At 48.2% G+C, this 57671-nt stretch carries 33 protein-coding genes, 5 tRNA genes, 3 rRNA genes, 1 pseudogene and 1 riboswitch (2 of these 43 running past the window's edge); of the genes and pseudogenes, 26 read left to right on the top strand and 16 right to left on the bottom strand.

The genetic code is table 11. From position 1 onward, the window contains the following. Together BACSA_RS14380 and BACSA_RS14385 are read right to left on the bottom strand one after the other, a co-directional pair. On the bottom strand, positions 1–1075 hold the 5' portion of the coding sequence (locus BACSA_RS14380; RefSeq protein WP_013618764.1) for a RagB/SusD family nutrient uptake outer membrane protein. It extends 467 nt beyond the left edge of the window; only the first 1075 of its 1542 coding nucleotides appear in the window; it begins with the start codon at positions 1073–1075; its stop codon lies off the left edge, out of view. Positions 1076–1099: 24 nt separating this feature from the next. After that, entirely contained in the window at positions 1100–4102 is a 3003-nt protein-coding gene (locus BACSA_RS14385) for a SusC/RagA family TonB-linked outer membrane protein (RefSeq protein WP_013618765.1), read from the bottom strand. A 203-nt stretch (positions 4103–4305) separates the two neighbouring features. Between BACSA_RS14385 and BACSA_RS14390 the strand changes: the two genes are divergently transcribed. Beyond that, the gene (locus BACSA_RS14390; protein ID WP_013618766.1) at positions 4306–5526 is read left to right on the top strand and encodes an ATP-binding protein; all 1221 of its coding nucleotides are present in this window, start codon (positions 4306–4308) and stop codon (positions 5524–5526) included. Positions 5527–5615: 89 nt separating this feature from the next. Here BACSA_RS14390 and BACSA_RS14395 read toward each other — a convergent pair whose 3' ends face one another. The 5 genes from BACSA_RS14395 to BACSA_RS14420 all read right to left on the bottom strand — a co-directional run bounded on the left by BACSA_RS14395 (position 5616) and on the right by BACSA_RS14420 (position 14130). After that, positions 5616–6407 (bottom strand): hypothetical protein, encoded by a 792-nt coding sequence (locus tag BACSA_RS14395; protein WP_013618767.1) that lies wholly within the window; start codon positions 6405–6407, stop codon positions 5616–5618. Between the two features lie 27 nt (positions 6408–6434). Beyond that, positions 6435–7979: a RagB/SusD family nutrient uptake outer membrane protein gene (locus BACSA_RS14400; protein WP_013618768.1), complete on the bottom strand. Its 1545-nt coding sequence runs from the start codon at positions 7977–7979 to the stop codon at positions 6435–6437. Between the two features lie 21 nt (positions 7980–8000). Next, positions 8001–10985 carry a SusC/RagA family TonB-linked outer membrane protein gene (locus BACSA_RS14405; protein ID WP_262501216.1) on the bottom strand — a complete coding sequence of 995 codons (2985 nt, stop codon included), beginning with the start codon at positions 10983–10985 and terminating at the stop codon, positions 8001–8003. 177 nt (positions 10986–11162) lie between these two features. Continuing rightward, positions 11163–12290, bottom strand: coding sequence for an ATP-binding protein (locus BACSA_RS14410; protein ID WP_013618770.1), 1128 nt, complete (start codon positions 12288–12290; stop codon positions 11163–11165). Between the two features lie 682 nt (positions 12291–12972). Then, positions 12973–14130, bottom strand: coding sequence for a site-specific integrase (locus tag BACSA_RS14420; RefSeq protein WP_013618772.1), 1158 nt, complete (start codon positions 14128–14130; stop codon positions 12973–12975). A 273-nt stretch (positions 14131–14403) separates the two neighbouring features. Here BACSA_RS14420 and BACSA_RS14425 point away from each other — a divergent pair, with 273 nt between their 5' ends. From BACSA_RS14425 to BACSA_RS14450, 6 genes are all read left to right on the top strand, one after another. Continuing rightward, entirely contained in the window at positions 14404–17604 is a 3201-nt protein-coding gene (locus BACSA_RS14425) for a SusC/RagA family TonB-linked outer membrane protein (protein WP_013618773.1), read from the top strand. Between the two features lie 31 nt (positions 17605–17635). Continuing rightward, entirely contained in the window at positions 17636–19252 is a 1617-nt protein-coding gene (locus tag BACSA_RS14430) for a RagB/SusD family nutrient uptake outer membrane protein (RefSeq protein ID WP_041584443.1), read from the top strand. 309 nt (positions 19253–19561) lie between these two features. Continuing rightward, the gene (hflX, locus tag BACSA_RS14435) at positions 19562–20827 is read left to right on the top strand and encodes a GTPase HflX (RefSeq protein WP_013618775.1); all 1266 of its coding nucleotides are present in this window, start codon (positions 19562–19564) and stop codon (positions 20825–20827) included. Beyond that, on the top strand, positions 20824–22812 hold the full coding sequence (locus BACSA_RS14440; protein WP_013618776.1) for a DUF4954 family protein: 1989 nt from the start codon (positions 20824–20826) through the stop codon (positions 22810–22812). The genes hflX and BACSA_RS14440 overlap by 4 nt, the downstream gene beginning before the upstream one ends. A gap of 156 nt (positions 22813–22968) precedes the next feature. After that, positions 22969–24741: a TlpA family protein disulfide reductase gene (locus BACSA_RS14445; protein ID WP_013618777.1), complete on the top strand. Its 1773-nt coding sequence runs from the start codon at positions 22969–22971 to the stop codon at positions 24739–24741. A 164-nt stretch (positions 24742–24905) separates the two neighbouring features. Beyond that, on the top strand, positions 24906–26549 hold the full coding sequence (locus BACSA_RS14450; protein WP_013618778.1) for a fumarate hydratase: 1644 nt from the start codon (positions 24906–24908) through the stop codon (positions 26547–26549). A 267-nt stretch (positions 26550–26816) separates the two neighbouring features. Here the strand turns inward: BACSA_RS14450 and BACSA_RS14455 are convergent, their stop codons facing one another. Genes BACSA_RS14455 through carB form a run of 3 tightly spaced genes read right to left on the bottom strand, consistent with a single transcriptional unit; the run spans position 26817 to position 31095 of the window. Continuing rightward, entirely contained in the window at positions 26817–27578 is a 762-nt protein-coding gene (locus BACSA_RS14455; protein WP_013618779.1) for a YaaA family protein, read from the bottom strand. A gap of 1 nt (position 27579) precedes the next feature. Then, entirely contained in the window at positions 27580–27822 is a 243-nt protein-coding gene (locus tag BACSA_RS19475) for a hypothetical protein (protein ID WP_169311460.1), read from the bottom strand. Positions 27823–27870: 48 nt separating this feature from the next. Continuing rightward, on the bottom strand, positions 27871–31095 hold the full coding sequence (gene carB / locus BACSA_RS14460) for a carbamoyl-phosphate synthase (glutamine-hydrolyzing) large subunit (protein WP_013618780.1): 3225 nt from the start codon (positions 31093–31095) through the stop codon (positions 27871–27873). A 114-nt stretch (positions 31096–31209) separates the two neighbouring features. On the opposite strand from carB, the gene trpS reads away from it, so the two are divergent. From trpS to BACSA_RS14480, 4 genes are all read left to right on the top strand, one after another. Next, the gene (gene trpS / locus BACSA_RS14465; protein ID WP_013618781.1) at positions 31210–32301 is read left to right on the top strand and encodes a tryptophan--tRNA ligase; all 1092 of its coding nucleotides are present in this window, start codon (positions 31210–31212) and stop codon (positions 32299–32301) included. A gap of 177 nt (positions 32302–32478) precedes the next feature. After that, positions 32479–32553: transfer RNA gene (locus BACSA_RS14470), tRNA-Val, on the top strand. Between the two features lie 34 nt (positions 32554–32587). Beyond that, positions 32588–32662: transfer RNA gene (locus BACSA_RS14475), tRNA-Val, on the top strand. A gap of 35 nt (positions 32663–32697) precedes the next feature. Next, positions 32698–32772, top strand: a tRNA-Val gene (locus tag BACSA_RS14480). 260 nt (positions 32773–33032) lie between these two features. Here BACSA_RS14480 and BACSA_RS14485 read toward each other — a convergent pair. Beyond that, complete coding sequence (locus BACSA_RS14485) at positions 33033–33812, bottom strand: hypothetical protein (protein WP_041584061.1); 780 nt, start codon at positions 33810–33812, stop codon at positions 33033–33035. A gap of 195 nt (positions 33813–34007) precedes the next feature. Here BACSA_RS14485 and BACSA_RS14490 point away from each other — a divergent pair, with 195 nt between their 5' ends. Beyond that, positions 34008–34898: a helix-turn-helix domain-containing protein gene (locus BACSA_RS14490; protein ID WP_013618783.1), complete on the top strand. Its 891-nt coding sequence runs from the start codon at positions 34008–34010 to the stop codon at positions 34896–34898. Between the two features lie 41 nt (positions 34899–34939). Further along, positions 34940–36988 carry a porin family protein gene (locus tag BACSA_RS14495; RefSeq protein ID WP_013618784.1) on the top strand — a complete coding sequence of 683 codons (2049 nt, stop codon included), beginning with the start codon at positions 34940–34942 and terminating at the stop codon, positions 36986–36988. Positions 36989–37075: 87 nt separating this feature from the next. On the opposite strand, the gene BACSA_RS14500 is transcribed toward BACSA_RS14495, so the two are convergent. The 5 genes and pseudogenes from BACSA_RS14500 to BACSA_RS14515 all read right to left on the bottom strand — a co-directional run bounded on the left by BACSA_RS14500 (position 37076) and on the right by BACSA_RS14515 (position 42197). Further along, positions 37076–38293, bottom strand: a complete 1218-nt coding sequence (locus BACSA_RS14500) for a phosphoribosylaminoimidazolecarboxamide formyltransferase (protein WP_262501260.1) — start codon at positions 38291–38293, stop codon at positions 37076–37078. Between the two features lie 185 nt (positions 38294–38478). After that, a complete protein-coding gene (locus tag BACSA_RS14505; RefSeq protein WP_245546602.1) occupies positions 38479–40071 on the bottom strand; it encodes an outer membrane beta-barrel family protein in 1593 nt (530 codons plus the stop codon). Positions 40072–40524: 453 nt separating this feature from the next. Continuing rightward, positions 40525–40752, bottom strand: a pseudogene (locus BACSA_RS20660) (carboxypeptidase-like regulatory domain-containing protein); the annotation flags it as partial. Positions 40753–40963: 211 nt separating this feature from the next. Further along, positions 40964–41125 carry a hypothetical protein gene (locus tag BACSA_RS19480; protein WP_013618787.1) on the bottom strand — a complete coding sequence of 54 codons (162 nt, stop codon included), beginning with the start codon at positions 41123–41125 and terminating at the stop codon, positions 40964–40966. A gap of 43 nt (positions 41126–41168) precedes the next feature. After that, entirely contained in the window at positions 41169–42197 is a 1029-nt protein-coding gene (locus tag BACSA_RS14515) for a hypothetical protein (protein WP_013618788.1), read from the bottom strand. Between the two features lie 467 nt (positions 42198–42664). Here BACSA_RS14515 and BACSA_RS14520 point away from each other — a divergent pair, with 467 nt between their 5' ends. From BACSA_RS14520 to pncB, 13 genes are all read left to right on the top strand, one after another. Beyond that, positions 42665–43429, top strand: a complete 765-nt coding sequence (locus tag BACSA_RS14520; protein ID WP_013618789.1) for a DUF6261 family protein — start codon at positions 42665–42667, stop codon at positions 43427–43429. Between the two features lie 105 nt (positions 43430–43534). Next, the gene (locus tag BACSA_RS14525; RefSeq protein ID WP_013618790.1) at positions 43535–44908 is read left to right on the top strand and encodes a sensor histidine kinase; all 1374 of its coding nucleotides are present in this window, start codon (positions 43535–43537) and stop codon (positions 44906–44908) included. 109 nt (positions 44909–45017) lie between these two features. Then, positions 45018–45713: a response regulator transcription factor gene (locus BACSA_RS14530; protein ID WP_013618791.1), complete on the top strand. Its 696-nt coding sequence runs from the start codon at positions 45018–45020 to the stop codon at positions 45711–45713. A gap of 49 nt (positions 45714–45762) precedes the next feature. Further along, positions 45763–45961: riboswitch (cobalamin riboswitch) on the top strand. A 100-nt stretch (positions 45962–46061) separates the two neighbouring features. Further along, positions 46062–48074 (top strand): TonB-dependent receptor plug domain-containing protein, encoded by a 2013-nt coding sequence (locus BACSA_RS14535; protein WP_013618792.1) that lies wholly within the window; start codon positions 46062–46064, stop codon positions 48072–48074. 6 nt (positions 48075–48080) lie between these two features. Beyond that, complete coding sequence (locus BACSA_RS14540) at positions 48081–50048, top strand: YncE family protein (protein ID WP_041584446.1); 1968 nt, start codon at positions 48081–48083, stop codon at positions 50046–50048. Positions 50049–50089: 41 nt separating this feature from the next. Then, entirely contained in the window at positions 50090–50851 is a 762-nt protein-coding gene (locus BACSA_RS14545; protein WP_144005234.1) for a DUF4465 domain-containing protein, read from the top strand. 112 nt (positions 50852–50963) lie between these two features. Beyond that, positions 50964–51515, top strand: a complete 552-nt coding sequence (locus tag BACSA_RS14550) for a beta-class carbonic anhydrase (protein ID WP_013618795.1) — start codon at positions 50964–50966, stop codon at positions 51513–51515. A 505-nt stretch (positions 51516–52020) separates the two neighbouring features. Continuing rightward, positions 52021–53553, top strand: a 16S ribosomal RNA gene (locus tag BACSA_RS14555). 91 nt (positions 53554–53644) lie between these two features. Continuing rightward, a tRNA-Ile gene (locus tag BACSA_RS14560) sits at positions 53645–53718 on the top strand. Positions 53719–53725: 7 nt separating this feature from the next. Further along, positions 53726–53799 (top strand) — tRNA-Ala (locus tag BACSA_RS14565). A gap of 127 nt (positions 53800–53926) precedes the next feature. Further along, positions 53927–56805, top strand: a 23S ribosomal RNA gene (locus BACSA_RS14570). A gap of 73 nt (positions 56806–56878) precedes the next feature. Beyond that, positions 56879–56987, top strand: a 5S ribosomal RNA gene (gene rrf / locus BACSA_RS14575). Together the 16S, 23S and 5S rRNA genes with 2 tRNA genes alongside form the textbook arrangement of a ribosomal RNA operon. 105 nt (positions 56988–57092) lie before the next feature. Beyond that, positions 57093–57671 carry the start of a nicotinate phosphoribosyltransferase gene (gene pncB / locus BACSA_RS14580; RefSeq protein ID WP_013618796.1) on the top strand. The gene runs 588 nt beyond the window's last position, so 579 of the gene's 1167 nt are visible here — the first part of the coding sequence; it begins with the start codon at positions 57093–57095; the stop codon falls past the right edge of the window.

Genomic DNA, 57671 nt, shown 5'->3' on the forward strand with positions numbered 1-57671 from the left:
ATTTGAACTTTTCCTGAGTGTAACCGCTATCATCAGTATTCGCAGAATGCTGCGTGTTCCACCAGCTTCTACGTGAATCAGATGCACTCATTAAAGCATACAGGTCTTTGCTGATTTGCTTTGGAGCAGTCGCTGCATAAGCCCCCAAGTCATAGTCCATATGGCTGAAAAAACTGGCATACATGGTTGACTGATCAGAACGGATAGCAGCGCCCCACATTACATTCCCCGCATCTACATTGTTCAGTCCGGCAAAAGCGTCAACCGGCTGAATTGTGCAGCCGCTTGTCTCAATAGCGGAAACCGCAGCCTCAAATGCCGTATTCCAGTCTTCCATCGTCAAAGCAATACGTGCCAACCAACCGTATGCTACACTTTGGTCGATGTGGGAAATGTGTGTACGGCGAGAACCTTGTCCTAACAATTCAATAGAACGGTTAATGTCACTCAAAATCTGATCATATACTTCCTGGACGGTAGCACGAGGCTTCCCTTTCGTTTCCGGATTAGAAGGTTCTGTATAAATCGGGCAGCAAGGTTCGTTTTCATGACCTTTGTAAGTACGGGCAAAGTTCTGAGCCAACATAAAATAGGAGAATGCGCGGATAGCGTATGCCTGACCCAATACATTATTTACCAGTTCCGTAGTTCCTTGCATGCTGCCGTCGCCTGCCAAAATTTCATTGGCACCGTTCACCCATGTATAGAAACAATTCCACATGTCATACGGACGCCATGCCGTGCTGGCATACATATCTTTTACCTGATACAGGCAGTCGTACCAGAACCAGCCGCTACCCATTGCAGCTTGTATCATGTCTTCACCCATCAGGTCTGCCATCAATACATACGAATTGATACCGAAGCTTTGGTGAGTATTGCCTTCCGGTGACCATGAATTATACATAGAACGATACATACCATTTAAAGCTACAATAGCAGTACCTGCATTACCAGAGATTCCACTACTCGACATAGAGTCTGTAGGCGCAGTTTCCAATGCATCGTCCGAGCAACCCGCAAGCATAGCACATCCTACGACTCCTGCAACTATATAATTGAATATTTTGTTCATGTTTTTTCTTAAAATTTAAATTGATTAGAAATTAACTTCGAAACCTAACGACCAAGTCTTGTTCGGAGTATAAGCGTAATTAGTTTGTCCACTAAAATTATATTGCGGATCCATACCTTGCAAATGAGTAAACAATGCCAGATTATCAACAGAAGCAAATACGCGTACAGAGCCTAAACGGGCTTTCTGCATCCAAACCTTAGGCAATGTATAACCTAATGTAATGTTCTTAATGGCAAAATAAGAAGCGTCTACTAAAAAACGGTCATTGGTTGCGTATGAACCGGCGATTTCAATACGCGGCACATCGGTAATGTCACCCGGTTTTTGCCAACGGCGCAATGCGTGAACGTTCCAAGTATTGTTGTAATACATGTTGTTCATCGAACCGGCATACAGGCTGTCGTAAATCTTACCGCCAATCGAATAAGTGGTCAAGATAGACAGGTCAATGCCCTTCCATGTCAGATCGGTACTGATGCTACCATACAAATCTGGGATACGGCTGCCCAAGTAATGCTTGCTGTTATTCGCTTTGTTGTAATCGCTGGAGATGTAGTCTTCACCAATTTTATTTCCGTTTTCATCTGTATCATATACCCAATAAAGCTGTGCACCTGTCGCAGGGTCTACACCAGCACTTTTTGCCATATAGAATGTGTTGATAGGCATGCCTTCTTTAATACTGTAGATACCGCTGATGATTTCAGGAGAATCTCCGGTCAGTTCCAGTACTTTATTCTTTACCGTAGAGCCCATCCATGACAAGTTCCAAGTCAAATCTTCTGTCTTGACAAGTGTGCCTCTGATTTCAAATTCGAAACCGCTGTTACGCATGCTTCCCACATTAGCGTTATATCCATTATAACCGGTAGAAGTAGCCATCGGGTAGCTCAACAACATATCGGTTGTTTTCTTATTATAATATTCAGCGTTAATGCTCAAACGGTGATCCAACAACAAAGCTTCGATGCCGACATTCAAGTTGCCATTCTTTTCCCATGTCAACGATCTGTTTTCCAATGATGAAGGCATTGCACCCGGATTGTTTTCATTAGTCCAGCTCAAATCGTAGAGCCCTTGCCACAGATAATAATTAGGGTTACCGTTTGCATCCAAAATATTATCATTACCTTGTTGACCATAGCTTAACTTCACAGACAAGTTGTTAATCCATGTCAAATCTTTCATGAATTCTTCTTTCGATACACGCCAGTTACCTCCTACAGACCAGAAAGTACCCCAACGATTATCTTTATAGAAACGTGAAGAACCATCCGTACGCAAAGAAGCAGAGAAATAATATTTTTCGTCAAAATTATAATTAAAACGACCGAACCAAGATTCGATACGGTAGTTATCGGTATAAGAGTCAGCGTCATACAATACAGCACCCGGACGCAATTCCAAAATACCGTCTACCAAACCGGTTCTTCCAGCTGAAAGGTATTCATATTGGTAAGCATAAAACTCATGACCGGCCATCACATCGAAATTATGCAAACCGAACGTACGGTTCCATGTCAGGATCTGATTGAACGTATAGCTTTGCATACGGACACTGTATTTCTGCAACAAACCGCCTGCGTTAGCCTGATTACCATGATACATATTCATGTAGTCCATCTGATTCTGGTTACGATAGTCCATACCGAAGTTAACAGAGAACTTCAAGCCTTTGAATACACCAAATTCATCTTTATCACCACCCAATGTGAAGCCGGTACGCAAGCTGGCAACATCATTCTTTACCAATGATTTATCATCAATCAAACCTCCTAATGGATTATAGTCATCATAACTACCCGGACGACCGCTTTCACCATAGTCCAATTGGGGATTTCCATTTGAATCCAACAGGTTATTACCATTCTCATCCTTTATATATACAGGAAGCAACGGAGAAATAAATTGTGCAGAATACCATACGTTCGACTGTGATGTATCTTCATACTGGCTATAGTTCATAATAGAATGCGTCAAAGATACGTTCATGTTTGCCTTAAACCAGTCGGTTACATCCGAAGTAATGTTGGCGCGTCCGTTATAACGCTGGAAACCGGTATTAGTTAAAATACCATCTTCGTTTACATAACCTAATGAAAACATGTATTTAGTTTTAGCAGAACCTCCGCTCAATGACAATTGATGTTCATGACGAAAAGCACCATTTTGCTGTACGGCATCCAACCAAGGTTCGTTCCAAGCTGAAACAGCATCTGCGCGTACTTGTCCTGTAGCCGGATCAATTAATTGGTCCCACGTATAATTTTTAAACGGATTATAAAGTTCACCGGCACTACCTCCCAAATTGCGAGCCAATGAAGCACGAGCCATAGCCTCAGCTTGCTCCCATGAATAACCATTGCCAAACGCATAACTGTTACGTGCGGCTTCGTAACTCAACTGAACAAAATCTTTTTGGCTTACCGTTTCATATTCAGGAATCGCGCGTGAAGACCATCCTGCGGTAGAACGCCAAGTTACATTTGTCTTGCCCTCCTTACCTTGTTTAGTAGTAATCATGACTACACCGTTCGCACCACGTGCACCGTAAAGGGCACCGGCCGAAGCATCTTTCAGAATTGTCATCGATTCGATATCCGACGGATTGATAGAAGAAAGTGTACCGTCATAAGGAACACCATCTACTACATACAACGGGTCTTGTGAAGCATTAATAGAACCATAACCGCGGATTACAATAGAGGCAGATTCACCAGGTTGTCCTGAACCCGAGGTTGTTAATACGCCTGTCGTTTGTCCTTCCAAGGCTTTTGTCACATTAGTAATAGGGCGAGATTCGATCTTATCACCTCCGACAACCGAAGCCGAACCCGTAAACGAAGACTTCTTAGCCGTACCGTAAGCTACCACCATCACCTCGTCCAACACCTCAGCATCCGACTTCAGCACAACTTTCACAACCGGCTGGATCTTAACCTCTTGCGTCTGCAGTCCGATGAAAGAAATCACCAAAGTTCCGGCCGAACTAATATGTTTATGAAATTGTCTGATTATAAACATCTTATAATTCTCTCTTTTTCGTGTTTAAACAAAACATAACTAGGTTACAACATCTTGTAGACGTGTTTTAGTAGGAAAATTTCTACCAAAATGTAATCTTATAAAGTTTCAATTATGATTGAAGAATGCGATACTTTTCAATAAAGTTTCAATTATAATTGAAACTTTATTACTATCTTTGTGTGATTCTAAAAGAGAAATATATGAAGGAGAAATATGTAAATAGACCGATTTATACAGAAAAAGTGAGACCTTTTATCAGGAAGCAATTGATTAAGATACTTACCGGACAACGGAGAGTGGGCAAGAGTTACATCATGCTCCAACTGATGGATACGGTAAAGATGCAGTATCCCAAGGCTAACATTATCTACATCGACAAGGAACTGCTGTCTTATTCGGAGGTGAAGGACAGTAATTCACTTTATGATTACGTATCTGCCCGCTTGACTTCTAGACCGGACTTTCTGTTCATTGATGAGGTGCAGGAGATTGACGGCTTCCAGCTTTGCCTGAGAAGCTTGTTGAACGAAAACAAGTGTGACATCTATTGCACCGGGAGCAATGCAAAAATGCTTTCCGGCGAACTGGCTACACATTTAGGAGGCAGATACATCGAAATACCTGTGCATTCGCTCAGCTATCGGGAGTTTTTAGAATTCAACAGCCTTTCCGTAAGTGACGAATCACTGAACCAGTATCTTACATTAGGCGGAATGCCTTACCTTCATAACTTGTCTTTAGACCGGAATGTCATTTACGAATACCTCCGCAACGTGTATTCTACAATCATGCTGAAAGATGTTGTAAGCAGGGAAGCTATCCGCAATGTTGCCTTTTTGGAGAACTTAGTTGCTTATTTAGCTGATAATGTAGGCTCATTGTTTTCCGCTCAAAACATAAACAAATACTTGAAGTCGCAACACATCAACATGCCTACCCAGACGATACTGAACTACCTGAGAGCGTTATGCAACTCTTATTTCATTTGCAAAGTCCAGCGTGCTGACGTCAACGGGATGAAGGTGTTCGAAATAGGCGAAAAGTATTATTTTGAGGATTTAGGTCTCCGTAACGCCATCCGCATGTTCGACTACCGGAAAGACATCAACAAGCTAATGGAAAATGTAGTCTATATAGAGCTGCTTCGTCATGGATACAATGTCTATATAGGCAAGAACGATACAAAAGAAGTGGATTTCATTGCGGAAAAAGACAACGAGAAGCTCTATATCCAAGTGGCTTATATGTTATACGACGAACAGACCGTGCAGCGGGAATTCGGCGGATTGATGGAAATTGCCAACCATTATCCTAAATATGTCATCACAATGGATACGTTGCAAAACGGAGGAAGCTACCAAGGAATCAAGCAGGTACATTTAAGGGATTTTCTATTGGCTGAAGACAAAGGGAAGCTTTGAATTTATGCTGCATAGACAGCTACTTTTTATATGGCAAAGGCTGCCTCAAAATGATCCTGAAGCAGCCTTTGCTATTTTGATGTTGCCGACTATTCCGATACAGGAAGAATTAATGTTTCATTATAAGAACCATAACTTCCGACACCGGGAATAGAGTGTTCCAGCTTAACGGTAATCACGCCGTTTTCTAACTTACCTGAACCGGCTACATGTACTTTTCCGTAAGTAGCATCCGTCCATGCAGGTTGCGAATCAACCGTCACTTCGTTAGAGTTAACTTTGAATACGACATCCAAACCTTCTTCATACAAACTGATAGCTTTGTACCATTCCACTTGATTGGCTTTCTGTACCTCCACTTCCCATTCAGCATAGTCTTGTCCTTCTTCCGCCATAGCGGTTGATTGGAATGTGCCTGTGCCAAGAACAGAATAGGTATAATCGCGGAAAATAGTAACCGTTTTGCTGCCAATAAAGTCTATATTGGCATGTGTCTCAGGCAAATTGATGATTATTTGATAATTCTGTCCCGGAGTGATATCACCTACACTAACGTGGATGTTTGTTTTGAACTCACCGTCTTTAAACGTTACGGTAGACGGAACAGAAATCGTTGACGGAAGCGGTTCTAACTCTCCACCGTTCACTAAAGATGCCGTGACATCAATCGTCAATTCACCTGCCGTTTTTGCCCGAAGCACTTCCACATCAAAGCCTTCGTAGCCAGTTGAAGGGAAGGATACAGATTGAGTGGCAAGTTCGAATGTGATGCCAGCATTATCTCCGCCTCCGTAAATGGCTCCTTCATTGTCCGTATCGCATGCACTCAACAGAGTTGCTACGGAAACGCATAAACTTAGAATGTATTTATTCAACTTCATAATGTATCGTTGTTTACTTATTGTTTGTTATTTATGATCACCTATCGGGTTTTGGTCTTTAGTCTGATCCAAGCTGGGGTTACCGTCGAATTCTGATTGTGGAATGGTCATCACCCATGCATACGATTCGGGATCTTGTGTATCTGTACCTTGAATCAAAGCTGAGGCAGGCCATCCCATGTCTGTAGTGCGGGTAAATCCTTGTTTCAGACGGCGAATGTCGTAAATACGTCCGAATTCTCCCCATAGTTCTATACGGCGTTGAGTGATGATTTCTTCCAGCAATGATCCTGTTTCGTCTGAAGTCAACTTACCCAAAGCTGTTCCTGTCTTGGTGCAGTTGTAATCTGCATCACGTTGTTGCATTACAGCGTTTAGGTTCAAGCGTGCTTTACTCTCGTCGCCTAAACGACAATAAGCTTCGGCAGCGGTAAGATACATTTCTTCTACGCGCATCCAAATATAATCACCGGTCCATAAAGATACATCGGCAAATTTGAATTTCTCTTGCTGGTAACCTCCTTCTTCGTTATTAGGATCGTTCGGATTCCACCAATTACGGCGGATATCGTTTACACCCATTTTTGCATAAAGCTGTTTGTTGATTTGTTTGCGTGCAGATTCGCCGTATGCGTGAGCGTCAACGTCCAAATGAGTGAAGAATCCGGCGTACATGCCTGACTGGTCGGCACTGATAGCTGCACCCCACATTACATTAGGAAGTTCTACGCTATTCATGCCTTTAGTTAAATTGTCACCAGTGCCCACTTGGCATCCACTATTCAGAATAGCATTTTCTGCGGCTTCTTTAGCTGTGTTCCAATCTTCCATGACTAATGCTACGCGTGCCTGAAATCCGTATGCTACCCCCAAGTTGATATGAGTCATGCTGGCTCTTGCCTCTGTCGTAGCGGAAAGGCAGGTAATGGCATGTTCCAAATCATCGGTAATTTGCTGATAGACTTCTTCTACTGTCGCACGAGGTTTTCCATCAGTGTGGATGTCGGTCGGTTCAGTATAAAGCGGTACGCAAGGTTCGGTCTCATGTCCTTTATAAGTACGGGCGTAAAGTTGTGCTAACATAAAGTAGGTATATGCACGTACGGCGTAAGCTTGTCCCAGTACATAATTTTTTTCCGAGTCTGTTCCCGTCATGGCATCTCCCGCATTAATAATGTAATTCACGTTCGATATCCAAGTATAGTAACCATTCCATGTATCATACGAACGCCAAGCGGTAGAGGTGTACATGTCTTTCACCTGATAAACACAATCGTACCAAAACCAACCGCTTCCTTGTGCAGCCATAATGAAATCTTCTCCCATTACGTCCGCCATTATGTTATAAGCCGAAATACCAAAACATTGGTGAGTGTTTGCCGCATTTGAGACTCCGGCAGTGTACATGGCGCGATACACGCCATTTAACGGTATTAACGCATTAGTGGCACTTCCTAACAACTGGTCGCCTGAAACAGAAGCGGACGGAGCTGTTTCCAGTTGGTCGCTGCAGGCTGTGAGTGAACAAGCAGCCATACCGACCAACAGATATTTGAATAAATTCTTTTTCATACGTTTAATGTTGCACTTTAATTAAAAATTAACTTCCAGACCGAAAGAGTAAGTTCTGTTCGGCGCATAAGTATAATTGGTTTCACCTGTGAAGTTGTATTGAGGATCCATACCGTCCAAGTGAGAGAATAAGCCTAAATTGTCGAACGAAGCAAACACACGGACTGAACCGATATGGGCACTTCTTAACCAATTCTGAGGCAGGTTATATCCTAATGTAATGTTTTTGATAGCAAAGTAAGAAGCATCTACTAAATAACGGTCGGTCACAACGTTGGCACCTCCAATAGAGATATGCGGTACATCTGTTATGTCACCTGGTTTCTGCCAACGGCGAAGCGCATGTTTATTCCATGTGTCACCTGTATACATCACATCCATTGAACCCATATACAACGAATCGTAGACTTTGCCACCCAATGAATAAGTGGTCAAAACAGACAAGTCGAAACCTTTCCAAGAGAAATCAGTAGAGATGCTCCCATACAAATCCGGAATACGGCTTCCTAAATAATATTTGCTGGTTGCAGCCAATGACGAGTCGCTGCTGATGCGTTCATTCACTTTGTTTCCATTCTTGTCTGTATCATATACCCAATATAGTTGTGCACCTGTTGCAGGATCTACACCTGCTGATTTTGCCATATAATATGTATTGATAGGCAAGCCGACTTTGGTACTGAATACACCTGAGATGATTTCAGGTGATTCGCTGGTTAATTCCAGCACTTTATTTTTTACAGTAGACCCCATGACGCTCAAATTCCAACGGAAATCATTCGTCTGAATCAGTGTGCCACTCACTTCAAATTCGAATCCGCTGTTGCGCATGCTTCCTACGTTAGCATTGTAGTAACTGAATCCGGATGAAGTCGCCATCGGGTAATTCAGCAGCATATCCGTAGTTTTCTTGTTGTAATATTCGGCATTGATGCGTAAGCGGTGATCCAATAAAGTAGCTTCAATGCCTACATTCAGGTTGCCACTCTTTTCCCATGTAATATCTTGGTTCTGCAAAGATGAAATCAAAGCACCGATATTATTTCCGTTGGCATAGTCGAACGGATACAAGCTTTGCCATACATAATAATTAGGTACATATTTACCGAATTCTCCATCGTACTCCAAAATATTGTCGTTACCCTGCTGTCCATAGCTCAATTTCACAGATAAGTTGTTTACCCATTTGATGTCTTGCATGAACTCTTCTTCAGACATGCGCCAGTTACCGCCAATAGACCAGAATGTACCCCAACGGTGGTCTTTATGGAAACGCGACGAACCGTCTGAACGTAAAGAAGCGGAGAAATAATATTTTTCGTTGTAGTTATAATTGAAACGTCCCAACCACGATTCTACACGGTATTGTTTTGAGTAAGAGTCAGCGGATTGTAAGGTCGTACCCGGTCGCAACTCTAAGATACCGTCTACCAAATTCGATTTAGCGGCTTTCAAGAACGAATATTCATACGAGTAGAACTCATGACCGGCAAGCAAATCAATATTATGTTTCCCGAATGTACGATTCCACGTAAGCAATTGGTTGAATGTGTATGAAACGGTACGCATATTATATTTGGTTAGCAAACCGCCCGCATTCGCCTGATTGCCATGATGCATATTCATATACGACATACGTGCCTCGTTTTTGTAATCCACACCAAAGTTTACAGTCAGTTTCAATCCTTTCGCCCATTTAGCATTGTCTTTATCCGATCCGATTGTTACAAAAGTACGCACACCGGCAACATCATTTTTGATATCAGCTTTATCGTCTAACAAGCCTCCCAATGGGTTATAATCAGAATACTTAGGGCGACCGGTTTCTCCATAGTCTAATTGTGGGTTACCGTTAGCATCCAACACGTTATTTCCGTCCGCATCTTTCAGATACATAGGATAAATCGGTGCTATAAATTGAGCAGAATACCATACATTTGAGTTGGCAGCTCCCTCATAATCACTGAAATTTTGTGTTGAGTTCGACAAAGATGTGTTCAGTCCGGCTTTCACCCAATCATTGATTTCCGAACTGACATTTACACGTGCATTGTAACGTTCGAATCCAGTGCCCACCAAGATACCGTCTTCATTCAAGTACCCTAAAGAAAACATATATTTCGTCTTTTCTGTACCTCCGTTCACTGAGAGTTGGTGTTCATGACGGAAGGCATTGTTTCTCTGTACAGCATCCATCCATTGTTCATCCCAAGCGGAAACTGCATCTGCTTGCACCATACCGGTTTCCGGATTGATAATAGTCTCCCATGTATAGTTCTTAAACGGATTATATTGTTCGCCTCCCAAAGCCGATGATAAATCTGCTGAAGCCTGAGCTGAAGCATCATTCCAATTGTAACCATTATCGAACATGTAACTGTTGCGCAGACCTTCATAAGTCAATTGCACAAATTCTTTTTGGTTTACCATGTCGTAAGGTTTCAGAGCACGTGAAGACCAGCCTACCGTAGAGCGCCAAGTAATCTTCGGACGTCCTTCTTTACCTTGTTTAGTAGTAATCATAACGACACCGTTGGCGCCGCGTGCACCATACAGAGCACCTGCCGAAGCGTCTTTCAGCACTGTCATCGTTTCGATATCAGCAGGATTGATAGAAGACAAATCGCCGTCGAAAGGAATACCGTCCACTACATACAAAGGGTCTTGAGAAGCATTGATAGAGCCATATCCACGGATAATGACTTTAGAAGCCTCGCCCGGCTGTCCTGAACCAGATGTTGTCAACAAGCCAGTCGTTTGCCCTTCCAAGCCTTTAGATACATTCGTGATAGGTCGGAGCTCCAATTTTTTCCCGTCAATGTTAGAAGCCGATCCCGTAAAAGAAGACTTCTTTGCAGTACCGTAAGCAACCACCATCACTTCGTCCAACTGTTCTGCGTCAGACTTCAGCACCACTTTCATAACCGGCTGAATCTTAACCTCCTGTGTCTGCAGTCCGATGAAAGAAATCACCAAAGTTCCGGCCGAACTGATGTGTTCGTGCAATTGGCAGATTATGAACGTCTTATAAATATCTCTTCAAAGCGTTTAAGCAAAAGATAACCGGATTACGACATCCTATAGATATGTTTGGGAGGGAAAGTTTCTACCTGAAAGACGTCTTAGAAAAGTCGGTTTTTCGTTTTTTACCTGCCAGACCGTTATAGCTTTCGTCATTGAAAGTTATATCATCAGAAATTCTTCTATGTTTTTAGGCGTAATGATTTTAAAGGAGGCTTCGGGATAAGCTGTAGAAAAAGATTCCGGACACTTGTTTTTTGCTTTACGCTCGTTCCATTTGAATTCGAACGCTTGAATTATGCCGTTTTCTTCCTCGATGTAGTCAATCTCTTTTTGTTGCTGGGTGCGCCAGAACCAAGATTGTGCGAAACTATTTTGGTAAGCATTTTGTTTTAGCCGTTCAGCGATCGCGAAATTTTCCCATAATTCTCCTGCATCCGTGCGGTTTTCTATCTGTGCAAGGTTCCCGATTACAGCATTCCGTATGCCGAGATCCCAAAAATAGACCTTGCGGCTTGCCTTTAACTCATTGCGAAGATTACGTGAAAAACTGCCTAAGCGGAATACGATAAACGATTTTTCAAGAATGTCAACATAACGTTCTACCGTTTTCGAATCCAGACTTATCATATTACCGATTTCGTTGTATGATATCTGGCTGCCTATTTGCAGGGCAAGTGCCTTGAGTAAACGTATCAGCTTGTCTGGCTTGCTGATATTGTCAAGTGAAAGAATGTCCTTATACAGATAACTGTCCGAAAGTTCTTTCAATACGTTTTTTTCATCTCCCGGGTTACACACCACTTCCGGATAGTATCCGTAAACCAGACGATGGGGAATCAAACGCAATTCATCTAAGAAGTGGGTATGCCCGACCATCTCCCTGAATGTTAAGGGGAACATCTTGAATTCACGTTTACGTCCGGTCAACGGTTCGTTTACTTTCGAAGCCAATTCGAAAGAACTGCTCCCAGTAGCAATAACCTGTATATTAGGTATCTGGTCTGTAACCAGCTTGATGCGAAGTCCGATATCCGGAATGCGTTGGGCTTCATCGATTACAAGATATTTGTTGTTGCCAAGCAAAGTGCGCATACGTGTAGAGGTCATTTCATGGAATAAGTTCTGCACGTCCATATCATCCCCATTCAGCCATAAGGTGTTTTTGTTTTCACCAAGTAGCTGGTTGAGTAATGTTGATTTGCCTACCTGTCGTGCTCCCATAATGATGACTGCTTTATTCCCGCCAAGCAATGGCCGTATATTTTCTTCAAGCATCCGGTGTATCATAGTTTCAGTATTTTCCGCAAAGATAGAGATTAGGATAGTAAATCCAAAATTATTATAAGAAATTCGGATTCAATTCCGAAATTATTATAAGAAATTCGGAACGTGCTGCATACTTTTACTTTCCATTCTAATATTCCAGCCCGAATTGCCACGAAGAAACGGTATTCATACAGCCGGTTTTCTATTCCGTCTTTCACAACGTATGCTTTTCCCGCATTACATATTTGCTTCTGTTTCTTATTCTTTCCGCCTATTTCTTAGAAGCTGTTTTGAATTTCTCCAAAAAGTTTTTCTTGGCTTGATGTATCCGTTTTCGTGTGTGCTTTGGGCGATTTTTTGGTCTTTTCCGCTCCTGTTCTTCGTCAGATAGCCCGCTATCTTCCTCATAGTAAAGACGCAAAATTTTGCGTCTTTACAAAAACTCATCCCAAATCAGCGCACGATAAATTCAAAACAGTTTCTAAGTCTTGCGGTATTTGCAATCCGCTTCTGCTCCGCGATAAAAACGATGTTTTGCCCCATACAATCGGCTCTTTCAATATGCATATAAAGCCAATTAAACCAAAGCAGTATAGTTTCACAATAGTTTATATATACTGAAACTTCTGTTTTAATAGCCTGAAACTTTAGTTTCATCGCCTCAAAACTAAAGTTTCAGTATATATAAACTTCCGAAACAGCATTAGAACTTACATTTCTTTAAGTCATTCACTAAGGTTTGCGAGAAGACTTCTCCATAGATTTGCGTAGTTTTGATGCTCCGGTGCCCCAATAACTTTTGCACCGTAGTCAGTTTTGCGCCGCTATATATTAATAAGGTGGCGTTCGTATGGCGCGAAGAATGGAAAGAGAAATGCTTTTCTATCTGTGCCAGCTTGCCGATACGGATAAGGTCTTTGTTGACATCCGGATTGGGTTTCAGACGGAAGAAGCTATTTTTGTCTTCGTACTTCTCCAAAATCCGGACCGCTTTTCCTTGAAAAAGCAAGTCTAATGGAAGCTGGCTTTCCACACCGGTTTTTTGGGACTTGAATAGCAGCCAAGCATGTTTTTTATCCGGACAGACGAGGTTCTTTTCCGATAACTTCGTAAAATCAGAATACCTCAATCCGGTATAGCAACAAAATAGAAACGCGTCCAGCGAATGACACAGCGGTTTCCCTTCCAGCGCCAGTGCCAATTTTTCCAGCTTTTCCAATTCTTCGGGAAGGAGAAACACATGCCGGCTCTCGGTAGTCCGTATCTTGTATTTAGTAAAAGGAGAAGATTCCGGAGCGGCAAGCCCTTCGCGGACGGCTTCATTGTAGAACGTACGGAGGTGGAACAGATGCTTGGCAATGGTATTCGTCTTTAACGCTCTTTGCTTTAAAAACGATTCGAATTGAAGCAAGAATGCGTAATCGATGTCCGAAATGTTCAGGTGTGGACGAAACTCTTGCACGAGCGCCAACGTGGTGTTCAGGTTGTTCCGGGTGCTTCTTTTCCGCTCCGAATGTTCTACCCATTTTCTACCGAAAGCGAAAAAACGCTCTTCCGTGACTTCCGGAAGTTCCGTTTTCAGCAGTGATAAGGCAACCGCCTTTCCCTGCTTCCAGCCTTCCAGCTCCCGATATTGGAGGTTTAGAAGAAATTCGTCAAGCATCCGGTTTAACGCTTCTTCGTGCGGATGAAGCACGATTCGCCCGTGTTTCGAATCCCATTGTTCGGGCTTCACATAAATGTGGGTCGAGAAATATGCCTTTTGTCCTGTTAAATAAGCTTCAACCTGAATCAAGGCTTTCCCGTTGGCATTGAGGTGTTTTTTGCGATTGTACACCAGCCTGTAGCTAATTTTTTTCATGAATCCATTTTTTTAACGTAAGAAGTTCGATTTATCCGCAAATGCGCTCACAAGTGTCTCTTGCATCGTTTTTTGCCTATTTTAAATATCCATAGAGCCGCATATTCGTTGGCTTTTTATGCAAAAATGAAATCTTAAAGTGTTAAAAAGCGAAGGCTTTCTTATCTTTTGTTTCCAAAAGTGTACAAGTTATAAGATAAATGCTTACCTTTGCGGGCAAACTGAATTAGATAAAAGTGTTTATTTAAGGTTAAATTTAAGAGAGAATTTTTTATGAAAAGAAAATTGATGCTGTTAATGACCTGCCTGATGATAGGTTTTGGTCTGGTAAACGCGCAAGTGAAGAAGGTAACCGGTACGGTTACTTCTGACGAAGACGGTTTACCCGTAGTGGGAGCATCTGTATTGGTAAAAGGTACCACTGTAGGTACGGTTACTGATATAGATGGTAACTTTACAATTAGTAATGTGCCAAGTTCGGCCGGAACTTTGGTGATTTCTTTCATCGGATTGCAGACGCAAGAAGTTAAGATTCAGCCGGTTATGAAAGTTGTGCTGCATGCGGACACAGAGGTGTTGGACGAAGTTGTGGTGACGGCTTACGGTACAGCAACCAAGGGTACTTTTACCGGATCGGCTTCAGTAATGAAGGCAGATAAAATCGAAAAACGTCAGGTATCTAACATTACAAATGCATTAGCTGGTGCGGTTGCCGGTGTACAGATTCAAAGCTCTAACGGTCAGCCGGGTGAGGATGCGAAGGTGCGTATCCGTGGTGTCGGCTCTATCAATGCAGGTACAGACCCGTTGTACGTTGTAGACGGTATGCCGTTCGACGGTGACCTTTCTTCGTTGAATACACAAGATATCGAGAGCATGACCGTATTGAAAGACGCGGCTTCTACCGCTTTGTATGGTGCGCGTGGTGCCAACGGTATCATCATGATTACTACGAAAAAGGGTGCTTCGGGCAAAGCTCGTGTGAACTTTGATGCCAAATGGGGTGCTAACTCACGTGCCGTGACCAATTACGATGTAATTGATAGCCCGAACCAATATATGGAACTGGCTTACCAGTCGTTGAAGAATGCAGGTTTGTATAACTTGGGTTATGACGATGCTGCGGCTCACGCATACGCTAATTCTACTATTTTCCGGAATGCATCGGGTGGTGTAGGTTATCAGGTATATACGCTTCCTGAGGGTGAAGGCATGTTTACTACAGACGGACGTGTCAATCCGAACGCGAAATTAGGTTACAATGACGGTACTTATTATTATACGCCGGATGACTGGGAAAAGGAAATGTTCAAGAACAAATTGCGTCAGGAGTACAACCTGAGCGTATCAGGCGGTAATGACCGTGCTACGTTCTACTTCTCTTTGGGCTATTTGGATGACCAAGGTGTAATTGACGGTTCTGGATTCAAGCGTTACAGCGGTCGTTTGAACGGTGATTACAAGGTAAACGATTGGTTGAAAGTGGGGGCTAATGTGGCTTATAACTTTACCAATAGCCGTAATCCGGGCGAACAGACTACTACCAATTCTACGGGTAACGCTTTCTATATCGCTAACTTTGCGGCACCTATTTATCCGTTGTATGTGCGTGATGCCAATGGCAATATCATGACTAACAACGGACGTAAGGTATATGACTATGGTGACGGACAGAGTACGAACCAGAGCCGTTCGTTCATGTCTATCGCTAACCCTGCCGGTGACTTGATTTACAATAAGACCGAATACCTGATGGATATTATCAATGCCAATTGGTATGCGCAAATCACTCCGATTAAGGGACTGACCTTGACGGCGCGTTACGGTCTGCATATCGACAATACCCGTTATAACGATTTAGGTAATGCGTATATGGGACAGACTGCATCGTATGGCGGTACGGCATATCAGGCACACATGCGTACGTTCGGTTTCGACCAGCAGTATGTGGCTAACTATGCTTTTTCTATCGATGATATTCATCACATTGACTTGACTGCCGGTTACGATGGATATAGCATGGAGATGACCAACTTCTCCGGGTACGGAACTAACTTGTATAATCCGGAAAGCTATTATCTGGGTAATACGATTGATAACTGGCAGATAGGCGGTAATAAACATGAGTATGCTACTCACGGTATTTTCGCCCGTGTTAACTATTCATATAACGACAAATACATCGGTAATGTGTCTTACCGCCGTGACGCTTCTTCACGTTTTGCTCCCGATCACCGCTGGGGTGACTTCTGGGCAGCCAGTGTGGCTTGGCGTATCTCGGAAGAAGCTTTCATGGAAGACGTAGAATGGGTGAACCAATTGAAACTGAAAGCTTCGTTCGGACAGCAGGGTAATGATGACATTTTGATGGGTGACCTGACAACAAAGAACTATTATCCGTATATCGACCAATACAGCATCAGCGGTGCGAATGGTGTTTATTCGGACGGTGTGCTTTATTATAAAGGTAATCCGGATTTGACTTGGGAAACTTCTACTTCGTATAACATAGGTGTGGACTTCTCGTTGTTCAAGAACAAGCTGACCGGTACATTGGAATATTTCGGGCGTAAGTCTTCTGACATGCTTTATAACTTGCCTACCGCAGGTAGCTTGGGTTATACTTCGATGCCGGTGAATGTAGGTTCGATGACTAACTCAGGTTTTGAAATGGACTTCACTTACAACATCATTCAGAACAAGAACGTAACTTGGGACGTGAACTTAAACGCGACTTTCATCAAGAACAAAATCAATGAACTGCATGAGAACCTGAACGGACGTCTGATTGACGATACCCGTATTTACGAAGAAGGCGAGTCTATGTACCGTATGTACTTGGTGGAATATGCAGGTGTGGATGAAGAAACCGGTGAGGCTCTTTACTGGACGGCTGATAAGGATGAAAAAGGAAATATCATCGGACGGAAGAAAACCACCGATTATATGGATGCACAAAATTACCGTATTGCAACGGATGACATGATGCCTACGGTATATGGCGGTATCGGAACCAGTGTAACGGCATACGGATTCGACGCTTCTATTTCGCTTTCTTACCAGTTGGGCGGAGAAATTTACGATTCCGGTTATGCGGTTACGATGCATGGCGGTTACCAGCGTGGCGGTACAGCATGGAGCAAAGATATCTTGAATGCATGGACTCCGACCAATACTCGTACCGATGTGCCTCGTCTGGATGCGGAAGACCGTTATACTAATTCGATTTCAACCCGTTTCCTGACCAGTTCGAATTATCTGAACATCAATAACATCACCGTAGGTTATACCTTGCCGAAGAATTGGACTCAAAAGATGCAGATTGAGAAATTGCGTATCTACTTCACGGCGGACAACTTGGGCTTTATCTCGGCACGTAAGGGATTGGACCCGCGCCAAAGCTATACCAGTGCTACTACTGCCCTTTATACGCCGATCCGCACCATCTCAGGAGGTATCAACTTGACATTCTAATTGATAAAACTTAAAATTAATGAGAAAGAACATGAAAACAAAATATATTTTCGCTTCGAGCCTGCTTCTCTCCCTGGCATTTACGGGATGTCAGGACTTGGATACAGCACCGGAAGGAGATGTCGTTACGACCGACCAAAAGGAGGAGGTTTATATTCAGAATCCGGAACGTGCGGAAGCTGCCATCAATGCTATTTATTCTCAGTTTAACCAACGTATGCCGAATGCAGATGCGTTGGGACTAGAACGCCATAACGATATCGGATATCCGACCATTATGTTGGCTACGGATGCTAACGGTATGGACGTTGTAAGTGATAATAACGGTTACAACTGGCAAGGAAGCAGTTTGACTTTTGAAGACCGTGATTATACTTCATACGAAGCTCAAATGGTATGGAATGATTTGTATAACATTATTTTCTCTTCTAATAATGCCATTGCTTCATTCGATCCGGAAACCGATAACCCTACTTTCCAAATGTATTTGGGACGTGCTTACGCTACCCGCGCCTTTTGTTATTTCAACTTGGCTCAGCTGTATCAGTTTACGTATGTAGGCAATCAGGATAAACCTTGTGTGCCTTTGATTACAAACGAGAACTCGGCAGATGCTGCCGCGAACGGTGCGCCCCGTGCTACAGTCCAAGCTGTTTATGACCAGATTGAAGCCGATTTGGAAACCGGTATCAATTATTTGAAATCGGCGGAAGATGCAGGTGAGAGCCGTCCTGACCGCCGTTATATCGACCAGTCGGTGGCATACGGTATCCGTGCACGTGTGGCTTTGACCAAACAGGAATGGGCTGCAGCCGAAGAAGCTGCACAAACCGCTATTTCTTTGTCGGATGCTCGCCCGGCAACAATAGAAGAGGTGAACCATCCGACTTTCTGGGATGTTACGGAACCAGACTGGATGTGGGGCGTATTGGTAGAAGAATCAGACCCTGTGGTGTCTTCTGGTATCGTAAACTGGCCTTCACACATGGGTTCGTTTAACTATGGTTATGCTTGGTATTCAGGCGGAAAGCAAATCAACCGTGCCCTGTTCAATACCATTCCGGACACCGATGCACGTAAAGGCTGGTGGCTGAATGCTGATACGGTATCCGCTAATTTGACGGCTGCCCAACAAGCTTTGATGAAAGGATACGGTTTCGGTCCTTATACACAAGTGAAGTTCGCTCCTTATAACAATGAACTGGAAACTTCTACCAATGCGAATGACATACCGTTAATGCGTATCGAGGAAATGTACTTGATTATGGCGGAAGCTCAGGCTATGGGAGGCAATGCCGGAACAGGCCGGGCTACATTGGAAAGCTTTATCCAGACTTACCGTGATCCGGAATATACCTGCACCGCTGCTTCCGCAACGGATATTCAGGAAGAAATCTACCGCCAGCGCCGTATTGAGTTTTGGGGTGAAGGCTTGATTTGGTTTGACATCATGCGCTTGAACAAAGGTGTAGACCGCCGGGGTGCAGGTTTCCCGCAAGCCGCTTCGGTTTATAACATCGAGCCGGGTTCTGCTATTTTATTGTGGCGCATTCCGCAAAACGAAATCAACTCGAACCAGGCTTTGACCGAGGATGATAATAATCCGTCTGCTCCTGCTCCGACTCCTGTACAGGACATTACTGAGTAAAGCGTTTATTGAAATCCGATAAATAGAGGGCTGTCTCCGATGGGGCAGCCTTTTCTTGTTCTATTATGGCGTGTCGGAGAGAATAAAAGATAGGTACGTGTGATTAATTATGTAGGTTTTTCCCATGATATGGGTTTGCTGGTATCGCGGGCGGTCATGCGGACCGAAACGGGCGGTCGTGTTGGGCTACTCAGGCGGTCGTGTCGCACGATGCGGAAGCCCGTGTTGTGGATGTATTCTTTCCTTTCATATTGTTTTTATCGGGAAATCTCTTTATATTTGCGATGTGTAGAAATAGAACGAGACTGGATGAAAGAATTTGTAATATCTGAGGCGCAGACCGAAAAGGCTGTGCTGGTGGGCCTGATAACCCAGACCCAGAACGAACGCAAAACGAACGAATACTTGGACGAACTGGCTTTCCTTGCCGAAACGGCTGGGGCGGAAGTGGTGAAACGCTTTACTCAAAAGCTGGATACGCCCAACTCGGTGACGTATGTGGGTAAGGGAAAGCTGCAAGAGATAAAGGAATATTTGGAAATGCAGAACGAGAGCGAAGAGACGGAAGTAGGCATGGTTATTTTTGATGATGAGTTGTCGGCAAAGCAAATCCGGAACATCGAAAACGAACTGAAAGTAAAGATACTGGACCGTACTTCACTGATATTGGATATCTTCGCGATGCGGGCGCAAACCGCCAATGCCAAGACACAGGTAGAGCTGGCGCAATACAAGTACATGCTTCCCCGTCTGCAACGCTTGTGGACTCACTTGGAACGTCAGGGAGGCGGTTCCGGTGCCGGAGGCGGTAAAGGTTCGGTAGGGCTTCGTGGTCCGGGTGAGACCCAGTTGGAAATGGACCGCCGTATCATTCTGAACCGTATGTCTTTGCTGAAGCAACGTCTGGCGGAGATTGATACCCAGAAGTCTACCCAGCGCAAGAACCGCGGACGGTTGATTCGGGTTGCCTTGGTGGGATATACCAATGTAGGCAAGTCTACGTTGATGAACCTGCTTGCCAAAAGTGACGTGTTTGCCGAAAACAAGCTTTTCGCCACCCTCGATACCACGGTGCGCAAGGTGATTATCGATAATCTGCCTTTCCTGCTTTCCGATACGGTGGGGTTCATACGCAAGCTTCCTACCGATTTGGTCGATTCGTTCAAGTCTACCTTGGACGAAGTGCGCGAAGCCGACCTGCTGGTGCATGTGGTGGATATCTCGCATTCCGACTTCGAGGAACAGATACAGGTGGTAGACAAAACCGTTTCTGAACTGGGAGCCGGAGGAAAGCCTACGATGATTGTCTTCAACAAGATTGATGCCTATACCTACATCGAAAAAGATGCGGACGACCTGACTCCGAAGACGAAAGAGAATGTGACGCTGGAAGAACTGATGCATACATGGATGGCGAAGATGAACGACAACTGCATCTTTATTTCGGCACGCAACAAGACGAACTTGGAGGAATTGAGGCGTCTATTATATAATAAGGTAAGGGAGCTGCACGTACAGAAGTATCCGTACAATGATTTCCTTTACCAAACCTATGATGAGGAGGGCAGTTTATGAGAAACTATCGTGCGTTGACCCAAGAAGAAATCGGGCGTCTGGAGGCTCAGGCATGTACGGCGGCAGATTGGAACGACGTGCAAGTGGCAGAGGCTTTTACGCCTGATTACGTGCATCATACCCGTTTCTCCGGGAAAATACGTTTGGGGGTGTTCGAAGGTGAGTTCCGTTTGGCTGGCGGTGTCTGCAAACATGCAGGACTGTCGTATGCGGCATTGCACAATGTGACGGTAGGCGATAATTGTTTCATCGAGAATGTGAAGAATTATATAGCCAATTATGAGATAGGCGAATCGGTATTCATCGAGAATGTGGATATCATCCTGGTGGATAAGAAATCGCGTTTCGGAAACGGCGTAGAGGTTTCGGTCTTGAACGAGACCGGTGGGCGGGAAGTGATGATACACGACCGCCTTTCGGCGCATCAGGCATATATCATGGCGCTCTACCGCCACCGTCCGTTGCTTATCGGGCGGATGAAAGCGTTGATAGAAGCGTATGCCGAGGCGCATGCATCCGAAACGGGAAGCATCGGCAATCGGGTGAGCATTGTCAATTCGGGCTATATCAAGAATGTCCGCATCGGGGATTGTTGCGAGATAGAAGGCGCCGGACGCCTGAAGAACGGGACCGTCAACAGCAATGCTTCCGACCCGGTACATATCGGCTACGGCGTGGTATGCGATGATTTTATCATTTCGAGCGGGGCACATATCGAGGACGGAACCATGATAACCCGTTGTTTCGTGGGGCAGGCATGCCGCATGGGGCATAATTATTCGGCTTCCGATTCGTTGTTCTTCAGCAATTGCCAGGAAGAGAACGGCGAGGCATGCGCCATTTTTGCAGGACCTTTTACGGTGACGCACCATAAGTCGACCTTGCTGATTGCGGGCATGTTCTCGTTTATGAACGCCGGTTCCGGCTCGAACCAGAGCAACCACATGTATAAGCTGGGGCCGATTCATCAGGGAGCCATGGAACGCGGGGCAAAGACCACATCCGACTCGTACATCCTTTGGCCCGCACGTATCGGGGCGTTCTCGCTGGTGATGGGAAGGCACGTCAATCATCCGGATACGTCCGACCTGCCTTTCTCTTATCTGATAGAGGACAAGAATACAACATACTTGGCTCCCGGAGTTAACTTGCGGAGCGTGGGCACCATACGTGATGCGCAGAAGTGGCCCAAGCGCGATTTGCGTAAAGACCCGTTGCGCCTGGACCAGATAAACTATAACCTGCTCAGTCCGTATACCATCCAGAAGATGATGAAAGGAAGGGAAATTCTGAAAGAACTGGCGCGGGTATCGGGCGAGACTTCGGAAACCTACTCGTATCAGAGCGCGAAGATTAAGAACTCGGCATTGAACAAAGGCATCCGGTTCTATGAAACGGCTATCCATAAGTTCTTGGGCAATTCGGTTATCAAGCGTCTGGAAAAGATACGTTTCCAAAGCGACGAGGAAATCCGCAAGCGTCTGCTTCCGGATACGCCCGTCGGAAGCGGGGAGTGGGTGGATATTTCCGGGCTGATTGCCCCGAAGAGTGAAATCGAACGCTTGATGAGCGATATTGAGACAGGTGCCTTGTCTACAGTAGACCAGATACACGACCGGTTTGCCGATATGCATGCGCATTATTATACGTATGAATGGACGTGGGCATACGAAAAGATGTTGGAGTTCTACCGGCTGGATGCAGAGCGGATAACGGCATCCGACATTTGCGCGATTGTGCGCCAATGGCAGGAGGCAGTGGTCGGACTGGACCGTCTGGTCTACGAGGACGCGAAGAAGGAATTCTCGTTGACCTCGATGACCGGTTTCGGTGCCGATGGAAGCAAAGCTGAGCAAAAACTCGATTTCGAGCAAGTGCGTGGCGTATTCGAAAGCAATCCGTTCGTTACGGCGGTATTGGAACATATCAAAGTGAAAACGGAATTAGGTAATGAATTATTGGACCGCTTGAGCGGGCTTGTATAAATTGAAGTGTTCAAAATAGAATTAGTCTGTCATTCTGAGCGTAGCGAAGAATCTCGTACACATAAATGTGGATGTACACGAGATCCTTCACTCCGTTCAGGATGACATAAAAGAAAAAGTTTTGACTCCTTAACTACCAATTAAAAAGGAAATGTTATGAAAAAATATGTTTGGTTGGTATGCCTGATGTGCTGCATCAGCATGATGGCACAAGCCGGGAATTATCGGAAAAGAGAAGTCACTCATCCGTGTTTTGTAACGGCTAATACCTCGAAGATAGAGATAAAGAAAATAATATTAACCGATGAGCAGACGCAGGTTGATGCGGTTTTGTACGGGAAACCGGGTGAAGTTGCGGTAATCTCTTCGAATACTTGTTTGCGGAGTGCGGAACAAGAATTTCCTTTGCGTGAAGCGGGAAATGTGTCGATAGACGGGAAGACGGTTCCGGAACGGATACCGGACTCAGGCAAAATGGATATCATCCTTTCGTTTGCACCGATACCTCAGGGTGTGCATGCGGTGGATTTTGTGGAAAAAGAAGAAGGCTGGACCATTTATGGAGTGCAATTGACCGGAGTTGAGCCTTACGTTTACTTGCCCAGTTTCTTGCAAACAAGGCGTTTGGAGCAAAGCCGTGCCTTGCCTGAGCCGCAATTGAAGGCGGGAAAATCTATCATCAACGGTTATATCTTGGGATATCATCCGGATATGGACTTGGATGTCGTGTTCCGTCATTCCGATTGGCTTCTTTATAATCAATGGGGTCAGACCGTGCGGGTACGTCAGGACGGTTCGTTCCATATCGAGACTGATTTGTTATTGGCTGGAGGTGCCCATTTGCAAATCAATAAAGCCCAATTGGATTTGTTCTTGGTGCCGGGCGAAGAGATGACGGTTTATATTCATCTTCCGAAGTTGAGCATGTCGGCTTCCCGTTTGTTGAAGGATAAATACGGGCAAGAGCAAAAAGCATGGTTCGATGGCGGAGCATCCGCTTTGAATGCGGAATTGGCAACATGGGGCTATCCTTTGTCGATGAATGAAGAACCGGGCTTTGAGGATTTGACCTCCAGATTATCTGCGAATGAATATGCGAAGTATGTAAAGCATCACTATGCCAAATACGAAAAAGCATTGCAACACGATGAGAAGGTAGGGGAAGCATATCGTCAGTATGTCTTGTTGAACCTGAAGATGAATGAATTGGTCACGCTTGGAGCGAAAGGCGAGATGCCCGGCATTGTGAAATCTCCTTATTTCCGGTATGGATATGATTATACCACCTATTTGGAATACATGGAACGTGACAAAGGGCAGACGGTGGATTTGTGGGACGATGTGAAGAAAGCCCGTACGGTTTACGAGCATTTCGTGAAAGAGCGTAAGTTTTCTTCCGATGACAAGAAGCTGATGAAGAGCATTTCCCAACCCGAAATCCTGAAATACATTAAGACCAAGACGAAGACGTTGGAGGAAAAGGCATTGCTGGCAGAGTCGAGTGAAACGTATGTCGTGGCAGAGTTGGATGAAAGTGTGTCGGGGGCAGACATTTTGCCGGCTATTATTGCTCCTTATAAGGGACAGGCTGTATTGGTTGACTTTTGGGCAACGTGGTGCGGACCGTGCCGGAAGAGTATGTCTGCAATTCGTGGCTTGAAAAAGAAGTTGGAACCGAAAGACGTGGTATATATTTATCTGACCGGTCCTTCTTCACCGGAAACAGATTGGAAAACAGCCATTACGGATATAAACGGAGTGCATTACCGCCTGACGAAAGCGCAATGGGAATATCTTTGCAAGACGTACGGCATTACGGGTATTCCCGGATACCTGGTTATCAGCTACGACGGGAAGTTGCAAGACAAGTACGTAGGTTTTCCGGGCACCGATGCGTTGATGAAAGACTTGCTTCGGGCAGGAGAATGATTATGGCTTGAACGCAGAGACGCAAAAGCGCAGAAGATTACCCGTGTAGGTGTATCAACAAAGTGTCTTGTCTACTAAAAAACTCGTTTATTTAAGGAAATATTTCAATAATACTTTGTACCTTTGCTCTCAGGTAATAACTAACAATTAATTTCTAATCGATTATGGCAACAACACCAGAATTCAAGTATCAGCCGATGTTTGAGCACGGAGAAGATACTACTGAATACTATTTGCTTACGAAAGACTATGTATCGGTAAGCGAGTTCGAAGGAAAACCTATCCTGAAAGTGGAAAAAGAAGGATTGACCGCTATGGCGAATGCTGCTTTCCACGATGTATCTTTCATGTTGCGCCGTTCGCACAACGAACAGGTGGCAAAAATCCTGAACGATCCCGAAGCGAGCGAGAACGATAAGTATGTAGCGTTGACTTTCCTGCGCAATGCCGAGGTAGCTGCCAAGGGCGTATTGCCTTTCTGCCAAGATACCGGAACGGCTATTATCCATGGCGAAAAAGGCCAGCAGGTATGGACGGGCTATTGCGACGAGGAAGCCTTGTCTTTGGGCGTGTATAAGACGTATACCGAAAACAACCTGCGTTATTCGCAAAACGCTCCGTTAAGTATGTACGAAGAAGTGAATACCCGTTGCAATCTTCCGGCACAAATCGACCTGGAGGCTACTGAAGGTATGGAATACAACTTCTTGTGTGTAACGAAAGGTGGCGGTTCGGCTAACAAGACTTATCTGTATCAGGAAACTAAAGCGATTCTGAATCCGGCTACGTTGGTGCCGTTCCTGGTAGAGAAGATGAAGACATTGGGTACGGCGGCTTGTCCTCCTTATCATATCGCTTTCGTTATCGGCGGTACTTCGGCTGAAAAGAATCTGCTGACCGTAAAATTGGCTTCTACGCATTATTACGATAACCTGCCTACTACGGGTAACGAATACGGACGTGCTTTCCGCGATATCGAACTCGAAAAGCAAGTGTTGGAAGAAGCGCACCGTATCGGTCTGGGGGCACAGTTCGGCGGTAAGTATTATGCACACGATGTACGTATTATCCGTTTGCCGCGCCACGGTGCGTCTTGTCCGGTAGGTCTGGGCGTATCTTGTTCGGCGGACCGTAACATCAAGTGTAAAATCAATAAAGACGGTATTTGGATTGAAAAACTGGATTCGAATCCGGGCGAACTGATACCGGAAGCATTGCGTCAGGCGGGCGAAGGCAATGCCGTGAAGATTGACCTGAACCGTCCGATGAAGGAAATCTTGGCGGAACTTGATAAGTATCCTGTCGCAACCCGTCTGTCATTGAATGGTACAATCATTGTAGGCCGTGATATCGCTCACGCCAAACTGAAAGAACGTCTGGATAAGGGTGAAGACCTGCCGCAATACATCAAGGATCATCCGATTTACTATGCCGGTCCGGCAAAGACTCCGAAGGGAATGGCTTGCGGTTCAATGGGACCGACTACGGCAGGACGTATGGACCCGTATGTAGACCTCTTCCAAAGCCATGGCGGAAGCATGATTATGCTTGCCAAGGGTAACCGTAGCCAGGCTGTAACGGATGCCTGCAAGAAATACGGAGGCTTCTATTTGGGCTCGATAGGCGGACCTGCCGCTATCTTGGCGCAAAATAACATTAAGAGCATCGAGTGTGTGGAATATCCGGAATTGGGTATGGAAGCCATTTGGAAGATTGAAGTGGAAGACTTCCCGGCATTTATCTTGGTAGATAACAAAGGCAATGATTTCTTCAAGCAAATCAAGCCGCGTTGCACGGGCTGTAAATAAGTTTCTATAGAAGCGCAGATTAACACAGATTTTCGCGGATTATTTATAGTAAAACAAAATTGGTTTGCGAAAAAATCTTGATGTATTGTCATCCTGAACGAACGTGAAGGATCTCGTGTACATCCACGTGGACGCATCCGAGATGCTTCACGTTCGTTCAGCATGACAAATGATTTTTCGCAATTCATTTCTGATTGACTATAAAAGATAAATCCGCGAAAATCTGTGTTAATCTGCGTTTTAATTGAAGCATAAAGCTTCTGTTTCTTACCCGGCGATAAATACCGGATGGTCGGGAGTGCTTTTTCTCGGTTGGTAGGTGAAGCCTTCCCATTCGAACTTTTTAATGAGTTTAGGATCCTCTATCCGGTTTTGCAGGATGTATTTCGTCATTTCTCCCCGGCACATCTTGATATAGACGATTACCGATTTCGGCTTTCCTTCCTTATATACATAGAATTCGGGCGTGATGACACGCACTTCTTTGCATATCCGTTCCCAGTCGAACAGCTCTTTCATTTCCAAACTGGCAAGGTTGAACAAAATGCCTCCTTGTTTCTTGATTTCTCCGATAAAATAATCGGTTAATATGGGCTTCCAATAGTCGAAGACCGTGCATTCGTGTTGAGGCATGCGTACATGTCCTTCGAGCCGATAGTTCTTAATCAGGTCTAACGGGCGTAACAAACCATATAGGAAAGAGGTGATGAACAAATGCTGTTGTGCATAAGCAAAGTCTTCGGGAGTAAAGAATTTGAGTCCGATGTGTTTGAACACGATGCCTGTATAAGCGAGGATGGCTGGAAGAAAATGTCCGGTTTCTGAAGGAAAATCCAGTAAGCGTACGTATGCGTCGCTTGCCAGTTGGGTGTTGGTGCGAAGCAATTGGGCAAGCTCTGTTGCGCTATAATGAATCATGTCCAAGGCATTTTCTTGTGCTTCTTTTTCGAAAAAGGGGGTAGAAGAAAAAGGAACTTTTATCCGGCTATGCTCGGTCATGGTTTTGGAGCAGGAAATAAATAATACCATATCAATGAAGAATTAAGAATGAAGAATGAGGAATAAAGAATGAAGAATTGTTATCCGAACGGCATTCTTCATTCTTAGAAGCTGTTTTGAATTTCTCCAAAAAGTTTTTCTTGGCTTGATGCATCCGTTTTCGTGTGTGCTTTGGGCGATTTTTTGGTCCTTTCCGCTCCTGTTCTTCGTCAGATAGCCCGCTATCTTCCTCATCACAGAAGCGAAAATGCCTCAAAAACTCATCCCAAATCATCGCACGATAAATTCAAAACAGCTTCTTAATTCCTCATTCTTCATTTATTTATTTGTATTCTTGCCAGCTTTTTATCTTGATATCTTCTTGCTTCATTTGGCAGAAGGCTTCAATGAAGGCTTTTGCCAGGCGGGCGTTGGTTATCAACGGAATATTATGGTCGATGGCGCCGCGGCGTATGCGGTAACCGTTGGTCAGTTCACGTTTTGTATGGTTCTTCGGGATGTTGACAATCAGGTCGAACTTATGTCCTGCTATCATCTTCATCACGTTGTTTTCTGCATGCGGACGTTCATCGGGCCAGAATACCGGAGTCGTCGGAATGCCGTGCGAGTTGAGGAACGTTGCCGTGCCTGCGGTCGCATAAATGTGATAGCCGTGCTTGCTTAATTCCTGGCTGGCATCCAGCAGGTCGACTTTCGATTTGGTGGCTCCCGAAGAAAGCAATACCGATTGTTTCGGAATCTTATAGCCCGTGGCAATCATCGCGTTGAGCAGTGCTTCGTTGAAATCGTCTCCCAAGCATCCTACTTCACCTGTAGACGACATGTCTACGCCCAATACCGGGTCGGCGTTCTGTAAGCGCGCGAACGAGAACTGTGAAGCTTTCACGCCAATCCAGTCAATGTCAAATGCCGATTTGTCGGGCTGGGTATATGGAGCGTCCAGCATGATGCGGGTAGCCGTTTCGATGAAGTTGCGTTTCAATACTTTCGATACGAAGGGGAAGCTACGGGATGCACGCAGGTTACATTCAATTACCTTTACCTCGTTCTTGCGTGCCAGGAACTGAATGTTGAACGGACCCGATATGTTCAGCTCTTTGGCGATGCGGCGGCTCATCTTCTTGATTTGCCGTGCCGTAGAGAAGTAAATATGTTGTGCGGGGAACACAAGGGTTGCGTCACCCGAGTGTACGCCGGCATATTCGATGTGTTCCGAAATGGCATATTCCACGATTTCCCCGTGTTGTGCCACGGCATCGAATTCTATTTCCTTGGTTTCCTGCATGAACTGCGATACGACTACGGGGTATTCTTTCGATACCTCGCTTGCCATTTGCAGGTAGCGTTTCAGCTCTTCTTCATCGTAACATACGTTCATGGCTGCACCGCTCAATACATACGACGGGCGCACCAATACCGGATAGCCTACTTTTTCTACAAACTTCTCTACATCTTCCAGGCTGGTCAGCTCTTGCCATGCCGGTTGGTCGATGCCTAGTTGGTCGAGCATAGCCGAGAACTTGTTGCGGTTTTCGGCGCGGTCGATGGATACAGGCGAAGTGCCTAAGATAGGAACCGACTGGCGGTAGAGCTTCATGGCAAGGTTGTTCGGGATTTGTCCGCCTACCGATACAATGACGCCCCGCGGCTGTTCCAGGTCAATGATGTCCAATACGCGCTCGAAGGAAAGCTCGTCGAAGTAGAGGCGGTCGCACATGTCGTAATCGGTCGATACCGTTTCGGGATTGTAGTTAATCATAATCGACTTATATCCCAGTTTGCGTGCGGTCTGAATGGCATTTACCGAGCACCAGTCAAACTCTACGGAAGAACCGATGCGGTAGGCTCCTGAACCGAGCACCACTACCGACTTTTCGTTCTTGTAATAGTTGACGTCGTATTCCTGCACATCGTAAGTCATATAAAGGTAGTTCGTCAGTTCGGGATGCTCCGAAGCCACGGTGTTGATGCGTTTCACGGCAGGAAGGATGCCCAGTCTCTTACGGTATTCGCGTACGGCAAGATTTTCTTTTTCCATGTTGCCGCCTTGGGGCTTCAATACGAAGCGTGCTATCTGGAAGTCAGAGAATCCCAACCGTTTGGCTTCGCGCATCACTTCGGGCGTAATTTCTTCCAGGGTGTGATAGCTTTGCAGCTTGTGCTTGTAATCTACAATGTTTTTCAGTTTGCCGATAAACCATGGGTCTATCTTTGTCAGGTCGTAAATGCGCTGGATGTCGTACCCTTCTTCCAGTGCCTGAGCGATAGCGAAAATGCGCAGGTCGGTCGGGTTGGCGAGTTCATCGTCCAGGTTATCGAATTTTGTATGGTCATTGCCCACAAATCCATGCATGCCTTGCCCTACCATGCGCAAGCCTTTCTGGATGATTTCTTCAAATGAGCGTCCGATAGACATGATTTCGCCTACCGACTTCATGCTCGAACCGATGCGGCGCGATACGCCCACGAATTTGGTAAGGTCCCAGCGTGGGATTTTGCAGATAAGGTAATCGAGCGAGGGAGCCACGTAAGCAGAGTTGGGCGTACCCATTTCGCCGATTTCGTCCAAGGTATATCCCAATGCGATTTTAGCCGCAACAAAGGCGAGGGGATAGCCTGTCGCTTTGGATGCGAGGGCAGACGAGCGGCTCAGGCGTGCGTTCACTTCAATGATGCGGTAATCATCGGTGTCGGCATTGAATGCGAACTGGATGTTGCATTCGCCTACGATGCCCAGATGGCGTACGCATTGTTTCGATAATTCTTGCAGCATGGTCACTTGCGCCTGAGTGAGCGAACATGTAGGGGCTACTACAATCGATTCGCCCGTATGGATGCCCAGCGGGTCAAAGTTTTCCATGCTGGCTACGGTAAAGCAATGGTCGTTTGCATCGCGGATGACTTCGAATTCGATTTCTTTCCATCCTTTCAGCGACTCTTCCACCAAAATTTGAGGCGAGAAGGTGAAAGCGCTTTCAGCCAGTTCGATAAAGGCTTCTTCCGTGGGACAGATGCCGCTTCCCAAGCCGCCCAGTGCGTATGCCGAGCGTATCATCACCGGATAGCCGATGCTTCGTGCCGCGTTGATGGCGTCTTTGGTGTTCTCTACCGCATGGCTGACAGGTGTTTTCAAAGGAATTTCGTCCAGCTTCTTCACAAAGAGGTCGCGGTCTTCGGTGTACATAATGGCTTCTACCGAGGTGCCCAGCACTTCTACACCGTATTCTTTCAGCGTCCCGTTCTTATACAATTCTGTACCGCAGTTCAGCGCGGTTTGTCCTCCGAAGGCTAACAGAATGCCGTCGGGGCGTTCCTTCTTGATGATTTCCGCAACAAAATGGGGGGTGACAGGCAAGAAATATACTTGGTCGGCAATGCCTTCCGAAGTTTGTATCGTGGCGATGTTCGGGTTAATCAGTACCGAGCGGATGCCTTCTTCGCGCAATGCTTTCAAGGCTTGTGAACCTGAATAGTCAAATTCTCCCGCTTGTCCGATTTTCAGTGCGCCTGATCCCAAGACCAGGACTTTTTTCAATTCCTTTTTCATGGCATATATAGATTTAATTAATTATCAATTGTTTTTGCAAAGGAACGATTTATTTTTGAAGAAAACAAAGGTTTTGATTATCTTTGTCCCAATAATTTAATAAGAAATTGAAATATGGGAAAAGAAAAGATTATTTTGACCGGTGACCGTCCTACCGGAAAACTGCATATCGGACATTATGTAGGCTCTTTGCGCCGTCGGGTAGAGCTTCAGAACTCGGGGCTTTACGATAAGATATTCGTGTTCGAAGCCGACGGGCAGGCTTTGACGGATAATATCGATAATCCTGAGAAAATACGTCAAAATGTAATCGAGGTTGCGCTCGATTATCTGTCAGTAGGATTAGACCCTGCCAAGTCTACCATTTTTATCCAGTCGCAGATTCCCGAGTTGTGCGAACTCACTTTTTATTATATGGACCTCGTTACGGTGTCCCGCCTTCAGCGTAACCCTACGGTGAAGACCGAAATACAGATGCGCAATTTCGAAACCAGCATTCCCGTAGGTTTCTTCGTTTATCCGATTAGCCAGGCGGCTGACATTACCGCTTTCAAGGCGACTACCGTCCCTGTGGGCGAGGACCAGGAACCGATGCTGGAACAGGCACGCGAGATTGTGCGCCGCTTCAATTATATTTATGGAGAGACATTGGTAGAGCCGGAAATCCTGCTTCCCGATAACGCGGCTTGCCTGCGCCTGCCCGGAACCGACGGCAAGGCAAAGATGAGCAAGTCGCTGGGCAATTGCATCTATTTATCTGATCCGGCAGATGAGGTCGAAAAGAAAGTGCGGAGCATGTACACCGATCCCACGCACATCAAGGTGAGCGATCCCGGCAAGCTGGAAGGGAACACCGTATTTACGTATCTTGATGCCTTCTGCCGTCCCGAACATTTCGGGCGTTATTTGCCCGACTATCCCAACTTAGACGAACTCAAGGCGCATTACACCCGTGGCGGTTTGGGCGATGTAAAGGTCAAGAAGTTCCTGGCGGCTATCATGCAAGAGGAGTTAGAACCCATCCGTGAACGCCGCAAAGCGTTCGAAAAAGACATCCCGGCTATTTACGACATGCTGAAGAAAGGATGCGAAGTGGCTCGTGAGGCGGCTGCACAGACTTTGAGCGAAGTCCGCCGTGCGATGAAAATCGATTATTTCGATGATGAGGCGTTAATCGCCGAGCAGGCGGAACGCTTCGGGAAGTAATTGACCATGGATAATTGACAATGGATAATTATTTCAAGCCGGCATCGTAATTATCAATTGTCAATTATCCATTGTTTCCATTGTTTTTTCGCTTTTTCGAAAAAAAGTTTCCCAAAAGTTTGCAGAATTAAAAATAAGCTGTACCTTTGCAAGCGCAAATGAGAAATGAGCCTAATCGGGCGTTTAGCTCAGCTGGTTCAGAGCATCTGCCTTACAAGCAGAGGGTCGGCGGTTCGAATCCGTCAACGCCCACTCATCGTAAGACTCTTTCTCATGACACACTTTAGGGCGTTTAGCTCAGCTGGTTCAGAGCATCTGCCTTACAAGCAGAGGGTCGGCGGTTCGAATCCGTCAACGCCCACTCCTAAAGAAAATTGGTCAAATTTCCCCTTCCCCGGGCGTTTAGCTCAGCTGGTTCAGAGCATCTGCCTTACAAGCAGAGGGTCGGCGGTTCGAATCCGTCAACGCCCACTTCCCCCTTTACATTTTCTTGATTTTAGAAGCTGTTCAGAGTTTCTACGAAAAAGTATTTTTAGCTTGACGCAGGCATGCATGTTGATGAACATAAGTGAGTCGGCTGTTTCACATAAGTAACTCGGGCGTTTCACATAAGTGAGTCGGTCTTGTCACTTATGTTCGTTTGAGGTGGCTCTGGCGTTCGTTGCCGGATAGCCTTGCCCCTACGCATTGGCTAATTGCGGAATTCATTCAATTCCCCTTCCTTGTTCTGCTTAAAAATCGAAAAACGGTTCGGGCTTCTTGAAGCCTTTTTTACTGATGGGCATGTAGTGGAGCTGCTTGTCTCCCGTGTCCACTACGATGCAAAGCGAATCGTTCCATTCCTGCAAGTTGGCGAGTCCGGAGATGTCGCACGAAAAAGTGCCGGCTTCATAGCGATACTTCTCCCAGCCTTCCGGCACGTGCGGACGGTAGCAAAGTGCCAAGCGCAGCGTGTCCGGGCTTTGGCGGGCAGGGTCGTATACCAAGTCTATGGGAATAGACGCATATTCGTAATGCGTAGAAAAGTCGTTGGTAATTGTAGCAAGCGTGTAGAAGTCGAAGTAACCGTCTCCCGCTCCGTAAGAATCTGATAACTCAAAGTTCTCGTCTACGCTGCAACTGTCCGGATGCGTGATGCCCCGTTTGTCCGCTTCCGCTTTACTGATGGGGTGGATGATTCTGTTGGCAGTTTCGATTTCCACACTTGCGTTGTCAATGATAGTGAAACCGGGGGTGCGGTTGCTAAAGAACCGGTTTTCTTCTTTGAACGAAAGGCCGTAGTAAGCCCGTTCGTATTTGTCCAGTCCTTTGCCGTAGCAGATGGCGACTTCGTCTCCGCTGTACGAATAGAGGTAATAGCCGTCTTCGTCATTGCCCACGATAGTTCCTTTAGTCATAAATCCGAGATACCCTCCGTTGTCGATAGTCAGGTCGTGGCAGGATGCCAATCCGAATGCGCAGGCGAAAAGCGTCCACGCATAGATGCTGAATGAAAATCTGTTTGTCTTCATCTTTAGTTGGAGTTGAAATAACATCCGCAAAGATAAGGAAAAAAGAAATTGCAATACTTTATTTAACAGAAAATTGTGCAAGCTGCATGAAATGTCGCGAAGGTTTTGTGAGCCCCTATTTCTTTTTTTCCGTTTTTCGCGGAGAAGAAAATTTTCGTATTTTTGCCGTATCAAAATCGAATCGGAAGGAAATATATGGATAGTAGAATCTTATCTGTCGGAATTTTTGTGGCGTTGATGCTCTCATCGTTGTTGGCAGGACGTCAGGGGTATTTGGGCGCTAAGGAAGAGATAACCGCCGACTTGAACCAAGCTTTGTTGCGTATGGTGGAAGAGCGGCAAGGCAATATTGTCACGCAAGACTCCATTCGGGCATACAAACGGCTTAGGCAAGTATCGGACGGAGAAGTGTGGCTTGCCATTGCCGACCGGAAACTTTGCCGTAATTTGAAAAACCAGAAACTGAAAGACAAGACGTTTCTTTCGTTTAATATCGTGGATGAGGTTTGTTCCGGCAATTTCCCCGAATCCGATATGATTAGTAGTGATACATTGATTGTAAACCATAAGGCGACCGGAACAACGCTTGCCGTGAGAAGCTACACACGTCTTTCGGCTATCTGGATATTCCGGATGTCCGACCAGCGTTGGTCATCTTTGCTGGCTTTTGTGGCTTTGCTTTGGGCAATTGGTTCGATGCTTCGGATGCGGAAGAAAAATGTATCCGGTGAAGTCAGCAGCTATGGCGGGCTCTTTTATTCGTCTGCGAACGAGTGTTTCTACGATGCTCATCATGTCTCCATAGATTTTACCCCAATGCAACATCAATTGATGCGGATGTTGTGGCACGCTCCTTCGCACTCGATGTCGAAAGAAGCAATTTGTGCGGCACTCTGGCCCAAGAAAACAGATGCTAACAATACACTTTACACGTTGGTGCGACGCTTGAAGCCGATTCTGGAGACGTGTAGCGAATTACAAATCGTAGCGCATCGAGGAAGAAGTTATTCGCTGGAAATCAAGAAGAAGACCGAATGTCAGGATAATGTCAGAAAGATGTCAGCTTCATTTTTTACGGAGCGATAAGCTGGAATGTATATTTGCGCCGGACTTAAAACGAAAGCGCAATGAAACGTGTTCAGATTCTTTTTATTTTAGGAGTATATGCTTTTACCGCATCGGCGCAAAACGAAACAAAAACGGTAAATCTTCAAGCGGTAGAAGTTAAGGCGGCTAAGGTGATTCATAAGCCCGACGGTCAGATTATTTATCCCACCGAAGCGCAAAAGAATGCATCGCATTCGGGATATAGCATCTTGCAAAAACTGTCTTTGCCCAATATCCGTGTGGATGAGGTTTCGCAAAATCTGTCGGCTATTGATGGGCGGGGAAACATTCAGTTACGCATTAACGGTATCATCGTAGGACGGGAAGAAATGCTGGCGCTTTCTCCCGAAAGCATCAGCCGGATAGACTTTGTCGACAATCCCGGAGTGAGATACGGAGAAGGAATCGCATACGTTATTAACATTCTGACCCGAAGGGCGGATAGCGGATATACGGTCGGTATTGATTTGACCCAAGCGATGACCGCTAAATTGGGCAATGATTTAATCTACGGGAAATGGAATGCCGGGAAAAGCGAGCTTTCGTTGAGTTATAATTTCGGGTACAAGGACTTTAAGGGAAACCGGACGGACGAAACAGCTCATTACCGGCTTACGGATGGTTCCACTCATACTATTGAGCGGAATGATTTTGCTTCGCGTAGCCGGAATTTTAATAATGGCTTGCAATTGAAATATAATCTTGCCGATTCTGCCGACTATGTGTTTCAGGCTTCGCTAAAGGCTGATTTCTCGCATATCCCCAACAATTATAACCGGAAGCGGATTATAGAAGAAGATGAGCAATATATCGCCACGCAACGCGAACGTAACCTTAGCTCCAGTCCGGTCTTGGATTTGTATTTCTTTAAGCAATTGACTTCCCGTCAGTCGCTGACACTGAATGCCGTAGGGACGTATATCGTCACTTCGCTCCGCAGCAGTTACGATGAGGGTGCGCCGTATGCATATCAGGTGGAAGGGAAGACTTATTCCCTGATGAGTGAAGCCGTTTACGAGAACCGGCTCAAGCCTTTTACGTTTACTGCTGGGGCAAACTACATGCAGAAATACACGAAGAATAAGTACACGGGTGATGTAAATTCTGTCAATCCGATGCATAACCGCAGCGTCTATGCTTTTGCCGAGATAAAGGGGAAACTTGGTCCGATAAGGTATGTGGCGGGAGTAGGCGGCAGTTATTTGGATTACCGCCAGCAAGCGCACGATTATCAGTACTGGCTGTTCCGTCCGAAGGCTTCCGTTGCCTACAATCCGGTGCAAGCCGTCCAGCTGAAATATGATTTCCAGATAAGTGAGCATGTTTCGCGGGTGGCGATGATTAGCAATACTTCTATCCGCAACAACAGCATGGAATGGACGTTGGGCAATCCCGATATCCGCCCGAACCGGGAGCAAGCGCATACTTTTCAGATTTCGTACACGCATCCCCGCTTCCAGTCTTTTGTCCAGGCATACGGAAAACGTTGCCATCAGCCGAATATGGCTACGTATATCCGGACCGAAGACAACCGGTTTGTGTACACCCAACTCAATCAAAAAGAAATCGATGTGCTTAACCTGATGCTGTATGCGAATGGTTGGATAGTCCCCGATAAGCTTTCGATAGCGTTATCTGGTACGCTTTTCCGCTGTTTTAACTTCGGCGAAGACTATACGCATTGCAAGACGTTTTATTCGGGTACAGCCAGTGTGCAGGCTTACTTAGGCAAACTTACCCTTTCGGCATTCATGGACAGCGGTTTCCGTTTCCTCGAAGGCGAGACCGAAGGATTCAACGGCTCGTTTGTTTCTCTGAACGCATCCTACCGGTACAAGAACCTGAACTTGTCGCTTGCCTGGCAACAACCGTTTAGAAACCGTTACAAGCAATTCCAGTCGGATGTGTACAACCGTTATGTCCGGAAAACGACTGCTCTGCATTGCCGTGACTTGGGCAATTTCGTGAGCCTGAACATTGCATGGAAATTCTCACAGGGAAGGGCATATAAAGATGTCCGGCGGAACATTGAACAGAAAGCGGATAAAGATACCGGCATCTTGAGGTAAAGCAAAATAGAACACAGAGACACAAAGCATATATTTTTGTAGAATATAAAACTCTGTGCCTCCGTGTCTCTGTGTTCGAAATTAATATTAATGATGGAACAGACGGATGCCTGTAAACGCCATCGTGATGCCGTATTTATCGCATGTTTCGATGACATGGTCGTCGCGCACCGAACCTCCTGCCTGAGCGATGTATTCCACGCCGCTCTTGTGCGCACGTTCGATGTTGTCGCCGAAGGGGAAGAAGGCATCCGAGCCTAACGATACGCCTTTCAGCGTGTCCAGCCAGGCACGTTTCTCTTCGCGGGTCAATACTTCGGGCTTTTCGGTAAAGAACTGTTGCCAAACGCCGTCAGCCAATACATCATCGTGATCATCGCTGATGTATACGTCGATGGTGTTGTCGCGGTCGGCACGGCGGATTTTCTCTACCCAAGGCAAGTTCAATACTTTCGGGTGCTGGCGCAGGTACCAGATATCGGCTTTGTTTCCGGCAAGGCGGGTGCAGTGGATGCGGCTCTGCTGGCCGGCGCCGATACCGATGGCTTGTCCGTCCTTCACATAGCACACCGAATTCGATTGGGTATATTTCAGGGTGATAAGCGCAATCATCAGGTCACGCTTTGCCGCGTCGGGCAGGTTCTTGTTCTGTGTCGGGATGTTGGCGAAGAGTTCCTCGCCGTTCAGCTTGATTTCGTTGCGTCCCTGTTCGAAGGTGATGCCGAACACGTCTTTGTGCTCGATGGGAGCCGGACGATATTCCGGGTCAATCTGAATGACGTTGTATGTACCTTTACGTTTCGCTTTCAGGATAGCCAATGCCTCTTCGGTATAGCCCGGAGCGATAACGCCGTCCGAAACTTCACGGTTGATGAAGCGGGCGGTCTCTTCGTCGCACACATCGCTCAGCGCGATAAAGTCGCCGTACGATGACATGCGGTCGGCACCGCGGGCACGCACGTATGCGTTAGCGAGGGGAGACAACGGCAGATCGCCTACGAAGTAAATCTGTTTCATCGTTTCGTCCAGTTCCAGCCCGATGGCGGCACCGGCAGGGCTAACATGCTTGAATGAGGTAGCGGCAGGCATGCCGGTCGCTTCTTTCAGTTCTTTCACCAACTGCCAGCCGTTCAGCGCATCAAGGAAATTGATGTATCCCGGACGTCCGTTCAGCACTTCCAGCGGCAGTTCTCCTTCTTTCATATAAATACGTGCTGGCTTCTGGTTGGGGTTGCAGCCGTATTTCAGTTCGAGTTCTTTTGCCATAAGCATTTGTTGTTTAAAATGTTCGTTGCGGGCAAAGATAATAAAAAATCGGATACGGAAGTATGTGTGCAAGATTAATAGGATAAACTTTGAAACGCAGATTAACGCAGATTTCCGCAGATTAAAATAAAATACTCCGCGTGAATCTGCGCCAATCTGCGTTTCATTGTTTTACGTCTCTACTATTATTACATCCGGTTTGTAAATGAACAGCCGCCTGGCAATCACATCCCGAACCGCGACGTATCCACCTCCTTCGCCTCCTTCTTCTTATACCCGCCGAAGCGGTAGCTGAACGAGACGGTAAGGCTGCGGGCGTAGTTCTTTACGTGCATGTCGAAGTGCTGGGTGCCGTTGCGCGACTCGATGTCGAGGTGGTTCATCCCGTTGAAGAGGTCGGTGCCTTTCAGTTGGAGCATCGCTTTGTCGCCGGCGAAGGTGTAGCGCAGGGCGGCATCCACATAGCCCACGGCACCGAGGCGGTAACTGCCCTGTATGGCTCCTGTCTGCCCGAAGGCGGAGATTTCCAGACGGATATTGGGGCGGCTGCTCAGGGTGAAGGTGTTGGTCCACTGCCCGATGCCTGCCCACCGCTTGTTGTCGAAGGGAGCATCGTAGTAGCGGCTCGCCTTGTCGTGCTTCAGCTGGGCGTTCAGCGTCAGCTGGCTGTCCCACCACGTGCCTACGCGGAAGGGGATGACGGCGGTGAACGTGAGCAGCTGCAGGTAGTCCCAGTTCTGGTAATTATAAATGGCACGCAGCTCGTTCGAGTCCAGGTATGCCATCTGCATAAAGTAGTCGGGCACGTAGCTGTATTCCGCCTGCACGATGTACTTGCTCTTCCAGATGTAGGTCAGCGTGGCGGTATAGTCGGTGTAGGGGTGCAGGCTGGCGTTGCCTTCTATCACCTGATAGCCGTTCAGGTAGCTGGTGCTGCCGCTCAGCGTCCAGTAGTCGGGATAGGTCTTGTCCGAGCTGAACGAAAGCTGGAAGATGTGCGCCGCCGAAGGCATGTAGTTCAGCGAAAGAGTGGGGTAGACCGCCCACTTCCAGTAGTCCGCCATCTTATAGTATTCCACCGCTGCCGACGCGCTGAGGTTCCATTGCGGACTGAACGCCTTGTCGAATCCGGCATAGACGTTGTAGGTATATTCGTCGATGCGGCTTTCGCTGTCCAGATTGCTCATCTCGGGCAGGTCATAGCGTTGCGAGTTGCGGTTGTTCACGTAGGTGAACGCCGTGCCGTAGTTCAGCGTCCAGCCCTTTGCGAGCGAATGGCTCTGGTCGGCATACACTTTCCAGCGTCCGATGCGCTGGCGCGAGTCGCTGCGGAAGGCGGACGGCTCGGCTTCGGTATCGGTGAAGTCCTGCGTGCTCTCGTCTTTGTAATACGTGTAGTCGGCGCCTGCGCTCAGCCCGAAGCCGGAGGTATAGTTCAGCGCGGCGTTATGCAGCTGCGTATCGCTCCGCTTGCCGTTGTGCGAGTCCGTCACGTTGCCCCATGCGTCCGCCGTCGATTTCCCGTCGGGTTTGAGGCTTCCGGTATAGCTGAGGCTGAGGCGGTCGTCCTCTGTGGGCTTGTAGGTGGCGGCGGCGCGGAAGGTATGGGTCAGGCTCCGTCCGCTGTCATCTTCAGACAGGCGGATGTCGTGCGTCTCTCCGTCTGCGGTGTGCAGGGCGCGGAAGTCCATTCCCTGCCGGTAATAATAGTCGCTCAGGTGGTACATCGCGTCCACGTCCCACCGTGGCGAGAGCCACGCCAGCGTCACGCCCCCGTTGCCTCCGGCTTCGTCCTTCTGCACGTAACTGCCGTTCACCTCGCCCTGCAGGCCGCCTTCGCCAGCCTTGTAACCCTTCAGCACGAGGTTGACCGTCGCGCCGCGCACATGGTATTGGGGCGGCGCGCTATACATTACCTCCGCCCGTTCCACGCGCGAGGCAGGCGTTGCCTTCAGCAGGGCGATGAGCTGATCGGCGCTCATGGATGAAGGCTTGCCGTTGAGCACGATGCCCAGACTTCCGCTTCCGGCAAGGGCAGGCACGCCGTCCCGTTCCACTACGCCGGGTAGTTGCAGCAAGGCTTCGTAGGCGTTGGTCACGAGGCGGCTGGCGGCGATTTGCGCCACGTCATAAGTCAGGCGGCTACCCTCCACCTTCACCAGCGGACGCTCGCCGCGCACCGTCACCTCGTCCAGTGCATAGTCGCGCGGCGTCAGCACGAGGGTATCCGCGTCTGCCCCGCTCCCTTCGCGGATGCAGGTATTATAAATAAGGTGCTGCACGATGAGGCGGTACCTCTCGGGACGCTGTCCGAAGCGGAACACGCCCAAGCTGTCGGTCAGGGTCGCATCGATATAGGTAGAGTCGGCGGTTTGCAATACCACCGTGGCGGCTTCCACGGGCCGGCGGTCGGCATCGGTCACCGTCCCCGTAAGGCTTTGGGCGGAGAGTGTAGCCGTACAAAGTCCGCACATCAGCAAGAAAAAGAATGTTTTCATGTCGTTCTGTCGTTTTTGATTGATGCCGCAAAGGTAAATAGCCGCCTCCGCATCGGTGGTTAACGCAAGGTTAACGTAACGTTAACGGGGGAGTATGCGATATGAAAGCACGGTAGGGGCGAGGTCCGCTCGCCCGAAGACATCCGCTGTAGATGCATTCGGGCGGGCAGACCCCGCCCCTACGATTTGTCACACAATCGGCTTGACCACCTCAACCCTCATCCCCAGGGCGTGCATTATCCGATAAAACACAATTCGTGTAGAACGCATACGCTTCTTCGTCGAACTTCGCACGTTCGGGCGTGCCGGGCGCACCGAACTCCTTATCCAGTTCAGCGCTGATGTCGGTCAGCATTTCTTCGTTTGTATTCATAATATTCCTCCTTTTATTTGTAATGCCTTTGGTGTCTAAATGATTACTCTACAGGTATAGCCTTTTTGTTGGCTTCCATATGGCAACTATGGCAAAGTGTGATTAAATCTTCATCTTTGACATCCCAAGGCAAATGCGAGCGTGAATATTTCTTATGATGCACTTCCAATGTTTCGGGACTATTCAGTTTGTATAAGGGGAAAATGATTGCAAAATCATTTTTGGTCAACATTGCAACTCCCTGGTTATAGTCAACGCCTGTGATATAACCAAAACAGTAGGTAAGGTAAATAGCGTCATTGGTTGTATTGCCTTTCATATATTGTATGAAAATGGTATCGCAATCTTTATATTCATTCTTAGTCTTAGTTTTAAAAGGCTTGCATTTGATGCTTTTAAAGCCGACCCAATTTACATCATTATCAGATAAGTTTTTACTGGAAATAATATTAATATGTCCGGCTAAAGCTATTGTCTTCCAATCTTGTGAACAGCTAAAAAGTCCTAAGTGATAATTGTTTAGATAGATATTGTATTTAGGTATGTACTTGGTCATTTCTTTCACTTTATAGAGCTTATAACCATCTAATGACTGTTCTTCCAGACTCTTATCATCATTTTGTTGCAATGAATTTTCTTTATTGAACGCAGATATGACTATGTCGGCAACTTCTGGAAAATCTACATATTTGGATACCTCATTGATATCGTTTAACTTTATTGTATTATAGCAATTCTGACAGACGTAATGATCTATTCTCTTTCTATTGTCCCGTTTTTGTATCCATTTGCTATCCAAAAGCAATTCTTTGTAATATTCGTTCTCTCCCGATGTTATGACGGATGATGGAACAGGCTCTTTTACAATATCTGCCGCTTCTGTTTGAGTTGCTGCATTATTCGGAGATTCTGCAATTTTGTCGTCAATGCATGGTTCATTTACTGGTGCATTCACTTTCGCATCAACAACAGGAGTGCTCGATTGAGGTGGAACGTTACTTTTGCTTTTCTTCTTTGTAATAACAACATAACCTACGATGAATAATAATAGAACAAGTAAAACAAATATCATATACAGACTTATTTATGAAATTAAATTATGCTGGCAAATTTAATATGATTTGCCGGAAGTATCAAATAGATTGACTTCTATATCTGATGAATATTCAACAATTACTTTCCGCTCCGACCTTGGAAAACGTGCAAAACGTGTGCCGACCCCTCGCCGCACACCTTGCAACACTTGCAAAGTCCCCGCCGACCCCTCCGCGCGCATTTTGCACATCTGCAAAGTCCCCGCCGACCCCTCGCCGCACGTTTTGCAACACTTGCAAAGTTCCCGCCGACCCCTCCGCGCGCATTTTACACGTCTGCAAAGCCTCCGCCGAGGGGTCGGCGCATGTTTTGCACGTTTTTTAAAGCCGTTTTTGAAGAGGCGGAACATACTTTTCTTCACTTTGGAGGCGGTTTATCGGAAAATAAAACTAACTTTGGAGGTGAATTAATCAACTATATTGTCAAATTTAATCCCCTTTGAAGATGAAAACAATCGTAAAAATCAAAGAGTTCGGCATTACAAGACTGAACAACGCCGAATATACCAACTTCTCCACCCGTGTCCTCACCCTCGTGGAACAGGCAGGGACGCTCGAACCCGACGGCGGTTCGGCACTGGGCATCGAGGCGGAGGTGCAGGAAGAATACGAAACGCTGCTGGGAACGATGAACGACATCGTGGCGCAGAGCCGCATCAGCGACCGCACGGCGGAACTTGCCGACACAGACAAGCAGCGCGACGACCTCGTGGTGTATCTTTTCAACTCTATCCGCAACAAGAAGTCTTCGCCCGTGGCGGCGGAGAAATCGGCGGCGACCTCCCTCTACAATGTGCTGAAACCTTACGTGGGCTGCTACCGTTCGCCCTCGCAGCAGGAAACGGTGCAGATACGCGGCTTGCTGACCGACGCACGCAAGGCGGAGAACGCGCCCAACGTGGAGACGCTCGCGCTGACCAACATCCTCACGGAACTGGAAACGGCGAACGACGAATACGCTTCGCTGACCGAGCAGCGCACCGAGGAGCGTGCCGCCAGCCGCCTGGACGAAAGCAAGACGGTGCGCCTGCGCATGGACGAGCTGTACGACTACATCGCCACCGTGGCTTTCGTGCAGAGCGTGGCGCATCCTACGGACGCCACCGCCACGTTCGTCACCAACCTCAACGCCCTGATTGACGAGACGAACGCCCTCTACAACCAGCGCATCGCGCAGGCAAAGCGGAAAAAACCGGAACCCGAAGTGTAACTGACTTTTCAGACAAAATGCAGATTCACGCAGATTTCCGCAGATTATTTTCTATTTTTCAATCTGCGTGAATCTGCGAAAATCTGCGTTTCAACAATCAATCCGATGAAAGAGATAAGACACTTGCGCTGGATAGCCCTCATCGCCCTGCTGGCGATAGCGGAGCTGCAATACGTGTGGCTGGCGAACAGCTACCGGCTGGCGAGGGAAAGCCTGCGGATGAAGGCGGACGAGGTGTTTCGGGAGGCCTCGCTGGAAGAGGCGTTCCACCGGATGTCGGTATACAAGGAGCGGAAATTCGGCAGGAAAGATACTCTGTTGTCAATGAAATTCGAAGTAGACACGACCACTTCCGCCTTCCAGAACATGCCGAACCGGTGGCTGATGTCGAGCATCCATACCAGTCTGCAGGACTACATTTACACGGAAGTGCATCTAGACGTGTCGCTCCCCGTGCTCGATTCGATTTACGCCCACATGCTCGATTCGGTCGGCATCCGTGCCGAGGTGGCTTCGTGCATCGTCGATTCTACGGGGCGGGTGCTCCGTGCTTCCGTGGGGAAAGATCTGCATCGGGAGGGCATCCTGAAGACCGACTCGCTGATGCTCGACTTCGATGAGGCACGCTTCGTGCAGGGCATCATCACCAATCCCTACTGGGTCATCGCGCGGCGCATGACGCTGGTGCTGATAGCCACGGTGCTGATTATCGCCGTGGCGGTGGTGTGCGTGGTGTGGCAGGTGCGCATCATCCTGCGGCAGGACAAGGTGGCGAAGCTGCGCGAGGACTTCTCGTACGCCATGATACACGACATGAAGACGCCGCTCAGCTCCATCGTGATGGGCACGCGCATCCTCGAGACCGGACGGCTCGACAGCCAGCCCGAGAAGCGGGCGCAGTATTTCCGCATCCTGCGCGAGGAGGGCGAGCACCTCATCAGCCTGACCAACAAGGTGCTGACGCTCGCCAAACTGGAGCACCGCCAGCTGAGGCTCGACAAGACGGAATGCCTGCTGCGCCCGATGCTGGAGGACCTTGCCGCAAAGTATCAGGCGAAGGCGGAGAAGCCGATACGCTACGTGTGGAAGCTGGACGCGCTGGCGGTGTATGCCGACGAGGAGTTCCTGCGCGAGGCGCTGAGCAACCTGATAGACAATGCCGTGAAATATTCGGGCAGTGAGGTGGAGATAACCTTCGCTTCGGCGAAACGTGCCGATGGAAGCATCGCGGTCTCGGTGCGCGACAACGGCCTGGGCATCCCGCTGAAGGACCAGGCGAAGATATTCGAGAAATACGAGCGTGCCTCGGCGGCAAGCCGGAGCCGGGGCGGAGGTGCACCGGGCTTCGGGCTGGGGCTGAACTACGTGCTCCGCATCGTGGAAGCGCATGGCGGCACGGTGAAGCTGGAGAGCATCGAAGGCGAGTACAGCGAGTTCACGCTGGTGTTTCCGAAGGGCACCACAGAGGGCACAGGTTGAAACGCAGATTAACGCGGATTGACGCGGATTGAAAAATAAAAAATAATCTGCGTGAATCCGCGTTAATCTGCGTTTCAAAAAAGGAAAAGACAACTTAAACGACAAGCAAATGACAAGACTATTATTGGTAGAAGACGATGCCAACCTGTGCTACATCATCCGCGGCGGGCTGGAAGACATGATAGGCGGATACGAGATACAGACCGCCGCAGACGGCGAGGAGGGCTTGCGGATATGGAAAACGTGGAAGCCCGATGTCATCGTGTCCGACATCGAGATGCCCGTGATGGACGGCTACGAGATGGTGCGCCGCATCCGCGAGACGGACGAGCGCACGCCTATCCTCTTCACTTCGGGCAGGGTGTCGCCCAAAGACGTGGTGAAAGGATACGAACTGGGTGTGAACAACTACATCAAGAAGCCTTTCCTGCCCGAAGAGCTGCATGCCCACGTCACCGCCCTGCTGCGTCTGACGCAGGGCAGGCAGGCGGAAGCCCACGAAACGCTCTTCCCGATAGGCAGGCTCTACACGTTCAACGCCGACCGCTCTACCTTATTAAAGGCGGACGGGGAAGCGGAAACCCTCACCGTGCGCGAGGCGGACCTGCTCCGCCTGCTGTGCGAGAACAAGGGTAGGGTGGTGCGTCGCGAAGTCATCCTCTCGCACCTGTGGAATACCGAAGACGACTATTTCGCCTCGCGCAGCCTTGATGTCTTCGTGTCGCGCCTGCGCAAGCTGCTCGCCGCCGACGAGAGCGTGCAGCTGAAGACGGTGAAGGGGGTGGGCTTGCAGCTGGTGGGGTGAATAAGCCAACTTAATTTTCATATCTCTTTTCATTTCCCGATTTTCTATGTATCTTTGCCCCCGCAACGGTTCGGATGGAGTGAAATCCGATTAAAAGGGAATCAGGTGAGAGTCCTGAACAGTCCCGCTGCTGTGAGTTCCATGCGATGAGTGTCGCAAACCATTCTTTTGCCACTGGGGATACCCCTGGGAAGGCGGTTTGCCGACGGGAACGAGTCAGAAGACCTGCCGCTTGCCTTTGTATTTTCACTGCTTTCGAGGAAAAAGCGTGGGAAGGACGCAAGCCTGTGGGGCTTCTTTTTGCATTCCCTTGTTTTTTGCCTGATTGCGGATTAAAGAACGAAACGCATGAAACAAGTAATCAGCATTCTCTTTGGCGTATGCCTTCCGCTGGCGGGGCAGGCGCAGAGCGATACGACGGCTTATGCCCTGCCCGAGGTGACGGTAACGGATGCTCACCGAATTCGTGAGGTGCGTGCCGTAGCTCCGGTACAATCTCTTTCGCGTGAAGAGTTGGAGAACTTGCATGCTTTGCAATTATCGGATGCTGTGAAGCATTTCTCGGGTGTTACGGTGAAAGACTACGGTGGGGTAGGCGGACTGAAAACAGTTTCCGTGCGTAGTTTAGGCGCACAACATACCGCCATTGGTTACGATGGCATAGCAGTGACCGATTGCCAGACGGGGCAAATAGACATCGGACGATTTTCGTTGGAGAATGTCGACCGGGTAGCGTTAAGCAACGGACAAGATAACAATATTTTCCAGCCTGCACGCTTTTTCGCTTCAGCAGGTATCTTGCATATCGAGGCGCTGGCACCGAAGTTTGAGGACGGGAAAAGCACGCACTTCCATGCAAAGGTGAAGACCGGTTCATGGGGATTGTCGAACCCTTCATTCCGGCTGGAGCAGAAACTGGGACGGAAATGGGCACTGGCCGCCGATTCCGAATGGATGTCTTCGGACGGGCGTTATCCGTTTACGCTTCATTATGGGGACGAAGACGATGCATCCTCGCGCGAGAAACGGCAGAACACGAAGGTGCAGTCCTTGCGTGCCGAAGCCGGACTGTATGGCCTATTTTCCGACCGTGAGCAATGGCGTCTCAAGGCTTATTATTACCAGTCTTCGCGGGGGCTTCCTGCCGTTACTACCTATTATTACAATCATTCCAATCAGCATCTGTGGGACAAGAATGTGTTTGTGCAGAGCAATTACCGGAAAGAGTTCAACCGCCGGTTTGCCCTCCGGCTTGCCGGGAAATGGAACTGGAGTTACCAGCGTTACCTCGACCCTGATTATAAAGGGAGCACGGGACAGACGGAGAATAATTATTACCAGCAAGAATATTACCTTTCGGCTTCGGCACTTTGGCGTGCATTGGATAACCTTTCGTTTTCCTTGGCAACGGACGGAAGCGTGAACCGGATGAATGCCGACCTCCGCGACTTTGCCAAACCTGTACGCTATTCGTGGCTGACGGCATTGGCGGGAAAATATGTCACCAGTTGGATGACGCTTTCGGCATCGGTACTTGCCACATGGGTGCACGAGGATGTGGAGCGGGGAAGCAGTGCCGGAATGCACCGCAAGTTAAGCCCCTACATAGGTGTCTCGTTTAAACCTTTTGCGGCAGAAGAATTTCATGTACGTTTCTTTTATAAAGACATTTTTCGTTTGCCCAGTTTCAATGATTTGTATTATGGGCAGACAGGGAATATCAATTTAAAACCGGAAAATGCCCGTCAGTTGAATGTGGGCATAACTTATACGAAACAGATTTGCGATTTTATCCCTTACTTGACGCTTACCGCTGATGCGTATGTAAATCGAGTGACCGACAAGATTGTGGCGATACCTACCAAGAACTTGTTCGTGTGGAGCATGGTCAATTTGGGAAAGGTAGACATCAAGGGCGTCGATGTGACGGGAAGCCTCGGCATCCGTCTGCATGAAGGCTATTCCCTGAACCTTTCGGGCAATTATACCTATCAGCGTGCGTTGGATGTGACGAATCCCGACCCTTCGACCACCGAAGGGAAGACGTATAAGCATCAGATAGCCTATACCCCCCGCGTGTCCGGGTCGGGGCAAGCCGTGTTGGAAATGCCTTGGGCGGATTTGTCGTATGCGGTGTTGTTTTCTGGAAAGCGGTATATGTTGGGGCAGAACATCGCCGAGAACCGTTTGCCCGGATATACGGACCATAGTGTGTCGGCACGCCGTGAGTTCCGCCTGAGGGATGTTTCGGCTTCGGTAGCGGTGGAAGTGCTGAACGTGGCGAATAAGAATTATGAAATTGTGAAAAACTTTCCGATGCCGGGGCGTTCGTTCCGGGTGACGGTGGGTATAAATTATTAAGGCATGATGAAGAAAAGGATTATAGGTGTGTTCGCGATGTTGTTGTCGCTGGCGGCCGCTTGCGATGATATGGAAGACAAGCCTGCCTTGCCGGATAGCGGACAGGAAACGGTGCAGGATTACGGTACCTCGGAAATGTATGTCCTCAGTGAGGGATTGTTCAACCTGAATAACAGCACGCTGGCACGTTATTCTTTCGAAACCAATACTTGCATGACCGATTATTTCCGTACGATGAATCATCGCGGATTAGGCGATACGGCAAATGACATGGATATATACGGAGGCAAGTTGTATATCGTGGTGAACGTGTCGAGCACGGTAGAGGTGGTCGACCTGCATACCGGCATGTCGGTGGGGCAGGTTTCGCTTTTGGCGGAAGACGGAAGCTCGCGCCAGCCGCGTGCCATCGCTTTTGAGGAAGGCAAGGCGTATGTATGCTCTTACGACGGGACGGTGGCGCGTATCGATACCGCATCGTTGCAGGTGGAAGCGTTGGCGCAGGTAGGGCGGAATCCCGAAGACTTATGTGTGCAGGACGGAAAGCTTTATGTCTCCAATTCGGGCGGGCTCGATTGGGAAGGCATCGGAGTAGACCGCACGGTTTCTGTCGTGGACTTGGCTGCATTTACCGAAACGAAACAGATTGAGGTTGGTCCGAATCCGGGTAAGATTGCCGCCGGCCGGAACCATGCCGTATGGGTAGCGACGTATGGCGAGGAGATAGAGAAGGGCGACTATCATCTGGTGAAAATCAATACACAGAGCGATGCGGTCGAGGCCGTATATGACGAGCCGGTAATGGATTTTGCCATAGATTACGACATTGCTTACTTGTATAATTACGATTATCAGACCAATTCTTCTTCGTTCAAGGTGTTCGATTTGGTATCGGGTACTGTTGTACGCGAACAGTTTATTACCGATGGCACGCACATCGAGCGTCCGTATGCCATAGCGGTTAATCCCTATAGCAGCAATGTGTATCTCACCGAGGCGTACAATTATCAGGTAGAGGGCGATGTGCTTTGTTTTACTCCCGATGGCAGGCTGATGTTCAGGCTGAATGGGGTAGGGCTGAATCCCAACACCCTGTTGTTTCGTGATGTGTCTGCTTCTGTGGACGGGTCGGAGGACCAGCCGGACAGCTCAGCAGGCTTTGCCGACAAGGTTTTCGAATATGTGCCTGCTCCTTCGCAATACATGAATACGATAACGGTCGCCTATCGGGACGGCTTCACGCAGGAAGAAGTATTGGAACTGGCGTCCGAGCGGTTCCGCAACCGTTCGCTTTTGTCGCTTGGCGCATACGGAGGTTACATCGTAGCCGGATTTTCGCAACCTGTGCCCAATGTGGAGGATGCTTATGACCTGAAGATTTACGGCAATGCCAATTACAATCCGAATGCCTGGCAAGACCGTCCGGGCGGAAGTGCGGAGCCGGGTATTGTGCTGGTGGCAAGAGATGAAAATGGAAACGGATTGCCCGATGACCCTTGGTATGAACTGGCGGGCAGCGAATACGGGAAAGATACGGAAACACCCGACTATGAAATAACGTATTATCGTCCCCAACCCGAAGATGCGGATGTCCGTTGGACGGATAATCTGGGTAATGAGGGCTATGTGTACCGCAACGAGTATCATACGCAGAACTCGTATTATCCGGAGTGGGTAGAAGACGACCGGATGGTTTTTTGCGGAAAGCGTTTGAAAGACAATGCGGTAGAAGAGAACGGCGTTTGGGTAGGCTATGCCTACGATTGGGGGTATGCCGACAATCACCCCAACAGCGAAGAAATGTCGCAGTTCAAGCTTGAATGGGCGGTAGATGCCGATGGGAATCCGGTGCATCTGGATGAGATAGACTTTGTGAAGGTTTATACGGCGGTCAATCAGTATGCCGGTCGGGTAGGGGAATTGTCTACCGAAATAGCCGGCATAGAGAACCTGCATTTCGATGCAAGCAATTAAAAACAATCATAATTATGTATCAATTAAAACAAGTAAGAGAAATGAAAAAGTTAACGTGGATTATGGCGGCATTGTTGTGCGTGTCGCTTTGGAGTTGTAGCGAGGATGAGAATCCGGCAGGAGAAGAGCAGAAAGAGGACGTGGTAATCAGTTTTGAGGGTGAATTGAGCGAGCCTAACAGTTCTTTCCTTGCAACCGAAGGCGAAGAAGATGGCTTTTATATGAAGACGGCATTCTCGGATCCCCAGAATGTTGTGTCTTTTACACATTATTTCAGCGATTGGGGCTTCGGAGGAGGATTTACCTATACCAATGGGACAGATACGGCTACACCGGGATATGCCAACTTGAGTGCCATTACAGGAGCGGGAAAGACCGGAAGTGTTTATCTGATCGCTAATGCAAGCAGCTATACAGAGGCACGTATAACCAATCTGCAAGCCGGAACGTACCGTTTCAAAGGGGCGTGGGTGACCAATACCACGTATGACTATCTGGCTATTAAAGACGGAAACGATGGAGGTTCGGGCTTGGTGGCTAAATTTGAGGATGGTGACTGGTTTATGCTGACCGCAGTAGGTTATACCGATAGCGGTACCGAAGTGGGGAGCGTCGATTTCTATTTGGCGGACTTCCGTGACGGGAAAAGTGAGATCGTCAATACGTGGAAATGGTTCGACTGGAGCGAGCTGGCGGATGCCGCTTATATCACCTTCGAACTCTCCTCTACCGATACCGGTGATTACGGTATGAATACTCCTTCTTACTTTTGCCTGGACGGTGTGACATTGCAGGAAAACTGATTGAAGTGATAAATAACGTTATCGGCCCGCTTAATCGGAGGTATGCTTCGGTTAAGCGGGCTTTTTTCTTTATCTTTGCGTAATGCTAAACAAACAAAAGCGGAGTAAAAGTATGATAGACGAATTATTGGAGTTCAATCGTTCCTTTGTGGAAGACAAAGGCTACGAACAGTATGTAACGACGAAATACCCGGATAAGAAGATTGCGATAGTAACATGCATGGATACGCGTCTGGTTGAGTTGATACCTGCTGCCTTGGGATTGCGAAACGGCGATGTAAAGATGATAAAAAACGCCGGAGGGACGGTGACGCATCCCTTTGGAAGTGTGATGCGCAGCTTGCTGGTAGGCATTTACGAGTTGGGAGTGGAAGAGGTGATGATTATCGGGCATACCGATTGTGGAGCACAGCACATGGATAGCCAGGTAATGCTTCGCCACATCAAGGAACATGGCGTTTCGGACAGGGATATCGAAATGATGGAGTATTGCAATGTCGATTTACATTCGTGGTTGAGCGGTTTCGACAATGTAGAGCAATCGGTGCGTGGAAGCGTACATTTGGTGAAACATCATCCTTTGGTGCCAAAAGATGTAGTGGTGCGTGGCTTTGTCATCGATTCGGTTACCGGCAAGTTGACGGAATTTGAAAATATCGATTGACGATGCATATAAGTGCATTGGCAAACGCATGCGGTCACGTTGGCGTACGCATACGGCTGCGTTGGCGTACGCATGCGGTTGTGTTTGCCTGTATGTACGGCTGCGTTTTCGGAGGCATTTTGTTGCCTTTCCTTTCCATTTCCGCTTCCTTCGCGCACGCGTATAATTAAATAAGGTAAGGCGTACTGCATCCCGGACTTTCTTCCGGAAGTTTTTTTATGTCTCAACCTGTTGTATTTCAGTTTATTTGCATATTCATTACAAAAAACTTTCGAAAAAAAGTGTCCGATGTCTTGCAGTTTCTGAAAAAGTCTGTACCTTTGCACTCGCTTTCCGGAAGGGACGCCCCCTGAGAGGGGGTCGGAACGAGTGAGGGAAGCGACGTTCTATGAGATTATTTGGATAGGAACAACGTAGTACGATTCAAGGAAAGGAAAAGAGACGTCAATTCAAGAGACGAACGGGAGCCAGTCGACAGGATTCATTTAAAAGAAAAAGATATTCTACAATGAAGAGTTTGATCCTGGCTCAGGATGAACGCTAGCTACAGGCTTAACACATGCAAGTCGCGGGGCAGCGGGAGCCTAGCTTGCTAGGCTTGCCGGCGACCGGCGCACGGGTGAGTAACGCGTATCCGACCTTCCGCACACTCCGGGCCAGCCTTCCGAAAGGAAGATTAATCCCGGATGGTATGGCGTGGCTGCATGGCAGCGCCATTAAAGGAGCGATCCGGTGTGCGATGGGGGTGCGTTCCATTAGCTTGTTGGCGGGGTAACGGCCCACCAAGGCGACGATGGATAGGGGTTCTGAGAGGAAGGCCCCCCACATTGGGACTGAGACACGGCCCAAAACTCCTACGGGAGGCAGCAGTGAGGAATATTGGTCAATGGGCGAGAGCCTGAACCAGCCAAGTAGCGTGGAGGATGACCGCCCTACGGGTTGTAAACTCCTTTTATAAGGGAATAAAACCTCCCACGTGTGGGAGCTTGTATGTACCTTATGAATAAGCATCGGCTAACTCCGTGCCAGCAGCCGCGGTAATACGGAGGATGCGAGCGTTATCCGGATTTATTGGGTTTAAAGGGAGCGTAGACGGGATGTCAAGTCAGCTGTGAAAGTTTGCGGCTCAACCGTAAAATTGCAGTTGAAACTGGCTTTCTTGAGTGCGTTCGAGGCAGGCGGAATTCGTGGTGTAGCGGTGAAATGCATAGATATCACGAAGAACCCCGATTGCGAAGGCAGCCTGCTAGGCCGCAACTGACGTTGATGCTCGAAAGTGCGGGTATCAAACAGGATTAGATACCCTGGTAGTCCGCACGGTAAACGATGGGCACTCGCTGCCGGCGATATACTGCCGGCGGCTTAGCGAAAGCGTTAAGTGCCCCACCTGGGGAGTACGCCGGCAACGGTGAAACTCAAAGGAATTGACGGGGGCCCGCACAAGCGGAGGAACATGTGGTTTAATTCGATGATACGCGAGGAACCTTACCCGGGCTTGAACTGCGGATGCATTGCGCGGAAACGCGCAAGTGGGCAACCACATCCGTGGAGGTGCTGCATGGTTGTCGTCAGCTCGTGCCGTGAGGTGTCGGCTTAAGTGCCATAACGAGCGCAACCCCTTCCGCCAGTTGCCATCAGGTTATGCTGGGGACTCTGGCGGTACTGCCATCGTAAGATGCGAGGAAGGTGGGGATGACGTCAAATCAGCACGGCCCTTACGTCCGGGGCTACACACGTGTTACAATGGGGGGTACAGAGGGCCGCCATCCGGCGACGGAGCGCCAATCCCTAAAGCCCCTCCCAGTTCGGACTGGAGCCTGCAACCCGGCTCCACGAAGCTGGATTCGCTAGTAATCGCGCATCAGCCACGGCGCGGTGAATACGTTCCCGGGCCTTGTACACACCGCCCGTCAAGCCATGAAAGCCGGGGGTGCCTGAAGTGCGTAACCGAAAGGGGCGCCCTAGGGTAAAACCGGTGATTGGGGCTAAGTCGTAACAAGGTAGCCGTACCGGAAGGTGCGGCTGGAACACCTCCTTTCTGGAGCGGCTTCCGTTCCGGTGGCGTCCTGCCTTTTCGGCGTGCCGTTGTTCCCCTCCTTATATATGATATGAAACAGAGGTTCAACGCCAGTCCTATAGCTCAGTTGGTCAGAGCGCCACACTGATAATGTGGAGGTCGGCAGTTCAACTCTGCCTGGGACTACGGTCTTGGGGGATTAGCTCAGCTGGCTAGAGCACCTGCTTTGCAAGCAGGGGGTCAACGGTTCGAATCCGTTATTCTCCACTGTTAGAAAGAAGTTCTATGACATGATGTGACAAGCAATAAAGAGAAACGAGCGCTTGCAGGCTATTCTGCAAGCATCAGCCAGAGGTATATGCCCGCTCTCTTCCGGAAGGAAGAGCGAGCGGCGGCGTAAGTAGATAAGGGCGCACGGCGGATGCCTTGGCTCTCGGAGGCGATGAAGGACGTGACAAGCTGCGAAAAGCCGCGGGGAGGCGCACATGGCCCTTGATCCGCGGATCTCCGAATGGGACAACCCGTCATGCTGAAGGCATGACATCCCGCCTGAGGCGGGAGGCCAACGCGGGGAACTGAAACATCTTAGTACCCGCAGGAAAAGAAAACAACAGTGATTCCCCCAGTAGCGGCGAGCGAACGGGGATTAGCCCAAACCGCGCGTGTTACGGCATGCGCGGGGTTGAAGGACCGCGACACCGCAAGAAGCAAGGCGAATGGAACGCGCTGGAAAGCGCGGCCGTAGAGCATGAAAGCTGCGTACATGAAGCCTTGCGAAGCGTAGCGGCATCCTGAGTAGCGCGGGGCACGTGGAACCCTGCGTGAATCTGCCGGGCCCATCCGGCAAGGCTAAATACTCCCGAGAGACCGATAGCGAACCAGTACCGTGAGGGAAAGGTGAAAAGCACTTCGGACAGAAGAGTGAAAGAGACCCTGAAACCGTGCGCCTACAAGCGGTCGGAGCACGCAAGTGTGACGGCGTGCCTTTTGCATAATGAACCTACGAGTTCCCCTGCTTGGCGAGGTTAAGCGCGATAAGGCGCGGAGCCGGAGCGAAAGCGAGTCTGAAAAGGGCGTCAAGTCATGCGGGGAGACGCGAAACCAAGTGATCTACCCTTGTCCAGGATGAAGTCCGGGTAACGCCGGATGGAGGTCCGCACCGATAAGCGTTGAAAAGCTTCCGGATGAGGCGAGGGTAGGAGTGAAAGGCCAATCAAACTTGGAGATAGCTCGTACTCCCCGAAATGCATTTAGGTGCAGCCTCGCGGTAATTCGGCATGAGGTAGAGCGACTGATAGGATGCGGGGGCTTCACCGCCTGCCAAGTCCTGACAAACTCCGAATGCATGCCGCATGTTCCGCGGGAGTGAGGGCACGGGTGCTAAGGTCCGTGCCCGAGAGGAGAAGAATCCTGACCGCCGGCTAAGGCCCCGGAGTGGCGCCTGAGTTAATCTAACGAAGTCCGGCCCCCGAGACAGCTAGGATGTTGGCTTGGAAGCAGCCATTCATTTAAAGAGTGCGTAACAGCTCACTAGTCGAGGTGCCGGGCGTGGATAATAATCGGGTATAAGGCGCCCGCCGAAGCCGCGGGATACAGAGTATCGGTAGGGGAGCATTCCATCGGCGCCGAAGGCGCTCCGTAAGGTGCGCTGGAGCTTATGGAAAAGCAAATGTAGGTATAAGTAACGATAAAGGGGGTGAGAGGCCCCCTCGCCGAAAGACTAAGGTTTCCTGATCAACGCTAATCGGATCAGGGTAAGTCGGGGCCTAAGGCTCAGCCGCACGGCGAGGCCGATGGACAAACGGTCAACATTCCGTTACTGGCGTCCGGTGTGACGCGGTGACGCGGCTGTGACACTGCCGCCCCCTGACGGAATAGGGGGTTTAAGGGTGTAGGAGCCGATTCCCGCAGGCAAATCCACGGGAAGATCCGAACCTGAAAGTACGGCGCGCCCTCCGGGGCAAGCCGACAGCGCAGGTAACCATGCCGCCAAGAAAAACCGCTAAACTCCAGCCGGACGGCACCCGTACCGCAAACGGACACACGTAGTCGGGTTGAATATACTGAGGCGCTTGGGTTAATCACGGTTAAGGAACTAGGCAAACTGACCCTGTAACTTCGGGATAAAGGGTCCCTCCTCGCAAGAGAGGGCGCAGAGAATCGGTCCAGGCAACTGTTTACCAAAAACACAGGGCTGTGCTAATTCGAAAGAAGCCGTATACAGCCTGACACCTGCCCGGTGCCGGAAGGTTAAGAGGAGAGGTCATCGCGAGAGAAGCCTTGAATTGAAGCCCCGGTAAACGGCGGCCGTAACTATAACGGTCCTAAGGTAGCGAAATTCCTTGTCGGGTAAGTTCCGACCTGCACGAATGGTGTAATGATCCGGACGCTGTCTCAACCGTGATCCCAGTGAAATTGTAGTATCGGTGAAGATGCCGATTACCCGCGATGGGACGAAAAGACCCCGTGAACCTTTACTGCAGCTTAGCATTGGACGTGGGCACGCGTTGTGTAGGATAGGCCGGAGGCAATGAGCCGCGGGCGCCAGCCTGCGGGGAGCCGCCGTTGAAATACGGCCCTTCGTTTGTCTGTGTCCTAACTCCGGGTATGGAGGACATTGCTTGGCGGGCAGTTTGACTGGGGTGGTCGCCTCCAAAAGCGTAACGGAGGCTCCTAAAGGTGCCCTCAGGACGATCGGTAACCGTCCTCAGAGTGTAATGGCAGAAGGGCGCTTGACTGGGAGGCCGACAGGCCGAGCAGGTAGGAAACTAGAGCATAGTGATCCGGTGTTTCCGCATGGAAGGGACATCGCTCAAAGGATAAAAGGTACTCCGGGGATAACAGGCTGATCCCTCCCAAGAGCTCATATCGACGGAGTGGTTTGGCACCTCGATGTCGGCTCGTCACATCCTGGGGCTGGAGAAGGTCCCAAGGGTTGGGCTGTTCGCCCATTAAAGTGGCACGCGAGCTGGGTTCAGAACGTCGTGAGACAGTTCGGTCTCTATCTATCGTGGGCGCGGGAAATCTGCGCGGCTCGGGCACTAGTACGAGAGGACCGTGCTTGACAGACCTCCGGTTTGCCGGTTGTCCCGCCAGGGGCACCGCCGGGTATCCGCGTCTGTACCGGATAAGCGCTGAAAGCATCTAAGCGCGAAGCCGTCCGCAAGATTAGATTTCCTTGAGGGCCGTCACAGACTATGACGTCGATAGGACGCAGGTGTAAAGGTGGAGACACCAAAGCCGAGCGTTACTAATTGCCCGAAACTTTCCCGCCGCGTTTTGCGGCCGTATACTTCCGGCACCCGTTTCCGGATTGCTTGTCGCTTGTCATGGCACTTGATCGTATTCAGGTGGCTATAGCGCGAAGGTCCCACCTCTTCCCATTCCGAACAGAGCAGTTAAGCTTCGCATCGCCGATGGTACTGCGCAAGCGGGAGAGTAGGTAGCCGCCGTCTTTTCCCTCCCCCCGGCATCCGATGGGCTGCCGGGGGGATTTTTTTTGCCCCTGCGGCTTGCGGGCTGCAGAATTAGCCGTATCTTTATGGCAAATATGAATTATTATGGTTATAAAGACAGTTTTAGATACGGATTTGTATAAGTTTACGACTTCGTATGCTTATATTAAGTTGTTCCCGTATGCGATGGGAACGTTTAGCTTCAAGGATCGTGATGATACGGAATACACAGAGGGTTTCTTGAATGCCTTGAAGAATGAGATTCATAATCTTGCTTTGGTGTCTTTGCGTAAGGAAGAATTAGAGTACATGTGTTCGCATTGCCGGTTCTTGCCCCGGGTATATTGGGAATGGCTTTTTTCCTTTCGTTTTGATCCGGATAAGATTCATGTGTATTTGGACGAAGAACGCCATTTACACATGGAAGTTACAGACTTATTATATAAGGTAACGTTGTATGAAGTGCCTTTGCTGGCGATTATTTCAGAAATAAAGAATCAGTTCTTAAACCGTATACCGGACCGTCAGGACATCATAGCCCGTTTGTCTGGAAAAGTCAGCTTGTCTAATACGCATCACATGCCTTTTTCTGAATTTGGCACCCGCCGTCGTTTTTCGTTTGATGTGCATGAAACAGTCGTTGCCTATTTGAAAGAACATGCCCGCTACTGTACGGGAACTTCC

The sequence above is a fragment of the Phocaeicola salanitronis DSM 18170 genome (assembly GCF_000190575.1).
GTDB classification, from domain to species: domain Bacteria; phylum Bacteroidota; class Bacteroidia; order Bacteroidales; family Bacteroidaceae; genus Phocaeicola; species Phocaeicola salanitronis.

What these genes read in the sequence shown, in the direction of transcription:
- BACSA_RS14440 (WP_013618776.1), top strand. Translation starts at nt 20,824, where the DNA reads ATGAGAAACTATCGTGCGTTGACCCAAGAAGAAATCGGGCGTCTGGAG.
- BACSA_RS14430 (WP_041584443.1), top strand. Translation starts at nt 17,636, where the DNA reads ATGAAAACAAAATATATTTTCGCTTCGAGCCTGCTTCTCTCCCTGGCA.
- BACSA_RS14450 (WP_013618778.1), top strand. Translation starts at nt 24,906, where the DNA reads ATGGCAACAACACCAGAATTCAAGTATCAGCCGATGTTTGAGCACGGA.
- hflX (WP_013618775.1), top strand. Translation starts at nt 19,562, where the DNA reads ATGAAAGAATTTGTAATATCTGAGGCGCAGACCGAAAAGGCTGTGCTG.
- BACSA_RS14530 (WP_013618791.1), top strand. Translation starts at nt 45,018, where the DNA reads ATGACAAGACTATTATTGGTAGAAGACGATGCCAACCTGTGCTACATC.
- BACSA_RS14540 (WP_041584446.1), top strand. Translation starts at nt 48,081, where the DNA reads ATGAAGAAAAGGATTATAGGTGTGTTCGCGATGTTGTTGTCGCTGGCG.
- carB (WP_013618780.1), bottom strand. Translation starts at nt 31,095, where the DNA reads ATGAAAAAGGAATTGAAAAAAGTCCTGGTCTTGGGATCAGGCGCACTG.
- BACSA_RS14420 (WP_013618772.1), bottom strand. Translation starts at nt 14,130, where the DNA reads ATGAAAAAAATTAGCTACAGGCTGGTGTACAATCGCAAAAAACACCTC.
- BACSA_RS14515 (WP_013618788.1), bottom strand. Translation starts at nt 42,197, where the DNA reads ATGATATTTGTTTTACTTGTTCTATTATTATTCATCGTAGGTTATGTT.
- BACSA_RS14495 (WP_013618784.1), top strand. Translation starts at nt 34,940, where the DNA reads ATGAAACGTGTTCAGATTCTTTTTATTTTAGGAGTATATGCTTTTACC.
- BACSA_RS14410 (WP_013618770.1), bottom strand. Translation starts at nt 12,290, where the DNA reads ATGATACACCGGATGCTTGAAGAAAATATACGGCCATTGCTTGGCGGG.
- BACSA_RS19480 (WP_013618787.1), bottom strand. Translation starts at nt 41,125, where the DNA reads ATGAATACAAACGAAGAAATGCTGACCGACATCAGCGCTGAACTGGAT.
- BACSA_RS14490 (WP_013618783.1), top strand. Translation starts at nt 34,008, where the DNA reads ATGGATAGTAGAATCTTATCTGTCGGAATTTTTGTGGCGTTGATGCTC.
- BACSA_RS19475 (WP_169311460.1), bottom strand. Translation starts at nt 27,822, where the DNA reads ATGATTTGGGATGAGTTTTTGAGGCATTTTCGCTTCTGTGATGAGGAA.
- BACSA_RS14485 (WP_041584061.1), bottom strand. Translation starts at nt 33,812, where the DNA reads ATGAAGACAAACAGATTTTCATTCAGCATCTATGCGTGGACGCTTTTC.
- BACSA_RS14400 (WP_013618768.1), bottom strand. Translation starts at nt 7,979, where the DNA reads ATGAAAAAGAATTTATTCAAATATCTGTTGGTCGGTATGGCTGCTTGT.
- BACSA_RS14455 (WP_013618779.1), bottom strand. Translation starts at nt 27,578, where the DNA reads ATGGTATTATTTATTTCCTGCTCCAAAACCATGACCGAGCATAGCCGG.
- BACSA_RS14390 (WP_013618766.1), top strand. Translation starts at nt 4,306, where the DNA reads ATGAAGGAGAAATATGTAAATAGACCGATTTATACAGAAAAAGTGAGA.
- BACSA_RS14445 (WP_013618777.1), top strand. Translation starts at nt 22,969, where the DNA reads ATGAAAAAATATGTTTGGTTGGTATGCCTGATGTGCTGCATCAGCATG.
- BACSA_RS14535 (WP_013618792.1), top strand. Translation starts at nt 46,062, where the DNA reads ATGAAACAAGTAATCAGCATTCTCTTTGGCGTATGCCTTCCGCTGGCG.
- BACSA_RS14525 (WP_013618790.1), top strand. Translation starts at nt 43,535, where the DNA reads ATGAAAGAGATAAGACACTTGCGCTGGATAGCCCTCATCGCCCTGCTG.
- BACSA_RS14545 (WP_144005234.1), top strand. Translation starts at nt 50,090, where the DNA reads ATGAAAAAGTTAACGTGGATTATGGCGGCATTGTTGTGCGTGTCGCTT.
- trpS (WP_013618781.1), top strand. Translation starts at nt 31,210, where the DNA reads ATGGGAAAAGAAAAGATTATTTTGACCGGTGACCGTCCTACCGGAAAA.
- BACSA_RS14425 (WP_013618773.1), top strand. Translation starts at nt 14,404, where the DNA reads ATGAAAAGAAAATTGATGCTGTTAATGACCTGCCTGATGATAGGTTTT.
- BACSA_RS14550 (WP_013618795.1), top strand. Translation starts at nt 50,964, where the DNA reads ATGATAGACGAATTATTGGAGTTCAATCGTTCCTTTGTGGAAGACAAA.
- BACSA_RS14520 (WP_013618789.1), top strand. Translation starts at nt 42,665, where the DNA reads ATGAAAACAATCGTAAAAATCAAAGAGTTCGGCATTACAAGACTGAAC.
- BACSA_RS14395 (WP_013618767.1), bottom strand. Translation starts at nt 6,407, where the DNA reads ATGAAGTTGAATAAATACATTCTAAGTTTATGCGTTTCCGTAGCAACT.
- BACSA_RS14385 (WP_013618765.1), bottom strand. Translation starts at nt 4,102, where the DNA reads ATGTTTATAATCAGACAATTTCATAAACATATTAGTTCGGCCGGAACT.